Source organism: Anaerobacillus sp. (assembly GCF_046314235.1).
Classification (GTDB): Bacteria; Bacillota; Bacilli; order Bacillales; family Anaerobacillaceae; genus Anaerobacillus.
Genome location: NZ_JBKBWN010000016.1, coordinates 1 through 57,671 on the forward strand (window position 1 = coordinate 1; position 57,671 = coordinate 57,671).

The 57,671-nt window shown below is 37.3% G+C and carries 48 protein-coding genes, 11 tRNA genes and 2 rRNA genes (1 of these 61 running past the window's edge); 44 read left to right on the forward strand and 17 right to left on the reverse strand.

All coding sequences use genetic code 11. The annotated features are described in order from the left end of the window. Positions 1–254: 254 nt before the first annotated feature. The 13 genes from rrf (ACK4M9_RS18085) to ACK4M9_RS18145 all read left to right on the forward strand — a co-directional run bounded on the left by rrf (ACK4M9_RS18085) (position 255) and on the right by ACK4M9_RS18145 (position 2,054). Positions 255–370 (forward strand): 5S ribosomal RNA (gene rrf / locus ACK4M9_RS18085). Between the two features lie 104 nt (positions 371–474). Continuing rightward, positions 475–590: ribosomal RNA gene (gene rrf, locus ACK4M9_RS18090) — 5S ribosomal RNA — on the forward strand. Positions 591–635: 45 nt separating this feature from the next. After that, positions 636–710 (forward strand) — tRNA-Asn (locus ACK4M9_RS18095). A 1-nt stretch (position 711) separates the two neighbouring features. Continuing rightward, positions 712–787 (forward strand) — tRNA-Thr (locus ACK4M9_RS18100). 14 nt (positions 788–801) lie between these two features. After that, positions 802–876, forward strand: a tRNA-Glu gene (locus ACK4M9_RS18105). A 147-nt stretch (positions 877–1,023) separates the two neighbouring features. After that, positions 1,024–1,099, forward strand: a tRNA-Val gene (locus ACK4M9_RS18110). A gap of 63 nt (positions 1,100–1,162) precedes the next feature. Next, a tRNA-Thr gene (locus ACK4M9_RS18115) sits at positions 1,163–1,235 on the forward strand. A gap of 21 nt (positions 1,236–1,256) precedes the next feature. Continuing rightward, a tRNA-Tyr gene (locus ACK4M9_RS18120) sits at positions 1,257–1,341 on the forward strand. A 9-nt stretch (positions 1,342–1,350) separates the two neighbouring features. Further along, positions 1,351–1,425: transfer RNA gene (locus ACK4M9_RS18125), tRNA-Gln, on the forward strand. Between the two features lie 9 nt (positions 1,426–1,434). Continuing rightward, positions 1,435–1,510 (forward strand) — tRNA-Lys (locus ACK4M9_RS18130). A 36-nt stretch (positions 1,511–1,546) separates the two neighbouring features. After that, positions 1,547–1,621, forward strand: a tRNA-Gly gene (locus tag ACK4M9_RS18135). A gap of 94 nt (positions 1,622–1,715) precedes the next feature. Next, positions 1,716–1,789: transfer RNA gene (locus ACK4M9_RS18140), tRNA-Gly, on the forward strand. Positions 1,790–1,978: 189 nt separating this feature from the next. Beyond that, positions 1,979–2,054: transfer RNA gene (locus tag ACK4M9_RS18145), tRNA-Ala, on the forward strand. 40 nt (positions 2,055–2,094) lie between these two features. On the opposite strand, the gene ACK4M9_RS18150 is transcribed toward ACK4M9_RS18145, so the two are convergent. Then, the gene (locus tag ACK4M9_RS18150) at positions 2,095–2,265 is read right to left on the reverse strand and encodes an aspartyl-phosphate phosphatase Spo0E family protein (protein ID WP_409853672.1); all 171 of its coding nucleotides are present in this window, start codon (positions 2,263–2,265) and stop codon (positions 2,095–2,097) included. Between the two features lie 174 nt (positions 2,266–2,439). Between ACK4M9_RS18150 and sigW the strand changes: the two genes are divergently transcribed. The 14 genes from sigW to ACK4M9_RS18220 all read left to right on the forward strand — a co-directional run bounded on the left by sigW (position 2,440) and on the right by ACK4M9_RS18220 (position 22,704). Continuing rightward, a complete protein-coding gene (gene sigW, locus ACK4M9_RS18155; protein WP_409853675.1) occupies positions 2,440–3,003 on the forward strand; it encodes an RNA polymerase sigma factor SigW in 564 nt (187 codons plus the stop codon). Between the two features lie 13 nt (positions 3,004–3,016). Further along, a complete protein-coding gene (locus tag ACK4M9_RS18160) occupies positions 3,017–3,655 on the forward strand; it encodes an anti-sigma factor family protein (RefSeq protein ID WP_409853678.1) in 639 nt (212 codons plus the stop codon). Positions 3,656–3,888: 233 nt separating this feature from the next. After that, positions 3,889–4,713, forward strand: coding sequence for a diadenylate cyclase CdaA (cdaA, locus tag ACK4M9_RS18165; RefSeq protein WP_409853681.1), 825 nt, complete (start codon positions 3,889–3,891; stop codon positions 4,711–4,713). Then, positions 4,706–5,980, forward strand: coding sequence for a CdaR family protein (locus tag ACK4M9_RS18170; protein ID WP_409853683.1), 1,275 nt, complete (start codon positions 4,706–4,708; stop codon positions 5,978–5,980). The genes cdaA and ACK4M9_RS18170 overlap by 8 nt, the downstream gene beginning before the upstream one ends. Before the next feature lie 34 nt (positions 5,981–6,014). After that, a complete protein-coding gene (gene glmM / locus ACK4M9_RS18175) occupies positions 6,015–7,361 on the forward strand; it encodes a phosphoglucosamine mutase (protein WP_409853686.1) in 1,347 nt (448 codons plus the stop codon). A gap of 536 nt (positions 7,362–7,897) precedes the next feature. Continuing rightward, entirely contained in the window at positions 7,898–9,700 is a 1,803-nt protein-coding gene (glmS, locus tag ACK4M9_RS18180; protein ID WP_409853689.1) for a glutamine--fructose-6-phosphate transaminase (isomerizing), read from the forward strand. A 716-nt stretch (positions 9,701–10,416) separates the two neighbouring features. Next, a complete protein-coding gene (locus ACK4M9_RS18185; protein ID WP_409853692.1) occupies positions 10,417–12,795 on the forward strand; it encodes a DUF7408 domain-containing protein in 2,379 nt (792 codons plus the stop codon). Continuing rightward, the gene (locus tag ACK4M9_RS18190) at positions 12,792–13,718 is read left to right on the forward strand and encodes an ABC transporter ATP-binding protein (RefSeq protein WP_409853694.1); all 927 of its coding nucleotides are present in this window, start codon (positions 12,792–12,794) and stop codon (positions 13,716–13,718) included. Before ACK4M9_RS18185 ends, ACK4M9_RS18190 begins: the two co-directional genes overlap by 4 nt. A 2-nt stretch (positions 13,719–13,720) precedes the next feature. After that, complete coding sequence (locus ACK4M9_RS18195; RefSeq protein ID WP_409853696.1) at positions 13,721–14,578, forward strand: ABC transporter permease; 858 nt, start codon at positions 13,721–13,723, stop codon at positions 14,576–14,578. A 53-nt stretch (positions 14,579–14,631) separates the two neighbouring features. Next, on the forward strand, positions 14,632–16,206 hold the full coding sequence (locus tag ACK4M9_RS18200) for a hypothetical protein (RefSeq protein ID WP_409853699.1): 1,575 nt from the start codon (positions 14,632–14,634) through the stop codon (positions 16,204–16,206). Continuing rightward, positions 16,203–17,201 carry an AAA family ATPase gene (locus ACK4M9_RS18205; protein ID WP_409853701.1) on the forward strand — a complete coding sequence of 333 codons (999 nt, stop codon included), beginning with the start codon at positions 16,203–16,205 and terminating at the stop codon, positions 17,199–17,201. Before ACK4M9_RS18200 ends, ACK4M9_RS18205 begins: the two co-directional genes overlap by 4 nt. A 2-nt stretch (positions 17,202–17,203) precedes the next feature. Next, a complete protein-coding gene (locus ACK4M9_RS18210) occupies positions 17,204–18,067 on the forward strand; it encodes a DUF58 domain-containing protein (protein WP_409853704.1) in 864 nt (287 codons plus the stop codon). 76 nt (positions 18,068–18,143) lie between these two features. Beyond that, positions 18,144–19,943, forward strand: a complete 1,800-nt coding sequence (locus ACK4M9_RS18215; protein WP_409853706.1) for a vWA domain-containing protein — start codon at positions 18,144–18,146, stop codon at positions 19,941–19,943. Continuing rightward, positions 19,927–22,704: a VWA domain-containing protein gene (locus ACK4M9_RS18220; RefSeq protein WP_409853709.1), complete on the forward strand. Its 2,778-nt coding sequence runs from the start codon at positions 19,927–19,929 to the stop codon at positions 22,702–22,704. The genes ACK4M9_RS18215 and ACK4M9_RS18220 overlap by 17 nt, the downstream gene beginning before the upstream one ends. 228 nt (positions 22,705–22,932) lie before the next feature. Here ACK4M9_RS18220 and ACK4M9_RS18225 read toward each other — a convergent pair whose 3' ends face one another. From ACK4M9_RS18225 to modB, 5 genes are all read right to left on the reverse strand, one after another. After that, positions 22,933–23,784 (reverse strand): MBL fold metallo-hydrolase, encoded by an 852-nt coding sequence (locus ACK4M9_RS18225; RefSeq protein ID WP_409853712.1) that lies wholly within the window; start codon positions 23,782–23,784, stop codon positions 22,933–22,935. Between the two features lie 293 nt (positions 23,785–24,077). Continuing rightward, complete coding sequence (locus ACK4M9_RS18230; RefSeq protein WP_409853714.1) at positions 24,078–24,929, reverse strand: manganese catalase; 852 nt, start codon at positions 24,927–24,929, stop codon at positions 24,078–24,080. 220 nt (positions 24,930–25,149) lie between these two features. Continuing rightward, positions 25,150–25,761 carry a class I SAM-dependent methyltransferase gene (locus ACK4M9_RS18235; protein ID WP_409853717.1) on the reverse strand — a complete coding sequence of 204 codons (612 nt, stop codon included), beginning with the start codon at positions 25,759–25,761 and terminating at the stop codon, positions 25,150–25,152. A gap of 152 nt (positions 25,762–25,913) precedes the next feature. Then, the gene (locus ACK4M9_RS18240) at positions 25,914–26,945 is read right to left on the reverse strand and encodes a sulfate/molybdate ABC transporter ATP-binding protein (RefSeq protein WP_409853720.1); all 1,032 of its coding nucleotides are present in this window, start codon (positions 26,943–26,945) and stop codon (positions 25,914–25,916) included. Continuing rightward, complete coding sequence (gene modB, locus ACK4M9_RS18245; protein WP_409853723.1) at positions 26,945–27,625, reverse strand: molybdate ABC transporter permease subunit; 681 nt, start codon at positions 27,623–27,625, stop codon at positions 26,945–26,947. Before modB ends, ACK4M9_RS18240 begins: the two co-directional genes overlap by 1 nt. Positions 27,626–27,972: 347 nt before the next feature. Between modB and ACK4M9_RS18250 the strand changes: the two genes are divergently transcribed. From ACK4M9_RS18250 to ACK4M9_RS18280, 7 genes are all read left to right on the forward strand, one after another. After that, a complete protein-coding gene (locus tag ACK4M9_RS18250; protein ID WP_409853726.1) occupies positions 27,973–29,586 on the forward strand; it encodes a GGDEF domain-containing response regulator in 1,614 nt (537 codons plus the stop codon). A 3-nt stretch (positions 29,587–29,589) separates the two neighbouring features. After that, positions 29,590–30,642 carry a HEAT repeat domain-containing protein gene (locus ACK4M9_RS18255; RefSeq protein WP_409853727.1) on the forward strand — a complete coding sequence of 351 codons (1,053 nt, stop codon included), beginning with the start codon at positions 29,590–29,592 and terminating at the stop codon, positions 30,640–30,642. Continuing rightward, complete coding sequence (locus ACK4M9_RS18260; protein ID WP_409853837.1) at positions 30,635–32,050, forward strand: glycosyltransferase family 2 protein; 1,416 nt, start codon at positions 30,635–30,637, stop codon at positions 32,048–32,050. The genes ACK4M9_RS18255 and ACK4M9_RS18260 overlap by 8 nt, the downstream gene beginning before the upstream one ends. 62 nt (positions 32,051–32,112) lie before the next feature. Beyond that, on the forward strand, positions 32,113–32,478 hold the full coding sequence (locus tag ACK4M9_RS18265; protein WP_409853839.1) for a response regulator: 366 nt from the start codon (positions 32,113–32,115) through the stop codon (positions 32,476–32,478). Next, positions 32,471–35,254, forward strand: a complete 2,784-nt coding sequence (locus tag ACK4M9_RS18270; RefSeq protein WP_409853730.1) for an ATP-binding protein — start codon at positions 32,471–32,473, stop codon at positions 35,252–35,254. The genes ACK4M9_RS18265 and ACK4M9_RS18270 overlap by 8 nt, the downstream gene beginning before the upstream one ends. 224 nt (positions 35,255–35,478) lie before the next feature. Beyond that, the gene (locus ACK4M9_RS18275; protein WP_409853733.1) at positions 35,479–36,189 is read left to right on the forward strand and encodes a response regulator transcription factor; all 711 of its coding nucleotides are present in this window, start codon (positions 35,479–35,481) and stop codon (positions 36,187–36,189) included. A 2-nt stretch (positions 36,190–36,191) separates the two neighbouring features. Beyond that, the gene (locus ACK4M9_RS18280) at positions 36,192–37,586 is read left to right on the forward strand and encodes a sensor histidine kinase (RefSeq protein ID WP_409853735.1); all 1,395 of its coding nucleotides are present in this window, start codon (positions 36,192–36,194) and stop codon (positions 37,584–37,586) included. A 38-nt stretch (positions 37,587–37,624) separates the two neighbouring features. Here the strand turns inward: ACK4M9_RS18280 and ACK4M9_RS18285 are convergent, their stop codons facing one another. The 3 genes from ACK4M9_RS18285 to ACK4M9_RS18295 form a co-directional block, all read right to left on the reverse strand. Beyond that, entirely contained in the window at positions 37,625–37,936 is a 312-nt protein-coding gene (locus ACK4M9_RS18285) for a spore coat protein (protein ID WP_409853738.1), read from the reverse strand. A gap of 20 nt (positions 37,937–37,956) precedes the next feature. Beyond that, positions 37,957–38,184 carry a hypothetical protein gene (locus ACK4M9_RS18290; protein WP_409853842.1) on the reverse strand — a complete coding sequence of 76 codons (228 nt, stop codon included), beginning with the start codon at positions 38,182–38,184 and terminating at the stop codon, positions 37,957–37,959. Positions 38,185–38,369: 185 nt separating this feature from the next. Then, positions 38,370–38,927, reverse strand: a complete 558-nt coding sequence (locus tag ACK4M9_RS18295; protein ID WP_409853741.1) for a flavin reductase family protein — start codon at positions 38,925–38,927, stop codon at positions 38,370–38,372. A gap of 305 nt (positions 38,928–39,232) precedes the next feature. Between ACK4M9_RS18295 and ACK4M9_RS18300 the strand changes: the two genes are divergently transcribed. Further along, positions 39,233–39,376, forward strand: a complete 144-nt coding sequence (locus ACK4M9_RS18300; RefSeq protein ID WP_409853743.1) for a BH0509 family protein — start codon at positions 39,233–39,235, stop codon at positions 39,374–39,376. Between the two features lie 122 nt (positions 39,377–39,498). Here ACK4M9_RS18300 and ACK4M9_RS18305 read toward each other — a convergent pair whose 3' ends face one another. From ACK4M9_RS18305 to ACK4M9_RS18315, 3 genes are all read right to left on the reverse strand, one after another. Next, positions 39,499–40,386, reverse strand: coding sequence for a glycine betaine ABC transporter substrate-binding protein (locus tag ACK4M9_RS18305; RefSeq protein WP_409853745.1), 888 nt, complete (start codon positions 40,384–40,386; stop codon positions 39,499–39,501). Between the two features lie 66 nt (positions 40,387–40,452). Continuing rightward, positions 40,453–41,295 (reverse strand): ABC transporter permease, encoded by an 843-nt coding sequence (locus ACK4M9_RS18310; protein WP_409853748.1) that lies wholly within the window; start codon positions 41,293–41,295, stop codon positions 40,453–40,455. Then, positions 41,264–42,478 carry a quaternary amine ABC transporter ATP-binding protein gene (locus tag ACK4M9_RS18315; RefSeq protein ID WP_409853751.1) on the reverse strand — a complete coding sequence of 405 codons (1,215 nt, stop codon included), beginning with the start codon at positions 42,476–42,478 and terminating at the stop codon, positions 41,264–41,266. The genes ACK4M9_RS18310 and ACK4M9_RS18315 overlap by 32 nt, the downstream gene beginning before the upstream one ends. Before the next feature lie 305 nt (positions 42,479–42,783). On the opposite strand from ACK4M9_RS18315, the gene ACK4M9_RS18320 reads away from it, so the two are divergent. From ACK4M9_RS18320 to ACK4M9_RS18335, 4 genes are all read left to right on the forward strand, one after another. Beyond that, the gene (locus ACK4M9_RS18320) at positions 42,784–43,347 is read left to right on the forward strand and encodes a GbsR/MarR family transcriptional regulator (RefSeq protein ID WP_409853753.1); all 564 of its coding nucleotides are present in this window, start codon (positions 42,784–42,786) and stop codon (positions 43,345–43,347) included. A gap of 189 nt (positions 43,348–43,536) precedes the next feature. Next, the gene (gene sigX, locus ACK4M9_RS18325) at positions 43,537–44,097 is read left to right on the forward strand and encodes an RNA polymerase sigma factor SigX (RefSeq protein ID WP_409853845.1); all 561 of its coding nucleotides are present in this window, start codon (positions 43,537–43,539) and stop codon (positions 44,095–44,097) included. Continuing rightward, a complete protein-coding gene (locus ACK4M9_RS18330; RefSeq protein ID WP_409853755.1) occupies positions 44,094–45,296 on the forward strand; it encodes a hypothetical protein in 1,203 nt (400 codons plus the stop codon). Before sigX ends, ACK4M9_RS18330 begins: the two co-directional genes overlap by 4 nt. A 254-nt stretch (positions 45,297–45,550) precedes the next feature. Further along, positions 45,551–46,420, forward strand: coding sequence for a metal-dependent hydrolase (locus ACK4M9_RS18335; protein ID WP_409853758.1), 870 nt, complete (start codon positions 45,551–45,553; stop codon positions 46,418–46,420). 156 nt (positions 46,421–46,576) lie between these two features. Here ACK4M9_RS18335 and ACK4M9_RS18340 read toward each other — a convergent pair whose 3' ends face one another. Then, positions 46,577–47,161 carry a YitT family protein gene (locus ACK4M9_RS18340; protein WP_409853761.1) on the reverse strand — a complete coding sequence of 195 codons (585 nt, stop codon included), beginning with the start codon at positions 47,159–47,161 and terminating at the stop codon, positions 46,577–46,579. Positions 47,162–47,294: 133 nt separating this feature from the next. Next, complete coding sequence (locus ACK4M9_RS18345) at positions 47,295–48,701, reverse strand: sigma-54 interaction domain-containing protein (RefSeq protein WP_409853763.1); 1,407 nt, start codon at positions 48,699–48,701, stop codon at positions 47,295–47,297. A gap of 224 nt (positions 48,702–48,925) precedes the next feature. Between ACK4M9_RS18345 and pruA the strand changes: the two genes are divergently transcribed. The 4 genes from pruA to rocF all read left to right on the forward strand — a co-directional run bounded on the left by pruA (position 48,926) and on the right by rocF (position 53,831). After that, positions 48,926–50,473, forward strand: a complete 1,548-nt coding sequence (gene pruA / locus ACK4M9_RS18350) for an L-glutamate gamma-semialdehyde dehydrogenase (protein WP_409853766.1) — start codon at positions 48,926–48,928, stop codon at positions 50,471–50,473. 63 nt (positions 50,474–50,536) lie between these two features. Beyond that, positions 50,537–51,730: an ornithine--oxo-acid transaminase gene (locus tag ACK4M9_RS18355; protein ID WP_409853768.1), complete on the forward strand. Its 1,194-nt coding sequence runs from the start codon at positions 50,537–50,539 to the stop codon at positions 51,728–51,730. A 257-nt stretch (positions 51,731–51,987) separates the two neighbouring features. Then, a complete protein-coding gene (locus ACK4M9_RS18360; RefSeq protein ID WP_409853848.1) occupies positions 51,988–52,890 on the forward strand; it encodes a proline dehydrogenase family protein in 903 nt (300 codons plus the stop codon). A gap of 38 nt (positions 52,891–52,928) precedes the next feature. After that, the gene (gene rocF, locus ACK4M9_RS18365; RefSeq protein ID WP_409853770.1) at positions 52,929–53,831 is read left to right on the forward strand and encodes an arginase; all 903 of its coding nucleotides are present in this window, start codon (positions 52,929–52,931) and stop codon (positions 53,829–53,831) included. A gap of 124 nt (positions 53,832–53,955) precedes the next feature. On the opposite strand, the gene mgtE is transcribed toward rocF, so the two are convergent. Then, positions 53,956–55,296, reverse strand: a complete 1,341-nt coding sequence (gene mgtE / locus ACK4M9_RS18370; RefSeq protein WP_409853772.1) for a magnesium transporter — start codon at positions 55,294–55,296, stop codon at positions 53,956–53,958. A gap of 100 nt (positions 55,297–55,396) precedes the next feature. Beyond that, positions 55,397–56,575: an MFS transporter gene (locus tag ACK4M9_RS18375; protein WP_409853774.1), complete on the reverse strand. Its 1,179-nt coding sequence runs from the start codon at positions 56,573–56,575 to the stop codon at positions 55,397–55,399. A 178-nt stretch (positions 56,576–56,753) separates the two neighbouring features. Between ACK4M9_RS18375 and ACK4M9_RS18380 the strand changes: the two genes are divergently transcribed. Beyond that, positions 56,754–57,155: a rhodanese-like domain-containing protein gene (locus ACK4M9_RS18380; protein ID WP_409853776.1), complete on the forward strand. Its 402-nt coding sequence runs from the start codon at positions 56,754–56,756 to the stop codon at positions 57,153–57,155. 50 nt (positions 57,156–57,205) lie between these two features. Here the strand turns inward: ACK4M9_RS18380 and ACK4M9_RS18385 are convergent, their stop codons facing one another. After that, positions 57,206–57,671, reverse strand: partial view of a b(o/a)3-type cytochrome-c oxidase subunit 1 gene (locus ACK4M9_RS18385; protein ID WP_409853778.1) — the 3' portion only. The gene runs 1,235 nt beyond the window's last position; only the last 466 of its 1,701 coding nucleotides appear in the window; its start codon lies beyond the right edge, outside the window — the gene reads right to left on this strand; the stop codon is at positions 57,206–57,208.

Here is a 57,671-nt window from a genome sequence, read left to right on the forward strand (position 1 = left end):
ACGGCGACGTGTGGAGCTGAGAGATACTAATCGGTCGAGGACTTATCCTATAAATAAGAATTTGAATTCTTACTCAAGTCTTAAATGTGTGTTATCTAGTTTTGAAGGAATGATTTCCTTTGACTTAATATGATAACTGCTCAATACCTGGTTATTGTGCTCCTGCGGTACTCCTTGCGTCGTATCCTCGTCGCAAAACTGCATGAAGACAATTCCAAGAAGCATCTCACGATGTGATTGAGGTCAGTTGTTTGTCTAGTGACGATAGCGAAGAGGTCACACTCGTTCCCATGCCGAACACGATCGTTAAGCTCTTCAGCGCCGATGGTAGTTGGGGGTTTCCCCCTGTGAGAGTAGGACGTTGCTAGGCAATACCTTATTAATCTTCTAAGACTTAAAAAGTATAAATTAAAAAAGTATTGACATAGACGATAATGTATTTTATCATATCAATTGTCTATGGTATAAGATAAGCTTGGTGGCGATAGCGAAGAGGTCACACTCGTTCCCATGCCGAACACGATCGTTAAGCTCTTCAGCGCCGATGGTAGTTGGGGGTTTCCCCCTGTGAGAGTAGGACGTTGCCAAGCAAATTTTTCTGTTCTATCTATGTTGATAATGGATTATATTAACATTCCACAGTAGCTCAGTGGTAGAGCAATCGGCTGTTAACCGATCGGTCGTAGGTTCGAGTCCTACCTGTGGAGCCATGCTTCCATAGCTCAGTAGGTAGAGCACTTCCATGGTAAGGAAGGGGTCGTCGGTTCGAATCCGGTTGGAAGCTCCATCATCTTATTCTATGGCCCGTTGGTCAAGCGGTTAAGACACCGCCCTTTCACGGCGGTAACACGGGTTCGAATCCCGTACGGGTCACCAATAACCTTTAATAAATTTGGAGGATTAGCTCAGCGACGAGCGTAACATCCTTGAATTAACGTCGAGTTGTTTCGACGCATATACATCTTAGTGATACTAGAAGAGGAAGAAACAGGGTCTTCTTAGAATAAGCTTCATCAATACTTCGGAGGATTAGCTCAGCTGGGAGAGCACCTGCCTTACAAGCAGGGGGTCGGCGGTTCGAACCCGTCATCCTCCACCATGAATTTTTTCTGGCTGGAGAATTTTTTGCGTTGTAAACATAATTAAAAGCCATATTATTTATGCCGGCCTAGCTCAATTGGTAGAGCAACTGACTTGTAATCAGTAGGTTGGGGGTTCAAGTCCTCTGGCCGGCACTCTTGTTTTAAAATCGTTGTGGAGGGGTAGCGAAGTGGCTAAACGCGGCGGACTGTAAATCCGCTCCTTCCGGGTTCGGCGGTTCGAATCCGTCCCCCTCCACCATTAGAGCATTGGGCTATAGCCAAGCGGTAAGGCAACGGACTTTGACTCCGTCATTCTCTGGTTCGAATCCAGATAGCCCAGCCATATATGTTCGAGCCATTAGCTCAGTTGGTAGAGCATCTGACTTTTAATCAGAGGGTCGAAGGTTCGAATCCTTCATGGCTCACCAAAGTATTTTGCTTAAAGCAAAATAACTTATCTTATTGCGGAAGTAGTTCAGTGGTAGAACACCACCTTGCCAAGGTGGGGGTCGCGAGTTCGAATCTCGTCTTCCGCTCCATTGCATCTACCTCGAATAAGCATCCTCGCAGCAATGTGACGAGCAAACGGAGTGGCGCAGGAGCAAGACTACTAAGTAAAGATTTTTATTTAATGCGGGTGTAGTTTAATGGTAAAACCTCAGCCTTCCAAGCTGATGTCGTGAGTTCGATTCTCATCACCCGCTCCATTGCATCTACCTCGAATAAGCATCCTCGCAGCAATGCGACGAGGACCTACGGACCGTAGGAGCACACTATTATAGTGCAATAAAAATTAAGTTAGTCGGTAGTGCGACGAGCAAACGAAGTGGCGCAGGAGCAAAATCTCGAATAGTACCACTTAATTCAAGTTATTTGTCAAGATATTCCCTAATTATGGGGCCTTAGCTCAGCTGGGAGAGCGCCTGCCTTGCACGCAGGAGGTCAGCGGTTCGATCCCGCTAGGCTCCACCATACATATTTGAAAGAAAAAACCCTAGAGCATCTAGGGTTTTTATTGTCTTTCCTGATTTATATAGAATACATTTAAAAGCCTGTCCAATTTAGTACTAGCATCAACTACCACTTGAGAACTTAGGGGGTTTTCATAAGCTAGTTTGATCATACGATTACGAGCCTCTTCAATATCTTCTAGCGTAACATCTGATTCACAGTATTTCTGCATGATAATCCCTCCTCTTTGTGTGCTAATCTATTCCCTAGATAAAAAAATTTTAAACGTATTTTTGAAATTTGTGGAATTTTATTTTTAACATGATAAAATTAAATTTATTTGAAACTTATTTCAGTGTTGTTCGTAAATAGAGTAACCGCATAGAAGCGGAGGTATAAAAAGGGTATGGACACATTAGTAAAGCGCATCATCATTAATGTAAAAAAAGGTGACCAGCAGGCTTTTGCAGAATTAGTTGAGCTCTACAAAGACAAGGTATATCAAATTTCCTATCGGATGGTTGGGAATGTTCACGAAGCACAAGACATTGCTCAAGAGGCATTTCTAAGAGCGTATATGAACATTGAAACATACGATATGGATCGTAAGTTTTCTACTTGGTTATTTCGTATTGTTACTAACCTATCGATAGACCGCCTTAGAAGAAAGAAACCGGATTTTTATTTAGATCAAGAAATAAGTGGAACGGAAGGATTAACTTTATCTTCCCAGTTAGCAGCAGCCGATGAACTCCCTGAAGATTTGGTTGTAACACACGAATTGCAAGATTGGATCCAAGAGGAAATATTAAAGTTGCCAACAAAATACCGCTCAGCTATTATTTTGAAGTATATTGAGGACTTATCACTGAAAGAGATAAGTGAAGTACTAGATCTGCCGATTGCAACTGTGAAAACTAGAATTCATAGAGGTAGGGAAGCGCTAAGGAAACGATTAAGTAATGTATAAGGGGGGAGAACTAATGGACTGTGAAAAAGAAATATTCTCCTTAATTCATAAGTATTTAGATGAAGAAATTAATGAAACCGAGCGAGAACAGTTAAACAGTCATTTAAGATCATGTGAAGAGTGTCGAACACATTTGAAGGACTTAAAGAAAACAATCGCCTTCGTTCAAAGCTCATCTCATATTGAGGCGCCAGCTAACTTTACTAGCCTTGTCATGAGTCAACTACCCCAACAAAAATCTACTGTTAGTTGGAAACATTGGATGAAAAAACATCCAATTCTTATTGCTGCATCAATTTTTGTAATTTTTATGGCAACTAGTATGTTTTCAATGTGGGCGGATAGTGGAAAAGAACTTTCCGTTTCTGGCGATGCTAACTTAATCATCGATAAAGATAGAAACGTCGTTGTGGTCCCTGAGGGAGAAGTTGTTGAAGGTGACCTGTTAATTAAAAATGGTAGCATTCAAGTTGATGGACAAGTAAATGGTAATATTACTATAATTAATGGTCAAAAATATACGGCTTCTGCTGGGCAAGTCGCAGGTAATATTGAAGAAATTGATAAAGGGTTGCAATGGCTTTGGTTCAACATTAAATCATTCATTTCTGAAGTCGTGAATGTCTTTGATGAAACTGAAAAAAACAAATAGTTAGATTGAAGTGTCACTTCCATAAATTAGGAGGTAGGCACTTTTTTATACTTGATAAGACAGTCATGTTAAGTAAAGAAAGTAAGTAGAACGCCTAAGGATATACTAATAATGGGCTTGTTGCTAAAAGGAGAAACACTTTTTATAGTAGAGCTTGCTGATATGCTAGCAATGGTATGTTATAATTAAAAAGTTATAAACCTCATAATAAGGGATTTTTGTTTGGAGGAAAAATGATGCTGCCTGAAGATATTCAATTTCTTAATATCTTAAGAATTGCTATAGATATACTGTTAGTTACATTTGTTATATATAAAATTATTATGATTATTCGCGGTACGAGAGCCGTACAGCTATTAAAAGGAATTACGATTGTTTTGGCTGTGTGGTTTTTAAGCGGTCAACTAGGATTACATACACTGAGATGGATTATGTCTCAAGTTGTTTTATATGGTTTATTGGCGATAATTATTATCTTCCAACCAGAACTTCGCAGAGCATTAGAACAACTAGGGCGAGGAAAGTTTATATCAAGATCCAGTGCGATAGATGATTTAGAAATGGAAAAGATCATAGATGAAATTGTAAAAGCATCTATTTACATGGGGAAACGTCGTATCGGAGCGTTAATTTCGATTGAACGAGAAACAGGAATGAACGATTACATCGAAACAGGAATAGCGGTAAACGGAAAATTAACATCCGAATTACTTATTAATATTTTTATTCCAAATACTCCATTACATGATGGGGCAGTAATCATTAAAAATCATCAAATTATGGCGGCGGGATGCTACTTACCTTTATCTGAAGATCCTTTCATTTCAAAAGAATTAGGTACAAGACATCGAGCTGCCTTAGGTATAAGTGAAGTAACCGACAGTATTACGTTAGCCGTTTCAGAAGAAACCGGAAACATATCTCTCACTAAAAATGGAGAATTGCACCGCAATTTAGATGAGGAAGCGTTAAGAGAGTTATTGAAACAAGAGCTTGTAACGAACTTGAAAACCAACTCTACTTCTCTTTGGCAGTGGGGAGGAAAGAAAAATGGATAAATTGTATAATAACCCGTGGTTTGTGAAGGCAATTTCTTTTTTTATTGCAGTTATGCTATTTGCAATTGTTAATTTTGATAATGCCAACAATCAGCCAGGTGCTTTACCCATCATTACAAATGGTTCATATACGCTAGATGAAGTCCCGTTAAACGTTTATTATAACGAAGAGGAATATGCTGTCACCCAAGTGGTTGAACACGTTCAAATTAATTTAAGGGGTCCACAAAACGTACTTACATTTTTTCAAATTGCTGGAACCTCCTATGATGTCTTTATTGACTTACGTAATTTAGAGGCCGGTACACATGAAGTGAATGTTCAATATCGTAATTTTCCAAATGAATTAACTGTCAATATTGTTCCGGAATCCGTTCGGGTTTCAATTGAAGAAAAAAGAACAATCTCTGTACCTGTGGATATCGAGTTACTTAATAAAGCAAGTATAGGTGATGGCTATACGCTTGGTACACCAATTGTAAATCCAGTCAATGTAGAGATTACGGCTGCAGAAAGTGTTATTCAACAAGTAGGGTTTGCAAAAGGGTTTGTTGATGTTCAAGGTTTTACTGAAACCTTTGAGAAAAGTGTTCCGGTTAAAGTTTATGATCAGCATGGAAATGAACTTCATATTGATGTAAATCCAACAGTTGTTGATGTGAAAATACCAATAACTAGCCCAAATAAAGATGTTCCTGTAAAGATTAACCGGATTGGTGAGTTACCAGATGGACTAAGTATAAAAACAATCTATGCTGAGCCAAAAGATGTAACTATTTATGGGCCGAGAGCTGTTATTAATCAAATTGATATAATAGATGGTTTCGAAGTAGATTTATCGACCATAACTGAGAATACTACTTTAGAACTTGAGGTTCCCTTGCCACCCGGTGTTGAACAAGTTAGCCCACAGGTGATCAAGGTAGTTATTGAAGTAGACATTGAAGAGGTCATTGAGATAAGTGATATTCCTATAGGAGTCATTAATCAAGCGGAGCAAACCGATGTTGCCTTTGTTATAGATGAGCAAGAGATCATAACGTTGACCGTGAAAGGTTCTCCTACAACTATTCAACGCATACGTAAAGAGGATATAACAGTGTACATTGATGTCAATCAGTTACCTGTTGGTGAACACGAAGTGCCCATACAAGTTACTGGCCCTTTAAATATAAGGTACATTAAACCGTTTAATGATATTAAGATCATTATCAGTGAAGTATTGAGTGTAGATGATAATAGTACCGAAGTTAACGATCAAAATTAATTAATAATTGTTGTCAATTAAGGAGAGATAAAGAATGGGTAAATATTTTGGAACTGACGGAGTCAGAGGTGTTGCTAATACTGAACTGACACCCGAGTTAGCATTTAAGCTAGGGAGGTTCGGTGGATACGTCTTAACAAAAAATACAGAACGACCTAAAGTATTAATTGGACGTGATACTCGTATTTCTGGTCATATGTTAGAAGGGGCTTTAGTAGCTGGCCTTTTATCAATAGGTGCGGAAGTTATGCGTTTGGGAGTTATTTCTACACCGGGAGTTGCTTATTTAACCAAAGCTTTGAGTGCTCATGCAGGAGTGATGATCTCTGCTTCACATAATCCTGTTGAAGACAATGGAATTAAGTTTTTTGGTCCAGATGGTTTTAAGCTATTAGATCATCAAGAAGAAGAAGTTGAAAAGCTGTTGGATAAAGCAGAGGATGATTTACCTCGTCCAGTAGGCGGTAATGTTGGCCAGTTGAATGATTACTTTGAGGGTGGTCAAAAGTATTTACAATTTCTAAAACATACAGTTGAAGAGGATTTCTCTGGAATTCATATTGCCCTAGACTGTGCACATGGAGCTGCTTCATCATTAGCGCCGCATTTATTTGCAGATTTAGAAGCGGATATATCAACAATTGGAACAAGCCCAAATGGAGTGAATATCAATGACGGCTTCGGGTCAACTCATCCTGAAAAATTAGCTCAGTTTGTTCTTGATCGAAAAGCTGATATCGGCTTAGCATTTGATGGTGATGCAGATCGATTAATCGCCATTGATGAAAAGGGTACCGTTGTAGATGGTGATCAAATAATGTTTATTTGTGCAAAGTATTTTAAAGAACAAGGCAGACTTAAACATCAAACAGTTGTCACAACAGTTATGAGTAATTTAGGTTTTTATAAAGCGATTGAGGAAGCTGGGGTTGATGCAAGACAAACAGCTGTAGGTGATCGTTACGTTGTAGAAGAAATGAGAAAAGGTGGCTACAACTTAGGTGGAGAGCAATCTGGCCATATTATCTTCTTAGATTTCAATACAACCGGCGATGGGATGTTATCAGCGCTGCAATTAGTAAATATCATGAAGGTAACTAAAAAGCCGCTATCTGAGCTCGCTGCAGAAATGACAATTTTTCCACAAAAGCTGGTAAATATTCGCGTTGAAGATAAGCAAGCATTGCTTACAAATGAAGTCATCAATGAAAAAATTCGTCGTGTAGAAGAAGCTATGGGTGGAGAAGGACGTATCCTTGTTCGACCGTCTGGAACAGAGCCGCTTGTTCGAGTTATGGCAGAAGCACCTACCCAAGAGCTTTGTGATCAATATGTGCAAGAAATCGTTGATGTAGTTAAGAAGGAACTTGGTACTGAATAACCTGCAAAATAAAAAAAGTGAATAGGTTACTTTTTTTATTGCCAGACCGTTTACTGGTCGCAATTAGCAGGTAGTCTTTACAATTCTTTATATGCACGGTAGCACGAAATGAGTGCTCCGTGCATATTTTTGTATTATAGCATTTGTTAGCAATTTTAATGCTATGGATTAAAACAGCAATTGACGTATTTTGTAAGTATGTAGTATGATTAGTCTTGATTTTAAAAAAGCGAGGAGGATCGAACAACAAATATTTAAAAGCGCCTGAACTATTCGAACGGGAAAAAGGAATAGTTGACGAGGAAGAGGTTTATCGAAGTAATCGGCGGATGCCTCTCGGTTGCGACACCACAGCCGCAAGCTTTAGTGAAAAAACAAGAAGGTGACTTTTTGAACAAAGACTAAAGTACTGGTGTTCTGCGAAGAATATACGTAAAGAGTGGGGCAAGAATGCCCCAAGAAGCCACTACACAAGAAGTGAGTTGTGTATGCTTATTAGCGTTGCTTGCCCCCAAAATAGGGAGGAATAATTAATTATGTGCGGAATCGTTGGATATGTAGGAAATCAGGATGCTAAAGAAATATTATTAAAAGGCTTAGAAAAACTTGAATATAGAGGTTATGATTCAGCTGGAATCGCCATTGTCAGCGAAGATGGTGTTCGTCTTTTTAAAGAAAAAGGTCGTATTGCTCAGTTACGTGAAGTTGTCGATCAAAATGAAACTGGAACAGTAGGGATTGGTCATACGCGTTGGGCTACTCATGGTGCACCAAGTAGAAAAAATGCTCATCCACACCAGAGTACTTCACATCGCTTTACGATTGTTCATAATGGTGTTATTGAAAACTATGAAGAAATTCAAAAAGAATATTTACAAGACGTTAACTTTGTTAGCGAAACAGATACAGAAGTTATCGTCCAACTAGTAGAACGTTTTATAGGAGAAGGAATTACTGTTGAAAAGGCATTTAGCCAAACACTCTCGTTGCTAAAAGGTTCTTACGCAATTGCATTATTAGATGAAACAGATCCGGAAAAAATTTATGTAGGAAAAAATAAAAGTCCCCTCTTAGTCGGTCTTGGCGATGGTGTAAATGTTATTGCTAGTGACGCGATGGCGTTGCTGAACATTACAAATGAGTTCGTTGAACTTATGGATAAAGAAATAGTTATCGTTACTCGTGATGCTGTAACAATTAAAAACTTAGCAGGAGTTACCATTGCAAGAGATTCCTTTATAGCAGAACTTGATGCAAGCGATATTGAAAAAGGGACATATCAGCATTATATGCTAAAGGAAATTGATGAACAGCCTTTAGTCATTCGCAACATTATCTCTAAGTACCAAGATGAAAATGGCAACGTAACGTTAGATGATAATATTCGTAATGCTATGAAAGCAGCAGACCGTGTTTATATTATTGCTGCTGGAACTAGTTACAATGCTGGTCTTGTTGGTAAGCAGCTTATCGAAACGATTGCAAAAAAACCAGTTGAAACGCATATTGCAAGTGAATTCCTTTACAATATGCCTTTAGTTTCGGAAAATCCACTCTTTATATTTATTTCACAAAGCGGTGAAACAGCAGATAGCCGCGGTGTTTTAGTTAATGTGAAAAAGTTAGGATACCCAGCTTTAACAATCACAAATGTACCAGGATCAACGTTATCACGTGAAGCAGACTTTACTCTTCACACATTTGCTGGTCCTGAAATTGCTGTAGCTTCAACAAAAGCTTACACTGCGCAAATGGCAGTAATATCATTGCTTGCTGTGGATACGGCAAAAGCTCAAGAATTAAAACTAGATTTCGACCCAATTAAGGAGCTTAGCATTGTTGCTACAGTCATGGAGGCATTATGTGATCAGAAAGAAACGTTAGAGAAAATCGCTCGTGACTATTTAAGTGTCACTCGTAATTGTTTCTTCATTGGTCGTGCTTCTGACTATTATGTCGGTCTAGAAGGTGCTTTGAAGTTAAAGGAAATTTCATATATCCAAGCAGAAGGTTTTGCTGGTGGTGAGTTAAAGCATGGTACAATTGCTTTAATTGAAGAAGGAACTCCAGTCATTGCTCTAGCAACTCAAGAACATGTAAACTTAAGCATTCGTGGTAATGTCAAGGAAGTGGCAGCCCGTGGCGCCAATCCTTGTATCATTAGTTTAGAAGGCTTAAATGCTGAGACTGATCAATTAGTTATACCGAAAGTTCACGAGTATTTAACGCCACTTGCAGCAGTAATTCCATTACAATTAATCGCTTATTACGCTTCTCTTCATAGAGGTTGTGACGTAGATAAGCCAAGGAATTTAGCGAAGAGCGTTACAGTAGAGTAGTTAATAATATCTACGATTAGATTTTCATTAATTGTAATAAAAATCGTTTATAGAAACGCACCTAAGGGACATCATGTTGGAGTCTCTTAGGTGTATTTTTATTATATGAAAGACATATCACGTAGTGGAGATGGATTGTCTAGAGTATCCGAATGATTAAAAAATAATGAAATTCAAAAGTTTAAGATATAAGTAGTGGTAAGGGAGGATAGTAGCTATCCTCTCTTTTTTTATGGAAAAACATTGTGAGCATAAAGTGAATATTGACCAATTGATAATGATTTGCAACTTCTAGAAGATGTCGCCGGATTCCCTTGAACAAGCCTCTAAAATTCCTTAGAGTTTTTACAGCGAAGAGAAAGGGGATCCAGCCACTTTTCATTTTAAGTAATGATGGCATGGTTTTCACCGCCATGTGCTTTTCTATGAAAAAAGTTTCCGATGAAAATAAAAAGTCAGCCATATACTGAAACATATTCAATTTCAAATTCGTCTATTATAGTAAACCTATTTTTATAGATAACATTGGAAAATACAGAAAAAAATACTCACATAATATTGTAAAATATGGTAGATTTAAACTACTACATTTTAATGGATGTTTTAGTTCATATTTATATGGCAGAATCTATGATCAATGACAGGTAAAAAACATTGAGCAACGCCGCGTTAGTACATATCGGTAACTTACAAAATTAAAGAGAGCAGGGTAGAGTATGGTACATAAAGCAATGAAACTATTATTCTTGTTTACAATTTGTTTTACATTTATTTTTCCTTTACAGCCATCATTTGCGGATGCAAAGGAACGCCTTACCGTATCAACAGAGATTGGGTTTGATAATAAAATTAAGCGCCATCAAGGATTTCCAATTGAAATTACACTAATAAATAATGGAGCTGATATTTCCGGAGAATTGGTCATTTCTGTTTCACCAGGTTGGAATTCAAACCTCGGTAATATTATTACTCCTGTGGATATAGCAGCAAACAGTGAAAAAACGATTAGGCTTAGTTTACCTGGGCATAGTGATATGCAATACTATGGAAGCCCGAATAATAGCCCTCAAAACATTCGATTTTATGAAGGGGGCTGGCAGGACGGCAAGGAAGTAAAGTTAGGTGGAACGACTAAGTTAACACCTCGTATGTATAACGAGGAGGATGTATTGGTTGGCTTGTTTACTAACCAAGTAGATGTTTTTAATTTTTTAAAAACAGTTAAAAGGCAACAATATGGGAACTCATATATTCCTATTCAAATAGACGCTGCTAAAGTTCCTACTGAACCAATTGGGTTGAGTATGTTTGAGTTTATCGTCATTGATCAAGTTGCACTGACGGATTTATCTAATGATCAACAAGATGCGCTGAAGTCGTGGCTATCAAATGGTGGTGTGCTTATTGTTGGAGGAGATCTTGGTATCTCACAGAAGCTTGGTCAACTATCAACTCTTTTACCAATGGGAAAAGATCTTAAAACAGTGAATGTATCGACCGAGTTTTTTAACATGAAAGATGAACGTGAGTACCCGACAGAGACTGTCGAACTGATTACTGGAACACTCGCAGAAAATGCTCAAGTACTGCAAAAAACAAAAGAAGGTACTCCTGTCATTACAACGCGTGCTTATGGTAGGGGGGAAGTAATTCAACTTGCGTTTTCACCTAGTGCACAAACTTTTGCGGCTTGGGATAAAGCAGCCTCATATTGGTCAGATCGAGTGCAACCTTCTATGCAAAATTCGAATATTTATTATGACTCAATTTATGATCGATTATCATGGGGCCTTGGGAACGCAACAAGTTTGTTCCCTTCATCTTTCTTGCCCTTTTCTACACTAGTCATTGTTTTTATTTTATATGTACTCTTTATTTTTCCGACGATCTATTTTATTCTTCGGAAAATTGACAAGAGGGAGCATTCTTGGTGGATTTTACCGACGATTTCAGTGCTTATTTGTGCAGGAGTATTTGTACTCGGTGGAAAAGACCGTATTGCTCAATCACAAATCAATGAAGTGACAATCTTACAATTAGATGAGCAAGGATTTGGCCAAGGGTTTGGTAGTATTGCGTTATTGAGCAATCGAAGTGGTAATTATACGATTAATGTAGCGACAGGAAATTTTGCTCCATTTCCGACTAGTAATAATCACTCTAGGGACGGTTATGAAGGAAATGCAGGGATACGTAATCAAGGAGATCAAATTGATATCTTATTTAAAGATGTTGAATATTGGTCAATTCGCAACGTATCTGGTCCAATTACGGAGCTAAATATTGGAAACTTCGAATTGGATATTAAGGTAGTTGAAAAACAAGTAACAGGAACGTTAACGAATAAAACAGAGCTTAGCTTCGATGAGATGTTACTGTTGTCAGGACGGCAAGAAATTTCTCTCGGTTCAATTGGCCCAGGAGAAACAATTGATGTCGCTTTTGAATTAAAAGGCTCTATTCTTACTACACCATCATGGCGAAACAGCCATAGTCAATCAAAAGATATAACAGAGCGTCGCCGAGAAGATTTACTTTATTCTCTACATGACCTAAATATGTTTTCTAGAGGAAAGCCAGCGCTTGTTGGTCTGACGAAAGATGAATTATTACAAGCATCTCTCGAGAAAAAGGACTCACTTGTTGATCGATTAAATATTATTGTTCAATCTCTCGACATAAAGGATGCGTTTGGTGGACCTTTTGCACTAAACACAGATGACCTTCAACCATATGTATATATGGTTGAAGGTAATGGCTATTTAGATGCAATGGAACTTGAAAGGGGAGGGCGTACTGTGTATGCCTCTGCAGGGGTTTTCGAATTTAGCTACACAGTTCCTGAAGAAATGATGGACGAAAAAACCAAGTTCACTGAGTTGAATATTAAACTTCGAAATCAAGAGATTTTAGACTTTGAGATTTTTAACCATAAAGATGAAACGTATGAGTCGTTAAATGATACAAATACATTTAATAATCCAGAAAACTATATAGGCGAATACGGTAATATCATGATCCAGGTCGAAAAGAATGACATGCCTGATCAACTCCAAGTACCAGAAGTGTCATTGAAAGGGGAGCTTAATAAATGATCGAGACGGTAAATCTAACAAAAAAATATGGATCATTTACAGCGCTAGATGACTTAAATCTATCTATTGCTGAAGGAACAGTTTATGGATTTGTTGGTCAAAATGGTGCAGGCAAGTCTACGACATTTCAAATATTAGCAACACTGATGTCCCCTACTTATGGCACTGCATATATTAATGGACTTGATGTTACAAAAGAATCGGCAAAGGTAAGGCGGTTCATTGGCTATATGCCTGATTTCTTTGGCGTGTACGATCAGTTTAAAGCTGAGGAATATTTAAATTTTTATGGTGCGAGTTATGGGTTAACTGCTTATGAACGTGCTGAAGTAATTCCACAACTTCTTGAACTTGTAAATCTTAGTCATAAGCGAGATTCGTATGTTGATTTGCTCTCGAGAGGGATGAAACAACGATTATGTCTTGCTCGTTCGTTAATACATGATCCAAAAGTATTGATACTTGATGAGCCTGCATCAGGGCTTGATCCAAGAGCCCGTGTAGAAATGAGAGAGATTTTAAAAGAACTTAAGACGATGGGAAAAACAATTATTATCTCCTCTCACATTTTACCGGAGCTATCAGAAATGTGTGATGAAATTGGTGTCATTGATAACGGTAAGCTTATGGCAACAGGTTCTGTTTCGCAAATACAAATGGAACTTCAACAACAAAAGGTGATTACGATGACCGTTAGTAGCGATGTGGAACGAACAGTTCGTTTCTTTGAAGATGATCCGGACGTCATAAATATTCATGTTCTAGAAAATGGAACGATACAGTTTGGTTACCGCGGTTCTGATGATAGCCAGCAAATGTTAATTAAAAAGGCTGTACTAGCAGATATCCCACTATTAAGCTTTAAACCTATCGAGAAAAATCTTGAGGATGTCTTTATGGAAATAACGAAAGGAGTTGAATAAGCGTGAAATCGTTGCTTTTAAATCCCGTCTTAAATAAAGAGATTAGACTTCGCTTTCGTTCTATGAAAAGTTTTATTGGCATTGCTTCATATATATTAATACTAGGTATTATATCGCTAGGCTTTATAGGTCTAACATTAAACTTTGATTCCATGGGTACGTTCCGTCCTGAAGAAAGTAGGGCGATGTTTTTATTAATAAGTATGCTTCAGCTAGCCCTTGTCATCTTTATCACGCCGGGATTAACAGGAGGAATTATTAGCAGTGAAAGGGAGCGTCAAACGCTACCAATCTTATTAACGACTGCACAATCATCTAGTTCAATCATTTTTAGTAAACTAATATCATCACTAGCATTTTTGCTATTAATCGTCTTTGGATCAGCGCCGTTATATATGATTATTTTCTTGTATGGAGGAATTTCTCCTTCGAGTGTACTAGCAAGCTTTAGTCTATATGCGTTTACAATGCTCGTGATTGGAAGTATCGGCATTTTAGCTTCAACACTAATTCAAAGAACCATTATTTCTATGGTTACAACCTATAGTATTGCATTTTTTTTGACAGGTGGCTTAGCAGTGATAACGTTAATGGTAACTAACTTTAGTTATTCATTCCAAAGTCAAGGACAGGATTACATTTGGCCATTTATCTTAGCATCAGTAAATATCCCAATAATGTTTTTTACTTTATTTGAAGAATCAGCAATCGCTCATTTTCAGGAATTATCAGGCTTTTCTTTTTCACCATGGATCATCTTTTTTAGTGTTTACGGTACGGTGATCGTTCTTTCGTTGGCATTAGCAATTCGGAAACTACGTCCGAGAATGCGCTCAAAAGCATATCCAAAAGTGGATTAATGTTTAATTTGGATAATGTTGATTGAAGCTTAATAGACGAGGGGTGAGTAGCAGTGGACGAGAAGGGTCAATTTCTAAAGTTAGTCAGTGAAGTGAAGAGAAATCTAATGAAATACCATTTTTTTCGTTTTTTTCAATACGCTCTTTTCTATATTGCTTCATCTGTTTTTACGGTAACAATGCTTGCTCGTTGGGTGATAATTACCCGTATACACTTCTGGCTAGTGATCGTTTCGGTTGTGGCATTCGCTGCGGTATTCGCTTATTGGTATCAAAAAAGGCCGACAACGAAGTCTGCCACTCTCATATTTGATGGCGAAGTAAAGGAGAACCGTGTTGTTACGGCGTTTTCGTTTTTGACTGATTCAAGCTATTTAGCGAAATTACAAAGAATTGAGACTATAGCATTAATGAAGAAAACGAAACAACAAATTTTTCTGAAGCAGAAGTATCTCTTTCATTGGAAAGAGTTAAGTATCGCAGCTCTTCTTTTTTGCGGAGCCGTTCTCTCATTTTTGTATCCAAGTGAGCCAATGGTAGCTGCAGAAAGTCTACAAACAAATAAGGAGTTAATCGAAGAGTTAAAAGAAGAATTGGCAGAGCTGGAAGAAAAAGCGAACGAACATGAAAATGAGGAGTTAAAAGAAAAGCTCGAGCAGTTACAAGAACAGCTAAAAGAAGTAGAAACTGCAGAGGAAGCGTTAAAAGAACTTCTCCTAACGGAGGCGTTGTTGGAAGAAATGAAGCTAGAACTAGAATTGAAAGAACAGCAGCTTCAATTACTAACAGAGAAGTTTGATTATACAGACATGAATGAGTTAGCAAAGGCGCTAAAGGAATTAAATGAAGCTGCCCTCCAGGAAACGTTAGAAGCATTGAAAGGGATTGAGCTTACTGAGGAACAGAAGCAAGCGCTTCTTGATGCTATAGCGGACTTGACTGGAAATGAGCTTGGATCAGTTGAAGAATTAACAGCAGAAGATCTTGCAAAACTTTTAGAACAGTTAGAGGAATATCTCGCAGAGTTAATGGAGGCTAGCCTTGATTTAGAATCACTTACTCAGTTGCAGCAGCAATTGCAGCAATCAGCTATGTCATTGAATTCTAGTATGTCTAACGCTGGGCTTCAGGCAAACCCATCACTATCTTTTTCAAGACCACAAATGCAACCTTCATCACCTTCTAATGGGACCCCCTCCGATCAACAAGGTTCTGGTACAGGTAATGAAGGTGGAGAAGGCGCTAATCAAGGTTCCGGAGAAAATGGTAGTGGATCAGGACAAGGACAAGGGAGTGGCAGTGGCACAGGAAATGGCGGACAAGGATCTGGTGCAGGTGGTCAAGGTGCAGGAACAGGCCAAGGGTCACGAGAATTAGTCACAGTACCTGATAGACTACAATCAGAAACGAAATTAGAAATAGATCAAGGAGAGCTCGGTTCCGGTAGCGGTGAGAAGCAACAATCAGATTCAGCTCCTGTCTTAAGAGGTTCTACAAGACCATTTCAAGAAGTTATTGGTCACTACGAAGCAAGCTATCGAGATAGTATGAATCGCATGCAGCTCCCGCGCCATTTAGAAGGGGTTGTCCGTGATTACTTTAGTCAACTTAATACTGAACAGGAGTGAAAGACGTGGAAGAATCACAATTTCAACAAGCGCGTGAACAGCTACAAGTAACAAAACGAGCTATTCAGACCTTTATTGTCGGACAGGAGGACGTCATTAATCAAATCATATGGTCGATGTTTGCAGGCGGTCATGCCTTATTAGAAGGGCTTCCAGGTGTAGGGAAAACAATGATGATTCGTACCATTTCAGAGGCGATGGATTTAAGTTTCTCAAGAATCCAATTTACACCGGATCTGATGCCCGCCGATATTACTGGAACAATGATGATTGAACCAAATGATCAAGGAAAACAGCAGTTCACCTTTCATCAGGGACCTGTTTTTTCAAATATTGTCCTAGCAGATGAGATTAATAGAGCGACACCAAAAACTCAAAGTGCTCTACTCGAAGCAATGGGGGAACAGACTGTAACAGTCATAGGAGAAACTCATGATTTGCCAGCACCATTTTTTGTGCTTGCAACACAAAATCCTGTTGATCTAGAGGGGACTTATCCTTTGCCAGAGGCTCAAATGGATCGTTTTTTATGTAAAATTAATGTCGCTTATCCTACAAAAGGAGAATTAAAAACGATCATTGAGCGAACCGTGACAAATGAACATCAGGAGATAAAGGCGCTTATGAATAGTTCTGATGTCATTGCAATTCAAAGCTTAGCGAAAAAAATTCTTGTGGCTGAGGATATTCTAGACTTCGCTATTAATCTAGTAATGGCGACTCACGCCGACAATGAACTAGCACCAGATCCTATTCGTTCTTATGTGCGTTTTGGATCGGGCCCACGTGGTTTACAAAGCCTAATTAAAATAGCGAAGGTGCGTGCGTTAATGAAGGGTCGCTATCACGTTTCCATTGGTGACCTTAAGCAAGCAGCATTACCAGTACTACGTCATCGCTTATTCTTAAACTTCGAAGGGGAAGCAATGGGTATCTCAACGGATAAGCTGATTGAAGCAGCGATTGAAGCAGTATCTGTTGCCGAGACTGTATGACAATGCTACTATCATCAGATTTACGAATAAGATTAGGACGTTACCAATGGCAAACATCACAGATGAAACGAGGCATCCAGAAGGGGAGCCGTCGCTCAAAAATGTTTGGGAGCTCATTAGATTTTTCAGATTTTAGACCATATCAGCCTGGCGATGATGTTCGGCAAATTGACTGGAACGTATATGCTAGAACACATCGGCATTATATTAAGAGATTTTTAGATGAGCAGGAATTGTCGTTAACGATTTATTTAGACTGTTCCTCTTCTATGGGATTAGAGAAAGAAAAATGGCAGGCTGCAAAAGCTTTAGTTGCAGCTATTGCTCACATAGGACTAGCTAATGATGACAGGGTGTCAATTATCCCTGTTTCCCCTGATAATGTTCCCTTCTTACATAAAAAGGGGGTCGTATTTTCCAATGAAATGGTTCAACAAATTCAGACATATGATCCAACAAACAATATCAATTTTTTTGAAAAGTTGCCGCAGTATCGACAACGAAAGTCGATGTTAAGTTTTTTGGTTAGTGATTGTCTTGAACCAGTGGATGTAATGATAAACCAACTGAGAGTTGTGCAATCACATCAACAGCTTCGGCTTGTCCATCTTCTTAGTGAAAGAGAACTAAATCCAGTAATCTCTGGTGATGTAAAGCTAATTGATGTTGAAAACGATAGTGACATCGTTCAAGTGAGTGTTAATCGGCAGGTGCTTCAACATTATAGGGAACGATTGCGAGAACATTGTCTATCCCTTGAAAAACAGTGCAGCGAACGAGGGATTGGTTATGTACGAGTAAGCTCAGGTCAATCTCTTGATGATATCCTTTTTTTGGAGATGAGAAAAAAAGGCTGGTTGGCATAGCGTGGATTTGCGCTTTTCTAACCATGTCTAGCTTCAGGCGCCTTGCGCTTTTTCTTAATGGAAGTAGGTGACAGAAATGGGATTACTGATTCCCGCTTTTTTAGGACTTTCTATTTTTATAGGTGGACTCGTCCTTTTTTATATGTTCAGAAAACAATATACTGAACAAGTTATTTCTTCGAATATACTTTGGGATCAAGTCATGAATGAATGGCAGGCAACAAAGTGGTGGAAGAAGCTACAGAGACAGCTCCTTTTGTTACTCCAAATTTTACTTCTTTTATTCTTAATGCTTGCTCTTACGCGACCATTTTTCACTAAGGAAGGCATCGCAGGTGACCATATAATTATGTTATTAGATAGCTCTGCTTCTATGATGGCAATGGTTGACGAAGATGGAACAACCAGATTTGAGCAGGCGAAGCAAGAAATGATCAAACTGTTAGAAAAGCGTTCGCGTAATCAAACGGTAAGTATTATTACTATCAGCGCGACACCAATTTTAACAGTTAACCAGGAATTAGACCTACGAGTAATCAAGGATGCCATAGAGGGCATAAGTATGACCTATGAGTACGGCGAAATTCAGCGAGCTTTGTCCTTGGCTAAGGCACTAAGTGAACAACAATCCTCAAGTATTTATGTTTTTAGTGATCAAATTACCGAAGAGCATTGGATAGAAAGCCAAATCAATTCACCTTTTCATGCTATTAATATCGCAGCCTATAATGACAAAAATTTATCAATTTTGACTTTTGGCGTGAATACATCTCGTGAACAAGCCACTGGTGTTGTTACTTTAAGAAATGATAGTAGTCAAGAGCAACAGACTACTATCCAATTTACAGCGGACGGTGAACTGGTTCACACGCAATCTGTAACAATTGCAGCAGATAATCAAGCCTATGTTACTGTAGAAGAGTTACCGAGTGCTAGCTATTATACGGTGAAAATAGTAGATGAAGATATTTATCCATTAGATAATATTGCCTATTCATTTTCGTCAACGGAGGCAAAGCCAATTCTGTATCTAATAGGAGATATCAATCCGTTTTTACATAAAGTATTTATCCATCTTGGGAACGATATGATCCAAGCAAAAAACTTAGAGGAAATTGATCAGTTTAAAAAAGATAGTATAGTAGTTGTTTCGAGTGCGGAGGACGTTAAGTCGATTGATAGACCATTCTTCGTATTAGCATCTCGTGAGGATGAGATTATTGCTTTGGAGAAAAAGGTTGAAGTGAAGGATAGCGAAGAGCTTTTTAACTATGCTGATATAGACGAAATTTATATTAGTCAAGCTAGGCGACAACGACTACAGAATTCAGGAATGGTAGATACGGTTATGGCGAGTGGAGTTGTGCCACTAATTCAAAAGGGTTGGGAGAACGGACGGCCATACGTTCAAATTTTATTTGATATCCAAGACTCAGACTGGCCTCTTCACTTTAGTTTTCCTATTTTTGTTTACCATACGTTGGAGTTTTTAAAGGGAGAGTCTTTTCACTTAGGTTATTTCAAGCCAAATGAAAAACGGTCGTTACAGTTGGAAACGGTAGGTCCGTATAAGGTACTCGATGAATTGGAGAACGTTATTACTACGATTGATCGTGAAAGCGATATTTTTCAGTCTCCTGTAAAACCAGGATTGTACTTTTTGTCAAATAGTGAAGGACAAAAGAAGTACTTCGCAGTTACTTTAGATGAGAGAGAAAAAGAGACAATTGCTCATGAATCTTTTTCAAAACTAGGAAAAGAAACGAATTTGACAGCTGGTACAGTCCAACATGAATGGTGGACTTGGCTTCTTTTGATTGCCTTCGTACTATTGTTAGTGGAATGGGAGGTGTATAGACGTGGGATTCGAGCTTGAACAACCTCTTTATTTGTTATTAATCATACCAGCATTATTACTAGTGGTATTGTTTATACGTACAAAGGTTCAATTAACAAAAAGAGAAAGAAATGTCATTGTTTCTTTTAGAGTGATTATTGTTTTGTTAATTGTGACTGCTCTATCCTTTCCTAACCTAGTTTTTACAACGAAAAATGTTCATACCGTATTTGTACTGGATAGATCCGACTCAATTGATAGTATGAATTCTGAAATGACAACCTTTATTCGGGAAGCTGTTGCAGCGAAAGATGTAGATGATTCATTTGCCATTGTTTCAGTTGGAAGAGATGCTACAATTGAGCGCATGATTGGCACACAGTCGAGTTTCAGCAGTGATTGGAGCCAAGTAAATACTGATTTTACGAACTTGGAAGCTGGGATACAAGTCGCATCAAGCTTATTAGCAAGAGAAGGGTCTGGTAGGATTGTCGTTTTAAGTGATGGAAATGAAACATTAGGAGACGCGCTACAACAAGCAAGTTTTGTTAAAGTACAAGGAATTACGGTAGATGTTGTCCCATTTTACAAAGAGCAGATAAAGGATGTTTCTTTCCAAGAATTTGTTGTACCTCGTCAAATGTATAAAGGAGAACAAGCGTCGTTGTCACTTTCAGTATATAGTACAGAAGAAACTGAGTCGACAATAAGGATTTCCTTAAATAATGAGACAATAGTTCAAGACAGTGTTCAACTAAAGCAAGGTATAAATTCGCTTCGTTTTAAATACCCAATCAGCGATAGCGGAATGCTTCGTTTTCGGGCTGAGGTACTTACAGATGGGGATAGTATTCCCCAAAACAATCAGCTATCTGCAATGACGGTCGTTACTGGAACTCCAAGCGTATTACTTGTTGAAGGTAATGGAAAAAAGGCAAATGCATTATATGATGCTCTACTTACTACAGGGATAGAAATAAATCGAATTACTCCAGATTTTTTGCCAACGGAACTAAACGGTTATCTTCAATATGAAGCAATTATTTTCAGTAATGTGTCAGCAATGCGGATGGCCGAGAAGCAGATGGAATTAATCGAAAAGGCGGTAAGAGATTTCGGTGTCGGCTTTATCATGACTGGTGGCCATGAAAGCTTTGCCTTAGGAGGCTATAAGGATACGCCAATTGAGAGAATTCTTCCAGTCGACATGGAAATCAAAAGTGAAGAGGAGTTACCTTCACTAGGTCTCATCTTTGTTATTGATCGTTCTGGTAGTATGATGGGGTTGCGATTGGAGTTGGCGAAAGAAGCTGCAGCCAGATCTGTTGAATTGCTACGTTCAGGAGATACGGTTGGGGTTATAGCTTTTGATGATCGCACGTGGCAAATCGTTGAGACAGAAAAGATGACGAATAGTAGAGATGTCGCAGAAAAAATATTGGGAATTACTGCAGGGGGCGGTACCGATATCTACCCAGGCTTAGCAGAAGCTTACGCACAGCTAGCACCGCTAGAGTTACAACGAAAACATATTATTATGCTAACGGATGGGCAATCTCCTGAAAGTGGAGATTACCAAGCATTAATAGAAGGCGGGCGAGAAGCAGATAATATTACGCTATCAACCGTTGCAGTAGGCGATGGTGCAGATCATTATTTATTAGAATTATTAGCGGAATATGGAACAGGTAGGTTTTACTCTGTTTATGATGAAACGACAATCCCGAGTATTTTATCGCGAGAAACGATGCTTACTACTCGGACATATATAGAGGATGAGCCATTCTTTCCAAATGTGAGTTCTATGACAGAATGGGTGGCACATTTTACAAGTGGTGTTCCACAGTTGAACGCGTATATTGCAACAACTCCAAAGGGAAGAGCGACGAATGTTTTGACGAGTGCGAAAGATGACCCGGTGTTATCTCGTTGGCAATATGGACTAGGGAAAACCGTTGCTTGGACCTCTGATGTTGAGGGGGTGTGGTCAGGTCAATGGGCAGCTTGGGAAAATTGGGCAAGCCTATGGAATGATGTTGTCACTTGGACCTTTCCAGCGGACGTACAGGACCCCTTTGAAGTCTCACAAAAGCGTGAGGGAACAACAAGTGTTTTAACCTTTACTACCGAGGAAAATCAGTCACGCCCGTTAGCTGCTACGATTGTCAATGAAACAGGGCAAGTGATAGATTCTAATATTCGAATGACGGCCCCAGGGGAGTATGAAGTTTCCTTTGATGGCGATGAAGGCATGCATTATGTACAGCTTACTGATTTACAGCAGTCGCCTGTTTTTCAAACTGGAATTACTGTGGCCTATCCCGAAGAGTATCGAATGAAGCCGACAAATGAGTCCTTTTTAGAAGCGTTGTCTAGCGTCGGTGGTGGTTCTACTTTAGACCATGCGGCAGACGCATTTCGTCCATTAGTGGAACGTCCTATTTCACGACAACCGATTGCTCATTTACTTATTTTGTTTGCATTTTTACTATTCTTTTTAGAAGTAGCACTTCGTAGATTCGGAGTACCAAAACTAAGTGGAATATTTAGTAAAAGCAAGATAAGCAGTGGGAGGTCAGAGGCTATTCCAAAGATCAAGCGTCAAGTAAAAAATCGTAAGAATGTAGATAAAGAAGATACAATTAAATCCGAAGCCTCGCCCAAAGAGCTTGATCATACTAGCAGAACAAAAACTGCAGTAGACACCCAAAATTCCTCAAAAGAATCGACTGAGTCTAGTGTAGATACACAGGAAACGATGAAACGCTTGTTAGCAGCAAAAAAAAGAGGGCGTAGATAGCTAAGTAGATATTATACTGCAAAATTAAAAGAGCCTATCCCATAAGTGTCAGTGCACCTCGACATGCTAGAAGTCTAGGTCTGTACTCCATCTATATGTAGTAGACGAGGTGACTGATACTTTGTTTTCGGGAAGGGCTCATTTTTACAAATCACTTCAGTAGAAACCATATTGTAATGAAGGAATGATCAATTAAAACTGGTAGTTCTTCCTGAAAGAGAAAAACATTTAATGAAGCCTTTTATCAACATAAATCCCATGATCAGGAATAGCAATTTCATCAAAATGATTTGCCAAATTTCCTAAACTTTCGGTTAGTAATTCACCTTCTATCGGAAGCCCATGTCCAGTTACAGCAATAGCTGGGTTTAATGCGGCCAAATTTTTTACGGATTGCCATGCTGCTTGCCAATCGGTTGTAAAATATCTAGGTGGGCCACTCATTTCTAGCTCTTGTGTGATGACTTTATAAAGAGAATCTGATCTAACGGTAACAAAGGCATCACCAGCAATTAAAATTCGATCGTTTTCTCTAAAAAGAGAGATATGTCCAGGTGTATGGCCTGGAGTGTGAAGCCATTTCCAATGAGGCATACCGGGAACAGTACCATCATTAGGTAGTTGTTGAACATGTTGGCCAATATTAATGGCCTTGTTTGGAAACATGGCTGAGATTTTTGCAACTAAGCCGCCTTCGACTGAAGGATCTGGTTTTGGATAATCAAGCTTCCCTGTTAAATATCGAATTTCTAATTCATGAGCATAAACAGGCGCGTTCCAATGTTCAATTAATTCGATAATTGCACCAACATGATCAAAATGTCCGTGTGTTAAAACAATTGCTTTTGGACAACTCCCTTTTCCAAAACGCTCCTCTGTTACTGCAATAATCTCCTCAGCAGAGTTAGGCATGCCTGCATCTACTAAAACCCATTCATGTGCACTTCCGACAATACAAATATTCACAATTTGCAATGTATGTGATATTATATCGCTTGCGACAACATGAGTAACGCCACTTCCTATTGATGTTGCTGGAATAAATTTATAATCTTTACCGTATTCCATTTCTTTATCCATCGTCGTTTAAACCCTCTTTATATATAGTTTTTTGTGTGACAGTCCTTATCATTTCACATGACCAATGAAATTATAATTTTTGGATTTGTATGTGTAAAAAGTGTTTGAGCATTAACTCGTTGGAGTTCCTTGAACAACAATTTGAAATTCGTGAGAGTTTTAAGCGAAGAGAATGTTAGCTGGCGACTTTTAAATTAGAGATGGTGGTGCATGATTTACTTTTGATAAGTGAACTTCCATAGAAAAGAACAACTGGAGCGGTTATCAACCCAGTTGTTCTTGTTCAATTATATTTAATACATACTTGGAGGGTCATGACGAGGGGTTTTAGGAAGCATAGTATTATGTGTATATGGCGGTGGTGGGTTTAACTTTGGTTTTTTTCCAAAAGGGTATGGTTCTGCAATATACGCAAATTGACCCATTCTATCCATACTTGGACCACTTGCCCAGCGTCCTTGACTGCTTTCCTCGCCTCTTGATAGGTTAAAGAATGCATAAGAGACTTCTTGTTTTTCTAAGTTCCGTGGGAATGTACTAGGTACAACAACGTTTTCTTGTGCCTCTAGTTCGGCAATCGCAGCTATCCACATATTTTGGTGCATTGTATCTCTAGCAATTAACCATGAGAGCATATCCTTGACACCACGGTCGTTAGTCATTTCATAAAGACGAACAGCTTGGAGACGCCCTTGAGATTCGTATGTTAAATTCATGCGAAAGTCAGCTAGTAAATTACCACTTGCATTAATGTAACTTGCTGTCCAAGGGTTGCCAACGCTATCGGCAGGCATGGCTCCTAACCCAGAAACAATTGCATGCTGCGGATTCATCCCACCTAGTATAGCTCCAATTACTGGATCTTTTGCTGCATCTTCAAGATCACCAACAGGGGCACCATCGAGAAGGCGAGCAATCATTGTTGCCAGCATTTCAATATGAGCAAGTTCTTCTGTTCCCGTATCCATCAGAAGATCACGATATTTCTCATCACCGCGAAAACTCCAGCCTTGAAATAAGTACTGGAGAGCTACTGATATCTCACCAAATTGGCCACCAAGGATTTCCTGAAGTTTCCTAGCGAAAACCGGGTCAGGTCTTTCTGGTTTTGCGCGGTATTGTAATTCTTTAATATGATAAAACATCTTTATCAATCCTCCTTTTTTCTTACCACTATAAATAAATTCAAAAAGGGAATTGTCTTATTCCTAAAATCTATAATCAACAAAAAACAATTTCAATAAATAGAAAGAGGCTGTCCATAAATGTCAGAGAACCTCGTCTACAATGATGGAAGTGTATACTTGTACACAATCGATCGATAGTAGAGGAGATGACTACTGTACTTTTTGGCCAGCCTTTTCTCTATTTTTCACAAACAGCCACTCCGATAGGGTAATATACACCTTCTCTAGGTGGTTCAATTGTAACGCCGCGTTGGTAATACATTTCTACTTTTGAAAAACCTTTAAAGAGGTTTGAAAATTCTTCTTTTGTTAGTTGATGAACGTGAAAAGGTTGTCCACATGAAATTCCTCTACCATCACCAAAAGGAGTCGAGATAACTAACTTCCCACCTGGATTTAAAAGCTTGTACATATTTTGAACAAAAAGCTCGTCATCGGCCACATGCTCAATCGTCTCGAAGCTTAAAATTGTATCAAATGTTCCTAATTTCTCCGGGAGTTTACGATCTAAAACATCACCTTTTAGGAAGGTTATTAGCGGGTGGTAATAATGTTGTTTTGCATATTTAAGTGTCGCATCATCAAGATCAACACCGATAATTTCCTCAATTACGTGTTTGCGGTCTTTGGCAACCATTTGTGCACCGTAACCAGTCCCGCAGGCAATATCTAAGACACGCCCATTGGCATAGGGGGTAGAAAAATAGTATCTAGCACAATGCTCTAGCAATGAGCCATTCATTGCCTTCATATTTTTAGGGATCATTCTTTCCCCTGTATCTTCTAACATATCCATCACCGCTCTTAAATTTAATATATACAGTATATCCAAATAACTTTTAATGACAGCGTTCGTAGTATAAATTAATTTGATATATTTGAACCATTGGTATCATAAAGCCTAACATTAGGGAATGGCAATGAATTAGGGGGGGGCCTTTATCACCCCATCAAAAACATCTTTTCAGGAGGGAGATAAAGCATTAAATCTCCTTTACAGATCTCGGATACAGCATTTTTTTGTACATTTACTTTAACAGTAAGACTATTGAATGTCACTGAAATAGTTGTGTGATTAATACCTTCAATAATGCTAGTGATTGAATAGTCAAATGTGTTTGTACTATTTGTTCGAGGGACAAAGGTGACATCATAGCTGTGAATGCCAACATGCTTTTTTTCAGGTTGAACAGATCTTCCTACATGAAGCTCCAGTCCATTTATTATGATAGAAGTCGCATTGAAGGTATCTATTTTATAGATATTTTCACAACCTACTATTTGTGCAGCAGCTATACTGACGGGATATTGCAGTACATCCTCTTTTTTTCCATACTGAATGTTCGCGCCCCGATCGTATAAACAAATATGATCACAAAGACGATAGGCCTCTTCAATATTGTGAGTCACAAAGAGAACAACACCAGCGAAATTTTGTTTTATAATATCCAATAACTCTAGTTCTAGTCGCTTTTTCACGTGCTGATCTAGAGCAGAGAATGGTTCATCTAATAATAGGATATCTGGTTTCGTTACCAATGTCCTTGCTAAAGCTACGCGTTGCTGCTGGCCACCAGATAGTTCGTCTGGATAACGGTTGTCTAGTCCGGATAATTGAACAACTTGGAGCATCTCTGTAACCTTTCTTTGTCTATCTAGTTTTGTTTGTCCCTTTAGCCCATAACTGATATTTTCTGCTACAGAAAGATGGGGGAAAAGCGCATAATTTTGAAAAACATAGCCGATTTTCCGAGCCCTAGTTGGAACATTTATATTTTTTTCGTTATCAAATAAAAGACGATCTCCAATCGAAATTCTCCCAGAGTCTGGCTTTAATAAGCCGGCAATCGCTTGTAAAGTTAAACTTTTTCCGCAACCTGAAGGGCCTAAGATGCCGACGATGCCCCTTTCTACATTAAACTGAACATTAAGTTGAAAGTTGCCGAGTGTTTTTTTAATATCAACGTTCAGCATTAACTTGGCCCCCTTTTCGAAACTTTTTTCTCGAGTCGGTTGATAGTAAAAAGCACTGTAACAGCAACAATGGTCATAATGATTACAAGTAAATTTGCTAATTCACGATTGCCAGCAAGTAAGGCATCGTAAATAGCAATAGGCATTGTCATTGTTTTATTAGGTATACTACCGGCAACCATTAAAGTTGTCCCAAAATCACCGAGAGCTCTAGCGAACCCGAGTGTAATTCCGGCAACGATTCCCCGCCACGCTAGTGGGATTATAATAGTTAGAAAAATATTAAATTCGGATCTACCCAATACTCTCGCCACATTAACGATATTAGTGTCAATGTTTTCAAAAGCGGCTTTTGCAGACTTTATTAGGAATGGAATAGAGACAATCATTGCCGCAATAACTGCCCCAGTTGGTGTAAAGACGATCCTAATATTAAAATTTTCTTCAAGAAATCTACCAATGCCGCTTTGCCTCCCAAGTAGAACGAGTAAATAATATCCAAGAACTGTTGGTGGAAGAACTATTGGTAGTGTAATCAAAGTATCTAAAAGGTCAGCAAACTTACTTTTGGAACGACTTAAAAAAAAGGCAATAGGTAAGCCGATAAGAATAGTGAAAAGAGTTGCTGTTAAGGCAACTCTAAACGATAAAAGTAATGGAAATAAATTGATTTGATCCATAATTAGGAACTCCTTAAGGAATGCTATAGCTGTAACGTGAGGACTATAAGGTCCTTCAATTAATACATTTTCAGCCGATAATATAATAATAACAAAAATACTGATAGTTTAAAAATGATAATTAAGTTTAACGAATTTATTACTAGCTCCATTTCCTAATCTTCTAGCCCTTAGGTATGTGTGACTCAAGTAAAACAACTTCACCAATTCACCGTTTTTAAGAGGAAAATTAAAAGGAACCAGTTTTTTCTATGTGATTTTAGGGTACTTAAATTGGACATGTATCGTAACGGTTGTAAAATGGTATATAGATAAATTTTTTGTCGAATAGATTTGAGGTGTAGTAAATGGAAAAGTATCAAAAGTTGTTTCTGGAAAGAATGCAAAATACTTTAAAGCAATGGGAAGAAAAAGGCGTTGTCAGTGAAGCGAATCTTTTCCGCTTCCTACATACTATAAAAGGAACAGCGGCCACAATTGGGTTATTAGATATTTCTATTGAATCTGAAAAAAAACTTAAAGAGATTAGTGAGACGGGAGAACGTACTTGGTCTAATGAAGAGTGGCGGTTATTCCTCCAGTTTTTGGTTAAACATAACGGAAATCAAACTGAAATCAAAATAGAGAGAGAAGAAATAGAAAAAGTCACTGACAATGATAAGCTAATCCTTCTTATTGATGACGATATAACAATGGTGAATTTTCTCAAAGGGAACTTTGAGAAAGAAGGTTATATGGTATTAGCGGCAGTTACAGCAGATAAAGCATTAAAGCTTTTTTATGATCATAAACCTGACATAATTTTATTGGATATACACTTACAAGATCATCATGGATTTAAATTATTTACAACAATTTTGGAAAAGTCACAATCGTATTTTATTCCAATCATTTTACTAAGCTCTGAGGATAATAAAGAAACGAGAATAAGAGGGTACAAGCAAGGGGCAGTTGATTTTATTGCTAAACCTTTTTCGTTTGATGAATTAATGGTTAGAGTCGAAAATCGAATTAAATATAAAGATATAGTTAGTAATGCGGTTCTGATTGATGAATTGACAGGAGCCTTTAACCGAAAGTTTTTAAAGCTAGAGCTTAACCGCTATTTGTTTGAATTAAATAGAACGAAAGAAGTTTTATCACTAGTTGTGATCGATTTAGATCATTTCAAAAAGGTTAATGATACGTATGGGCACCATATTGGAGATGTTGTCCTAAAAGGATTTGCGCAATTTGTTCTATCGAGTAAACGTACATCGGATTATTTAATTCGCTATGGTGGAGAAGAATTTATATTGCTCTTACCACATACGAAGAAAGCAGATGCAAAACTTTTTGTTAATCGTTTATTAGAGGATTTCTCGGCAGTGTCATTCTTCTCAGAAGATGGTGCCGAATTAAATGTTACGTTTTCAGCTGGCGTTGTTGAAATAGCCAACCCACAAACGCATATTGACGAATATGTAAAAAGAGCAGATATCGCTTTGTACAATGCCAAAGAGCAAGGGCGCAGTCAAGTTTGTTTATATGAGGGAAAGGGATTAACTGTAAATAGTTCGAAGAGTAATATTCATATTGCTATTATCGATGACGATGTTGTCGTTCATGAACTAGTGAAAGAGCGCCTCGCAAAACTTTCTTTTGGAAATATTCAGGTTGACTTTAAATCATTCCGTGAGGGGGAATTATTTTTTGCCTCGGATTGGCACAAGCAAAATGGTAGGTTTCTCATTTTACTTGATGGAATTATGCCAAGAATGGATGGCCTTGAGGTGCTGAAAAAATTAAGGGGAGATTACCCTGAGAAGAAATTTGTCGTGCTAATGCTCACAGGAAGAAAAAGTGAAAAAGATGTAGTACGCGCTCTGGAACTTGGTGCTGACGATTACTTAACAAAGCCGTTTAGTATTGCTGAATTAGAAGCGAGAGTAAAGCGTTTAGTTAAAAGGATGATGATGTAACTAATGATCGAAGTTTCAGTGAATGTGCTCATTTTACTAAATATCGTTTTATTATTTTTATTAGTGTTGTTGTTTATCTTCTTACTATTACAGAAAAATAAGGATATAAAAATAAAAAATCGAAAAGAGAACTTGAAGAACAAACTACGTGTTCCTTTATTTAATTATCTAAATGAAGGGGATGAAGTGAAAACTAGGTTATTTCAGCGAGACACTTTGAGTTATAAAGTAGTCCAGCAACTATTACATGAACATAGGAAAATGGCCCAAGGTGATGAAGTCTCCGAGAGAATTAGAACGTTTGCTGAAACATACTTTGCGGTCTATTACCGTGAATTACTTGAGCATAAGAGCTGGAGCATTCGTATGAATACCCTTTATTCAATAGAGAATTTTATGATGTATTCATTAGAAGACATCGTTTGGGAGGGCTTTGTTACTAGCGGTGTAGAAAAGGTTGAACAGCATCAACAGTTACGTGTTTTAGCAAGATTACAATCTAAACGGTTAATAGATCATTTATTCCTAAACAATCAACAATACCCATTGGCTATATACAAAGAAATATTAAGGCGTTTTCACACAGAGAAGTTTGACCAAATTGTTAGTAAGTATGATCAAGGAAATCAACAATTAAAAATAGCACTGCTAGCGTTATTTGCAGAGAAAAAAGATACTAGCTACTTACCTCTTGTAGAGCGAGAGCTAGAAAACGGACAGACGGACATTAGAATGCAAGCGTTGAAGGTAATACGTAGCTTGGGATATACGTCTAATCCAGATAAATTAATGGGCTTTGCAAAATCATCTCTGTGGCAAGAACGGATGATGTATTGCAAAATTGCTTCGGTAATAAAAAAAGAACGGTTTAAACCATCAATAGTACCACTTATCTCAGATGAGAATTGGTGGGTTCGTAACGCAGCAGGAGAAGCTATTGTTAAACTTGAAGATGGACAACTTATTCTTACTCATATAGCTGAGACAAGTGAAGATTCATTTGCTAGAGATATGGCGCTGCAATGGTTAGGAGGAGAAGAGCTACGTGATGAATAACGATTTGCTTATGGTAATTTTTGAATGGGTTGCTTATTTTATCATTAGCTACATGGCAGTTATTATTGTTTTTTATTTTTCTATATTTCTAATTTCGGCTAGACAGCTAAGAAAACATTTTTTATTAGACGAAAAGCAGCCATATGAAGAATTACTAACTTCTCAAGATACAAAGCCTATTTCAATAATTGTTCCGGCATACAATGAAGAAATTGGGATTTATAATAGCGTTCGCTCGTTATTAAGTATTAACTATCCCGAATATGAAATTATTGTCGTCAATGACGGATCAAAAGATGGTACGGTGAAAGAGATGGTTGACCGTTTTCAAATGGTAAAGGTTAATCTTGTTGTTAGAAAAAGATTAGAAACGCAAGAAATCAGAGCGATTTATAAATCAAAATTATATGATTATTTATTTTTAATCGATAAAGAAAACGGTGGAAAGTCAGATGCTTTAAATGCAGGAATTAATTTATCAAATTATCCGTATGTTTGCTCTCTTGATGGTGATAGTGTCCTTGAGAGAGATGCTTTCTTAAAAGTTATGAAACCAATTATCGATTCTAATGGGGAGGTTATTGTTACAGGTGGGAGCATTCGAATTGCGAACGGATGTCAAATTGAACGAGGAGAGGTCATGAAAGTAGGTTTGGCGAAAAGCCCACTCGTCGTGATGCAAGTCGTTGAGTATTTACGAGCATTTCTAATGGGACGAATTGGACTTAGTCGACATAATTTACTATTAATAGTTTCAGGCGCGTTTGGTGTTTTTCATAAAGAATGGGTCGTAAAAGCGGGAGGATACCGGACAAAAACAGTTGGAGAAGATATGGAATTAATTGTTCGTCTTCATCGTCTTATTAAAGACGAAAAAAGTAATAAACGAATTGAATATGTTCCAGATCCGGTTTGTTGGACAGAGGCACCTGACTCGCTAAAAATATTAAGAAGACAGCGGAGTAGATGGCATCGTGGTCTTTACGAATCGTTGTGGCTTCACAAAAAGATGATTTTTAACCCTAAATATGGCCTCATTGGTTTTATTTCAATGCCATATTTTTTATTCATTGAATTATTAAGTGCGGTGATTGAGTTTATTGGCTATTTAATTGTTATAATCGGACTTGTTTTTTCTTTAATTAACATTAAAGTTGCCCTACTCTTGTTCTTACTATCGTTTTTATACGGCTCAATTTTGTCAATGAGTGCTGTTTTGCTAGAAGAATGGAGTTTAAGAAAATATGAAGCAAAAAGAGAACTTGCTCGTCTCTTCTTTTATTCACTAACAGAAGCGTTTTGGTATCGTCCATTAACAGTTATTTGGCGATTTGAAGGGTTTGTTCAAGCAATTTTCAAACGCGAAGGAAGCTGGGGAGAAATGACAAGAAAAGGGATATCTAAATAAATCCAGACTTGTCAGTGTTACAGCTTTCTATTTTCATTACTTATTTTAAAGGGGGTTACATGTTGAAACGAATATTACTAGCAGAAGATGAAGAGATATTAAGAATGTTAATTGTTGATACACTCGAAGATGATGGTTATGAAATTGATGAAGCATCTGATGGGTTAGAAGCATTGCAATATATTTCCGATAATGATTATGATTTGGTCTTAATAGATTATATGATGCCAGGCTTAACAGGATTAGAAGTTATTGAAAAGGTAAGAAGCTTACCAACTAAGCAACATGTAAAAATAATGATGCTAACAGCAAAGAGTCAACAAAAGGATGAAGAAAGAGCAAAACTGGCAGGTGCCAATTATTTTTTAGCAAAGCCATTTAGTCCAGTAAAGCTTGCTGAATTAGTAGGGGAAATCTTACATGTATAAATATTTTAATAAAAGTATTACAAGGCAGTACATGTTCTCGCTTATTCTTGTTGTAATCTTTGCGCTAGTTGGAGCTGCTTTATTAACCGGTATTAACTATGGTATACAAGAGGATTTGATGATTGAGAGAGAAGAATTAAAGGAAAAGAAGCTACTTGTAAATGAGATAGAGGATCACTTAATGCTAATGGTATTTCACGCCAGAGGATACTATTTTCTACAAGATGAAAGAGAGTTAGAATTTCTCCATTCAGAACAAGACGAATTAATAAAGGCGATTAGCTATTATGAAGGTTTAAAATTGGATGAAGAAGAAGAACGGTTTGTCTATGAAATTAATACATTTCTACTCGAGTATAATGAAGAAATACTGGTACCATCAATAATCCATGTGAGAAATGATGACTATGTTTCATTGAGAAGTCTAGCATTTGCCGGAGCCACTGACAGAGTTATCGATTTTATGGAGCAAATGCAAAACTTCGCCAATGAAATTGATGACAAACTAAACCAAATAAATGATAAAACAATTGATTCTGTAAATTCCTTTAAGTGGCTGTATGTCACCTATATCGTATTAATTTTATTTGTTTTAGGAATTTTTATTCGGAAGTTGAGCAAAAATCTCGGTATTCCTTTACTCGAATTAACTCAAGCTTCTGAGCAAATCGTCCAGGGTGAGTATGTACAATTAACACAAGTGAAAAGGGATGATGAAATTGGGGTTCTCTCTAGAGCCTTCCAAGAAATGGCCCGTAGTATGCAAGGGAAGGAAGAAGAGCTAACAGCACAAAATGAAGAGCTACTTGCGCAACAGGAAACGTTAGAAGAACAACAAGAGCACTTGGAGAAATCGTTACTAGAGTTGAAATATTTGAACAGTGCACTAAATGAATCTGCTCTTGTTGTAATTACAGATCATAAAGGGATCATTACTTATACAAACGAGAAATTTTGCGAGATCTCACAATATTCCAAAGAAGAATTACTTGGTCAAGATCATAGCCTTATTAATTCCAGTTCGCATAGTAAGCAGTTTTTCCAAGATCTATGGAAAACGATACTAAAGGGGAACATATGGAATGGAGAAATAAGAAACAAAGAAAAAAATGGAAGTTTTTATTGGCTAGAAACGACGATTGTACCATACTTAAACGAATGTGGAGTTCCATATCAATTCATTGCTATAAGTAAAGACATTACAGACAAAAAAATAGCTGAGCAAAAGCTACAGCAGTCCTATGAGGAAACTGAAACTAGACGTCAACTTAATCAGGATATTATTGACCATGTAAATGAAGGTATTTCGCTTTTGGACGAAAAAGGATCGCTTCTAAAATATAATTTTATGTTTACTGAAATAATTGGTAAAAAAGACAATCTGCACAATATCAGCTTTGAAGAGTGGTCGAATTTTCTTAACGGACGTGTCGAAGAGTTTACTGATTTCAAAAATTTTATGAAAAAGGCAATCTGTCATGAAGGCCAGGAAGCTCTAACGTATCGATATGAAGTGCTTACACCTAAGAAAAAGGTTTTTGATGTATATGCGGTTACAATTCAAAGAAATAATAACCAGCATGGTACGCTAGTTGTTCACCGTGATATTACTGCCGAATATGAGATAGATCAAATGAAATCGGAGTTAGTTAGTACCGTTAGTCATGAGTTAAGAACGCCGTTAGCAAGTGTTTTAGGGTTTGCTGAGTTGATGTTAACAAGAGAGTTAAAACCAGAACGGAAGAAAAAGTATTTGGAAACGATTCATAAAGAAGCTACTCGACTTACAAACTTAATTAATGACTTTTTAGATATTCAAAGAATGGAATCTGGTAAACAAACTTACGATAAGAAAATAATTAATGTCTATACAATTATTGAGGATCTTATTGTGAAGTTTAAGACAACAAATAAACAGCATGATTTTGTCCTACAATCAGCGGAAGAACGAATTGAAATTTTAGGAGATGAGGAGAAACTCATTCAGCTGTTTACAAATCTAGTTAGTAATGCTGTAAAGTTTTCACCAGATGGCGGTGAAGTCACGATAAGAATAGAAAAAAGAGAAAATGATGTTATTTGCGCTGTTACAGATGAAGGATTAGGTATCCCGGCAGAAGAGGTTTCAAAGCTCTTCCAAAAGTTTTACCGAATTGATAACTCGGATCGACGAAAAATTGGTGGGACTGGCTTAGGACTAGCTATTTGTAAAAAAATAGTTGAAGCCCATCATGGTGATATTTCTGTTTCTTCAGTTCTTGGAAATGGAAGTACGTTTTATGTAAAACTGCCTGCACTTGAAGGTACTGTAATTACACCAAAGATAACGTATACTACTGAGCACTTGGGCGGTGATAGACCATCATTAGTGATTGTAGAGGATGACGAGAGCTTAGGAATGTTGCTACTCGCTGAACTAAAAGAACTAAATATTGATGTTACACATTTTTCAAATGGGGAAAGCGCCATAGCGGCAATTAGGAAGAGACAACCAAATCTTATTGTCTTAGATATCTTGCTTGGTGAAAAGATGGATGGATGGAAGGTTATTGAGGAATTAAAGAAAGAAGAAAAGACAAAGCAAATTCCAATTATCATTTCTTCTGCTCTCGATGAGAAGGAGCGTGGCCAAAATTTAGGGATTGACCATTATTTAACAAAACCATACCCTCACGGTAAGCTTTCAGAGGTAGTTCTTGAATTACTAGAGATCGGTGACAAAACCGGAAAAATTTTAGTTCCAATTGAAGAAAAAGAAATTGAGCAGAACGAATAGCTGTTTGAATGTGATTTTCCTTAAAAGATGGAGACTGTCCCAGAAGTGTCAGCGCACCTCGACGTGTTACGATATACAGAATTGTATGTTGTTTATAGACGAGGTGCCTGATACTTTGCTTAGGAACAGTCGCCATCTTTTCTTGTATCTCCATACTTTTTTCATAAAAATGTGTTACATTCAGAGATAATAAGAAATACAGCTGTTTATGAGGAGTGAGGCATGTGAGTTATAAAGTGTTAATTGTAGACGATGAAAAGGAAATGCGTAATCTCTTAAACGTATGCTTAAAACCTTATGGCTACATCATTGATGAAGCTCAAACGGGTTTTGATGCTTTAGAAAAAATCATGGACGGCAAATATGATTTAATCTTACTGGATATTATGATGCCGACAATTGATGGCTTTGAAGTATTAGTAAATGTAAGGGAAGTTCTTGATAAGAGTATACCAATTATCCTTTTAACAGCATTAGGTGACACCGATCGTATTGTTAAAGGTCTGCAGCTAGGAGCGGACGATTATATTGTAAAGCCATTTGAACCGCGCGAACTTCAAGCGCGTATAGCATCAGTTATGAGAAGGGTACAAAAGGAGAATGTTGCTGATCAATCTAGTTTCAGCTTACACGGGCTTTTATTTGAAGAGGATAAATTAAGAGTATCCTATATAGGTGAATCATTACCATTAACGAAGAAAGAATATAAAGTCTTCGTTCGTTTAGCAAAAAATCCTGGAAGAGTGTATTCAAGGGAGCAACTAGTTCAGTTGGAGTGGGATGATTTTTATGAAGGAGATGCGAGAACGGTCGACACACATATTAAAAATGTCCGAGAAAAGCTAAAGGCCGTCGGTTTTACAAAGCAAATTATTGAAACTGTTTGGGGTATTGGTTATCAAATGCTTGAAGATTGCTCTATGAGGGATGATTAAATTTGAAGAAGACGCTATCTAAAAAAATTACGTTTTTCGTCATAGTTATCTTATTAGTCGTTATTAGTACAATGGTTCTGTTCTCCTATCACTTTTTTAAAAATTTTTATAAAGAGCAGTTAGCTCAGGAAGTTGCAGAAGAGCTAAGAGCTTATGCGAGAATGATTGAAGATGGATTTGACGAGGACTTTATCTCTTATCTTGTCGTCGAAAAAAATCGTGAACGCCATGTTCATATGATTTTTTTTGATGAAAAGCTCGAACCGATTTATTCGTCACATGCTGTTAGTGAAAAATGGTTAAAGCAATATCAGAATTGGGTACAACAGCGGTTTGAAACAGGTGGAAAAACATTAGAATATGTTGATACAGGTATTGATTTTCACATTCCCCACATTTGGGCGTATCAACCAATTATCAAAGATGAGGAAATGAGAGGCTTCTTCTTTGTTGACCAAGATACAGGAGAGTTTGAAAAAGCTAAGCTCCAGCTACTTCTCCTGTTATTTTCGATGGGGTTATTTACATTATTCATTGGTGTTCTATTAACGATCTATTTAACAAAGGTCATCTCCAAACCATTAATAAAAATAGGGGAAACAACGCGTGAAATTGCCAAGGGCGATTTTGATAGTAAACTTTCAATCGATAGTGACGATGAAGTTGGTCAACTAGCGGAAGATATTCGTGTGATGACAAAACAATTGAAGGAGTATCGCGATTCCAAGCAGCAATTTATCTCCCATATTTCTCATGACTTACGAACTCCAATAACGTATATAAAGGGTTACTCGGCGGTAATGAAGGATGCTCAGGTTATCGACGAAAAGGATTGGCGTCGTAACTTGGATGTCATATATAACGAAGCGAAAAGAATGGAACATTTAGTAAGCGATTTATTTCAATTAACAAAGCTTGAAGAAGGAAGAATTGCCCTTCATAAAGAAGAAATAGACTTGCTACACTGGCTTGAGTCGATTGTAGCTACAAGACAACTAATGTTTGATAACCATTCTATTAAATGTGAAATTAAAGGAAATATGAACGAAGTAAAGGCCTTAATTGATCAGCAGCGTCTTGGCCAAGCGGTGATTAATTTACTTGAAAACAGCATTCGTTATACACCTAAGGGAGGAACAATCTTTATAAATGTAGTTGACAAAGAACTTGAAACTATTATTGAAATTCGTGATAATGGGATCGGTATAAGTAATGTTGATTTGCCCCATATTTGGGAACGTTTTTATCGTGTGGATAAATCAAGGTCGCGAGAAAGTGGTGGTAGCGGACTAGGTCTTGCGATCGTCAAAGAAATTGTTGAAGTTCATGGTGGTAGTGTTGCTGTTGAAAGTGAAGAAGGAAAAGGGACTAGTTTTTATTTGAAAATCAGAAAATAATAAAAGAGGTTGACAGTAGTCAGCCTCTACTAGGTAAATTAACTATTTAAATTTTGTTGAACGAGAGCAGAAGTCTGTTGCATTGTTTGTTGGTATTGATTAATTTGTTTATTAATTTCTTGTCCTTGAACTGGGGATGAAGTATTATACCATCCTTGCTGAGACATCAATTGATATGATTGTTTTTGGATATTTAATGTATCTTGTAGAAGATGCTCAAACATTTGTCTTACTTCTGGACAACTAGACTCAGTTACAGCAGTTGTATATTCACGAGCTATTCTCTTCTGATCTGCAAGATAAGAATAAACTAAATCTTGGTCCTCTAATATTTTTTGTTGATTATTCATCTTTTTTCTCCCCTTTCCTGCTATTGCATTTGCTGTTGATTCATTGGAGCAACGGTTAAGTGCTGTTGTAACGATTGGAGCAATTGATTATAATGCTGCTGGTGAGTAGCGAGCGACTGCTGACAAAGATTTTTGACAGCAGGATTTTGGGTTTGACTCATAGTTGCAATGCATTGTTTTATTAATAAATCTTCATTTGACATAGAATCTACAATGTATTCCATTTCTTTTGTTGTTAAAGGTTGCATAGCCAATTCACCTCCTTACCAAGGTAATTTCCCCTTTTAAAGAAGATGTATTCAATGTTAATCATGATGATTAAAAATAAAGGAGGTTGTCCCAGAGCTAAGTAACAATCGCCTCAGCCACGATATCTAGAATTAACACTAGATATCGTGCCTATACGAGGTGAGCTATCACTTATGGGACAACCTCATTTATTTAAATCAATTTTAATTTTTTTCGTATCTTGATTGGCAATGACATACTGTGATTGTCCGATAAACAATGGGATTTCTAGCTTATCCCAATTAGGAAGTCCAGCTTCAAAACGGGTTTCATCTTTATGGAACTTCGTAATATCCCCAACAATCCAATCGTGATCGCCATACTTTTGAATATCTTTTACTTTACACTCATAGACAACGTAAGCGGTTGTTAAAATTGGACAGTCAACTGTTTCCCCTTTTTTATAAGAAATGTTGAGTGCATCTAGTTTGTTGCCATCTTTTCCAGTTAATTTGCCTGCACCTTCAATATACTCAGCATATTCAGCAGGAACAAATTGAATCGCAAACTCACCTGAATTTTTTACTAAATGGTGAGTAAAGCGTTCTTCTGCGATTGCAACACCATAAATCGGTGGAGCGTAGGATATGTATGAGTGCCAACCAGCAGCCATGATGTTACTCGTGCCGTTCCATTCGGCGGTAACTAATGCAATTAAACCTGGATAACAATGGAGAACTGTATCATTTGTACTTTTAAGCATTGTATCACCTTCCCTTTACGATTTACTAACAGTATAGATGATTTTTCCAACTGTTGCATTAACAACAGAGAAAATCTGTACGAACTTTGCCAAATAATAATTGTTCTTGTCTAATTGATCCAACCTTTACTCTTACTTGTTAAAATCAGCATAAGAATGAAATAGAAGCTGACATTTAGTTTGGAAAAATAGGTAAAAAAATTATAAAAAAAATTCCAAATATTGTTGACGTTTATAATTCATCTGTTATATAATACAAACAAGAAGTTAAAATTGTACTATTACAAGAAAAGGGGAGATTTAAAGTGAGTAGACAAGAGCGTAAAAACATGATTAATTTTATTGAGTCAATGAAGGGGTTAGATTCAAGCCTGTTAAAAAACATGACAGACCAAGAGGTTGAGCATATTTATAACACTCTTTACTTTAAGCTTGAACATCAAGAATAGTGCTCCAGGAAAAACATTAATTGTTTCCCCTTGGCTTGTGTGAGTAAGAAGGCAAATGACTTTTAGGTTTTACTAGCAGAACAGATAACAAAAAAGGCTACCACTGGTAGCCTTTTTACTGTTTAATTATTCAAGTCTTCAATAGAGTTAATATTCATGTAAGTAGGAACAACTAAACCAATACCAGCTCCTTCTAGGTTGACACCTAGGTCTATGAAATCCTCTTTATAATCTTCGTAATAAACAGCGTGGGTACCTGGTAGCCACGCGGCTACAAGGGCATCTGCACTGCCAGTAGCAACAGCAGTCCACATACCAGCAGCTTCAAGAGAAACGAGCTCTACATCATAACCAATATCCTCTAATACTTTTCCAATCATATGTGTTGAAGCTATTTCGGAGTCCCATGCAACAAAAGTAAGTGTAAGTTTGTCACCATCAACATGAGCTACACCATCAGTCCACTGGGATACTTTATCTTGATTGTTTGCAACCCAATCAGCTGCAGCATCAACAGGATCAGCACCCTCATTTACAGCAACCATGATTTCCCCCATATCAGCTTGATCCCAATAGAAATTATCTAAAACTTCGTATGCAGTTGGGTGATCAGCATCTAATCCCTTACGAGCGATAGTATGAATACTCTCTGATGCTCCGAAAATCCCCTTTGGATCTTCTAGGTATTTAAGATCGTATTTAGCAAACTTCCAATGTGGTGTCCATCCAGTTACAACGATCGCTTCTTCCTTTTCATAAGCGGCAGCAAGAGCTGCTGTCATAGCTGCTGATGAACTAGTTTGTAAAGTATAGTCTTCTAGTCCGTATTCTTCGATTGCTTCTTCAGTAGCAGCCATGATACCAGCACCGGCATCAATTCCTGTAATTGTGTAGTTTAGTTGGTCTCCAATTGAACCGTCTTTGCTAGTCGTATCTGCCCCACATCCGGCAACAAATAATGTAAGTGATAATACTGCTGCAACACTAAGTCTTTTTAAATACTTCTTCATTTTCTTGACCCTCTCCTCTTATCTTTTTATATGAACCCTTTTTTTGAAAAAGAGTGAAAACCTGACTTAGACAATTCCTTTTTGTTTATTAAAACTTTGCGTCAAGCGGTCTAAGATGATTGCTACGATTACAAGTGCAATTCCAGCTTCAAAGCCACCGCCAGCATCATTACGACCTACCGCATAGTAAACTTTTGTACCAAGTCCTGACGCACCAATCATTGAAGCAATAACTACCATTGATAAAGCAAGCATAATACTTTGGTTGACGCCGGCCATGATTGTTTTCTTAGCCATTGGTAACTGAACTTTGTAAAGTTTTTGAAATGGGGTAGAGCCAAAAGCATCTGCTGCTTCAATAAGTTCAGTTGATACTTGTCTTATCCCTAAATTTGTTAATCGCACTGTAGGTGGCATTGCGAATATGACAGATGCAATTACACCAGGAACCATACCAATTCCAAAGAACACGACAGCTGGGATTAAATAGACAAAGGCTGGCATTGTTTGCATAAAGTCTAAAATTGGTGTTATGACATTTTCAGTTGTTTTATTTTTTGCCATCCAAATACCAATCGGAACACCAAAGATAACAGATACTCCTGCAGATGTTAACACGAGGGAAAGTGTTAATAACATATCATTCCAATAACCTAAGTTTTGAATAAGTAATAGTCCAAAGAAAGTAAATATAGGTAAACCAATTTTTCTTTTTGTTGCAAAAAATGCTAATGCCGTAATTAATAGAATAAATACCAATTCTGGAATTGCACTTAGTCCAGAACTTAGTTGATCTACAATAAATCGAATAACGGCTGTAATCCCTGTAAATAAACCTTCTGCATTTTTTAACCAATCGACAAATGCGTCAATGCCATCAGCTAGCGGTAGTCTCGGTAGTAAATTCATCAACATTCACCTCCTGACTTGATGATAAAGCGGCTAAAACAGCTCCGCGAATAATAATTCCTTTTAATTTTCCTTCGGCAACAACCGCTACTGGAATTGGCGAAGTTGATACGATATCAAACAGATCATGTAAAGGTGTTTGGGGAGCAACTGTAGGAACACTTTTTTCCATGATTTCTAGTAAGCTAGCGTCCTTATTAGCTTTTGAAACTTGTTCTGCACTAACAATGCCAAGAAGTTCCTTATTACGATTGGTAACATAAATGCTAGAGATACCAGTGTCCTTCATTCGTTGCATAGCAACGCGTGGACCATCCTTCTCTGCATTTACTGTCTCTGGACGCTTCATAACATGTGCAGCTGTAAAGACTTTAGAACGATCTACATCTTCAACAAATCTTTCCACATAATCATTTTCAGGACTAGTTAAAATCTCTTCTGGTGTTCCAATTTGAACGATAGAACCATCCTTCATAATTGTAATTCTGTCTCCAATTCTCAAAGCTTCATCTAGGTCATGAGTAATGAAGATAATTGTTTTTTTCATTTTTTGCTGTAAATCTAATAATTCATCTTGCATATCTTTTCGAATTAGTGGATCTAGAGCTGAGAAAGCTTCGTCCATAAGTAAGACATCAGGATCATTTGCTAAAGCGCGAGCAAGACCGACACGTTGTTGCATACCACCTGATAGTTCATTAGGATACATATTTTCGTAGCCTTTAAGACCAACAAGTTCTAAGGATGTAGTGGCTTTAGCCTTTCTTTCCTCTTTTTCAATTCCTTGTACTTCAAGCCCGTACTCTACATTTTCAAGCACTGTGCGAAATGGAAAGAGTCCAAACTTTTGGAATACCATGCTTAGTTTTTTTCTGCGAACGTCACGTAATTCATTTTCACCCATTGCTGCTAAATCGACTCCATCAATCCAAACATTACCTGTGGTAGGTTCGATTAATCGATTAAGAAGTCTGACTAATGTTGACTTTCCACTTCCTGACAAGCCCATAATAACGAATATTTCGCCATTCTCTACTTCAAAACTTGCTTGGTTGACACCAACCGTCATTCCTGTTTTATTTAATATCTCGTCCTTTGAAATATTCTGCTTTAAAAGTTCTAACGCTTTTTTGGGCTTTTTACCAAAAACTTTTGTTAGGTTTTCAACTTTTATTTTGGACATTAGTTACACCTCAGTTCGATTTTGTATCTATTGATATTAAAGATTTGATTTTGTCGATAAAACATAAAAATACCAATTGAATTGTTGCTATTAATACTATATAATATATTTTCTTTTCTGCACAAACTGTATATTCTTTAATATTCATACGTATTGTACGTACAGAAAAAACTGTACGTAATTTACATACATAATACTTACAAATACTCCTAGATACTCCTAGATGCTATTTTATTATTAACTTTTAAGATATTTTCCTCTTTGCTATACTACTTATAATAACTACTTATATAGTTAGGGGAGGCATGATGAAAAATTCTGAGAGCGAGTTAAAAGATTATAATGATCTAAATAAAGCACGTGAAATTTTTATAAATGAAATCGCAAAAAACATTCATTTATATGATATTTCTCATTCTGTTGGAAGATTGTATGGAACGTTATTTTTTTCAGAAGATCCTATGACCTTAGACGAAATGAGCGAAGCGCTAGGAATGAGTAAAACGAGTATGAGTACTGGAATTAGGTCCCTACTTGATGCTGATATGGTTGAAAGAGTCTGGGAAAAGGGGATCAGGAAGGATCTATATAGAACTGAAGAAGATTGGTACCGCTCTTTTTCTAATGTATTTATTACTCGTTGGAGAAATAGTACCGAGCAGAATATGAAAGCGATCCAAGAGACAAAGTCAATGTTGGAATTATTGAATAACAGAACTGAAATTGCGAAGGTAAAGGAATTAATTCAGTTAGACTTAACAAAACTAAGTCAGGCAGAAGCTTACTATAAATGGCTCGACGACGTTATTTCCGTATTTGAGACAGGAGAAATTTTTAAGATTGTTCCCAAGAAAGATCCAAGTTTATAAAACATAATAGAAAGACTGTTGAAATGGCTACAATTTTCAACAGTCTTTTTTATTTTAACGATAATCATTAAGTAGTAAATTTCTAGTGGATATTTTTCGAAAAAAGAGTTATAAACAAAGGTGAACTACATTTTTAGCGAATTACAAAAAAGAAATTGTAACTTTTCTTAAGAAATAACGACTAGATTAATAGGGGGGAAAGAAGCAGTGAATGATGAATTTGAACGCTTGTATGAAACTTATCACCATTCATTATTTCAGTTTCTGTTTTACATGGTTCGAAATAGACAAACAGCAGAAGAGTTAGTACAAGAAGTGTATATAAAAGTATTTAATTCTTATTCCTCCTTTAAAGGAGATAGCAGTGAGAAAACATGGCTATATTCAATCGCTAGGCATGTAGGTGTTGATTGGATTCGTAGCCAAAACCGAAAAAAACGAAAGGTATTCGGTCTCTTTGAACTGTCAGAAAAAGAGTTTCAAATTAGAGACGAAGAACCATTACCTGAAGAAATAATATTAGAAAGGGAGGAGATGAAAGAAGTATACCAGATGCTTGGAAGATGCTCATTGGATCAACAACAAGTCATTATTTTAAGATACATTGAATCCCTCTCGATTAGTGAAACTGCAAATATATTAGGTTGGACTGAAAGTAAAGTGAAAACGACCCAACATAGAGCGATTAAAACGCTACAAGATCTACTTAGCACGAGCCATCACTCAGATTTAAAGGAGGTGGGAAGATGATGCGGTCCTCTAAATGGGATGAAAAAACTATTGAAAGTCAGCTGAGGAAGTTACCTAAAATTGAGGATAAACAGAGCAAGGAAGCTTTATTTGAACGGATCCAAGAAAGACTGCAGGAAGAGCAGATTAAAGAACGAGCGAAAAAGAAAAGTTGGGTTATTCCTACTTTCGCTGCAGCAGCAGTATTCGTTCTCCTGTTACTAATTATTCCTTCCTTCTTAAATGAAAGAGATGCTACGATAGAAGAAACATATCCTGATTTTAGAATGGAGACAACAGAATTACCAGAAGATGCTGCGAAAATTATGGTTGTTGACGAGCGTGGAAATACAGGTGAAGGTTTTTCTCTCATTTATTTTAATGCAGTTCAACCTTACGATGAAGTGGAACTAGCTGATCAGTTAGTCACTTTAGCCCTCCCTGTTTCGAGTGGAGTTCAGGAATTTGCGGTACCTGTTACACTTTTAGCAGAAGGGTCTAATGTAATTGAGCGATTTTTAACAGCAAAAGATACGTTTTCGGGAGAAGCTTATGGATTCGAACCGTTTCCGCCATTTCAAATCAATTCAATTGTGGAAGGGGAAGCGGGTATATTAAAAATTGACTTTAAGACCGGCAGTTTAGGTGGTTTAGCAAGTGCTCAACACCGTCCTTATGAATATTCATTAATCGAGACCTTCAGGCCATGGTTTGAAAAAATTGAACTTAGCTCGGATGGCGAACCGCAGGTAGATTGGGGGCAATACAGCCCTAGATCTGATATATCGTTACGAGAGACGAACCGAGGTTATTATCTCTTTGCAAGTGAGACGGGGCATACGTTTTTGGTGAGAGGGAATGTCGTTGGTGCGCCTGGAAATCTCCAAGATGAAAATGAAGTAGAATATCCAACCCTAGAAGAAACTTTACAGTTCATGAAGCAAGGTGATGATAGTAGGGGCTATCGTGCTTCTATTCCTGAGGATATCGTAATTTCAAAGGTTAATCAAAATGGAAAAATCGTTACAATCACCTTTGCGGAAGGGACATATATTGAGAATACCGCTGTAAATACCGCTATGGTTGAAGCGATCTTATTTACCGCAGGAGATTTCGAGGCTGAAATTGTTCAATTTGAAGGAATAGAACCGACGCAGGTTGGTCCATATTTCTTGGATTTTGTTGAAGTGCCAAAGTACCTTAATTTCATTCGGTATTAAGAGTAATATGGAAAGTCCAACGTTATATTTTCGTTGGGCTTTTTTTATGGGGGAAACTCGGTCGAATTCTTGAGTGAGCCTCATATACAGGGGCTAAATAACAACGGTGCAAAAGAAGTCTGCCGCTACTTTCACTCAGGGCAGGGAGAGGGAAATCAAGAATGTTTTTGTTTGAATTTTTAAAGCGTAATTATTTGTAATTTATAAAAAAAACTTGCTATAGTTATAGGGAAATTGTGAAGAGTGGTGAAATCATGGATACAATAACACATACATTGTTTGGTCTTGCTTTATACGGTTCAGTAGATAAACGGGAATTTCCAAAAGGAAAAAAACGAGCGTTACTTTTCACAACTGTAGTTGGAAGTCAAATTCCTGATATTGATGTGATATCTAGGCTTTGGGATACAGAAGGGCAGTATCAAATGTGGCATCGAGGCATTACGCATTCAATCTTTATGGTTCCTATTTGGGCACTCATATTAACGCTTTTATGCTATCTGTTTTGGCGAGTGAAAGATCGACGTATTTTTCTTATGGGGGCATTAGCGGTCTTTATTCATAACACTAGTGATTTATTTAATGCATGGGGGACCGGTTATCTAGAGCCGTTTTCTGCAGTTCGTATCACATTTGGGACGATTCCAATCATTGATTTTGTAATTTGGGCGCTAATTTTAATTGGATTTATTACTGTGAAAAAAACGAAGTGGCCATCTTTTCAAGTCTACCGGTTTGTTTGGGTTGCGATTGTCCTTCATGTAGTCATACAAACGAGTCAAGGGTATATTATTTACCAACAAGCGAGTACCACGTATGAGGAACTTGCGCTTTCAGCTAACTTTATTCCTTGGAATTACAATGTTATTGGCAAAAATGGGGGGACCGTAGAGATTTCGGAAAGAAACCTTTGGTCAAAGCCAAATATCCAAGTTGTATTGTTTAGTGAAGAAGAGGCTGATTTAGATAAGTTGTTTGCCGAAAGACCTGAAGCGAAAACACTTTATAAATGGTCGCCATTTGTTGTTGTTGTCGATGATGATGAGAGATTAGGGATTTATGATCCCCGCTTTTATCGAAACGGTCAATCGTTTTTATTTGAATACATTGAAAAGGAAAGTTAACAAGAAAATCGAGGAGAATGATTTCCTCGATTTTTTATATTTAATTGAATTTGTGATCAGTTTACCTTAACTAACTTTTTCGACATTTACTCAGTGAAGCCAGCTGATTTATTAAAAAAGTAAAGGGATTTTGTTTTCCCAGGAAATATTATGTCACTATTTAGCTTTCAGCATGACGATAACTGTCGTAGTAAAACCTGTCGCTGCAACAGCAATTGTGGAAAGGATGATTTCCTCATAGGTGATGACAGAAAAGCCAGCAAACACAACTAGTAAGTCAACAATAAAAATTAGAATACCGACATTCGTCTTGAATAAATCGGCAATCATCTGTGCTAATAAATCTAAGCCGCCAGTACTTATATCATAAAGAAACATAACACCGACACCAATTCCTAGCAGAGCACCACCAATCAAGGCTCCAATTAATGGTGAGAGGTTTTCAACAGTAAACGTGAACCCTTGAAAGAGATCGATAAACAGAGCTGAGACGACAAAACCGACAATGCTATTATAAAAAAAGTCTCGATACCAAAGCCAGGCACCACAATAAATAGGGATACTTAAAATTAATATCGCAACACCAACATTGATATCATATGTGTAGTGAATGATAAGGCCGAGCCCAATCATTCCACCATCTAAAATATGAAATGGAACGAAAAAGTTATTAATTCCAAAACTTATAATAAAACTGCCAGCAATTATCGCTAGTAATTTTTTATTAGAGAACATTGACATTTAACCAACCTCGCATAAAAGGACATGTTGTATTGTATGCAAGGTCCTGTTAAAAAAGAATGTTTTAAACTTATGGTATACGTTTGAGCTCTATGAGTAGATGATATTCTTGATGTTGACAAGTCATTTTCGTTTATGAAAACTTCTTCATTCGATATTGTAAGCTTTGTCTACTTAATCCAAGCTGTTTTGCAGCTTGGGTAACATTATAATTGTGTTGTTCAAGTACTTTTTGGATATAGTATTCTTCAAATTCGTCCAGCTGTTGTTTTAACGGTTTTGTAAACGGTTTGTAATCAGATTTTCGATTTATAGGCTGAAACATTTCTGGTATTTCAGCTTTAAATTGAGTTTTGTTTCGAAAGTGACTAGGCAGATGGGTAAAATCGATGCGATCTTCATCCATAATTAAATTCATAGCACCTTCAATGACATGTTCTAGTTCACGGATATTGCCTGGCCAATCATACTCGTAAAATAAACGTAAAATCTCTTCATCTATTTTTCTAACTTCCATCTGGAACTTTTGATTAAATTTCTGAATAAACGTATTTACGAGGAGTGGAATATCATTTTTTCTGCGCCTTAACGGTGGAATTTGAAGAGAAACGACACTAAGTCGATAATAGAGATCATTTCGGAGGCGTCCTTCTTCAATAGCGGTTAAGGGCTCTTCGTTTATTGTTGCTAGGATCCTGACATCGATGGGGGTGTCTTTTGTATCACCGACTCGCCTTAAACATTTCTCTTGAATGACTCGTAGTAGCTTTGCTTGAAGACCGACACTCAATGAGTTAATTTCGTCTAATAAAATGGTTCCTTCATTAGCTTGCTCAAATAGTCCTGGTCGTTCTGTTGCCCCTGTAAAGGCACCTTTTTTTGTGCCAAATAATAAACCTTCTATTAAACTTTCAGGAAGTGCGGCACAGTTTTGGCTAATGAACGGTTTATTGTTGCGATCACTGCTATGGTGAATACTTTGAGCGAATAATTCTTTACCAGTACCGGTTTCACCAATAATTAACACAGAAGAAGATGTGCGTGTTGCCCTTTTGGCTTGTTCGATAACTTCTTTTATTGCACTGCTTTCACCGGTAATTGAGTTAAACGTATAAAATGTCTCTGAATTTTTTGGTCCATTTTCTCGAATTAATTTTTCTAATTTGGTAATGTCTTTAGCGACCTCTATGGCACCAATAATATTTCCATTTTCAAGTATTGGATGGGTATTATTGATCGTCGTAATTTCTTGGCCTTTATTATTAAAGTAAGTTTGCTTCTTATTCTTCGTGGTTTTCCCTTCATAAAGAGCTTGAAGAAGGGTACTCTCTTGATCCTCATAAAACATAAAAACATCACGCAAATTTTTATTAATAACATCCTCTACATGCATTGCTTCAATTTCCATCATTTTTTGATTGTAAATAATCGTTTTGCCATTTTCATCAATAACATGGACGCCGCTGTCAATTTCATTTAAGGCATGTTGATAAAACTTAGCAAACTTCTTTAACTGTTGGTGATCCTTAAACTCAAACAAAGTTTTTCAACTCCCTTTTTTAAGTTCTATAGTAGTAGTTTACAATAGGGGCTAACCAACATGCAAAAAAAAATTGCGTTTATTGCAAATTCATTTTGCATAGCAAAAAAAGTTGGCACATGTGAACGTTTCAGCACTCTTTATCTAAACTATTAAAACTTGGCACAAAAATTGCAACAGTATAAATGTCAAAGGAAGATATTTAGAAAAGGAGAGGATTATATATGGTAGTACCTTACAAACATGAACCATTTACAGATTTCACAGTAGAAAAAAATCGTCTAGAATTTGAGGCAGCTCTACAAAAGGTAGAAGCAGAATTAGGTAAAGACTACGATCTAATCATTAATGGTGAAAGAATTGCTACAGAAGATAAAATTGTTTCTCTTAATCCTTCAAATAAAGAACAAGTTGTTGGAACCGTTTCCAGAGCGAATGTTGATTTAGCTGAAAAAGCAATGCAAGTAGCTGATGGGACATTTAACACGTGGAAAAAATGGAAGCCGGAAGTTCGCGCCGACATTTTATTTAAAGCAGCGGCGATCATTAGACGTCGTAAGCATGAGTTTTCTGCTTATTTAGTACTAGAAGCTGGTAAGCCATGGAATGAAGCGGATGCAGATACTGCAGAAGGGATCGATTTCCTTGAGTATTATGCACGTCAAATGCTACAACTTAGCAAAGGTTTTGCTGTTGAAAGCAGACCGTTTGAGCATAACAAGCTTTCATATATTCCACTAGGAGTAGGCGTTGTTATACCGCCTTGGAACTTTGCCTTCGCAATTATGGCTGGTATGACCGCAGCGGCTCTTGTAACTGGAAATACAGTTCTCTTAAAGCCTGCAGAGACAACTCCTGTAATTGCCTATAAATTTATGGAAGTGTTAGAAGAGGCAGGTCTTCCAAATGGTGTTGTTAACTATATTCCTGGATATGGTTCAGAAATCGGTGACTATTTAGTAGACCATAAGCGTACTCGTTTCATTTCATTTACTGGTTCAAAAGCAGTAGGTGTTCGAATTTATGAGCGCGCTGCAAAAGTACACCCAGGTCAACTTTGGCTAAAACGAGTAGTTGCTGAAATGGGCGGTAAAGATGCAGTTATCGTTGATAAAGATGCAGACTTAGAATTAGCAGCACAATCGATTGTGAAATCAGCATTTGGCTTCTCAGGTCAAAAATGTTCAGCTTGTTCAAGAGCGATTATCCACCAAGACGTGTATGACCAAGTGTTGGAAAGAGCAGTCGAACTAACGAAAGAATTAACAATTGGTTCGCCTACAAACTTCGATAACTTTATGGGACCAGTAACAGACCAAAAAGCATTTGATAAAATCATGAGCTATATTGAAATCGGAAAAGAAGAAGGGAAATTAATGGTAGGTGGAACTGGAGATAACTCAAAAGGTTTCTTTATCCAACCAACAATTTTTGCCGATGTAGACGAAAATGCTCGCATTATGCACGAAGAAGTATTTGGCCCATTTGTGGCATTCTGTAAAGCAAACGACTTTGATCATGCCTTAGAGATCGCTAATAATACGGAGTATGGTTTAACAGGAGCTGTACTTACTAGAAACAGAGAAAACCTTGAAAAAGCAAGAGAGGACTTCCATGTTGGGAATCTTTATTTCAATAGAGGGTGTACAGGAGCTATTGTAGGGTACCATCCATTTGGGGGCTTCAACATGTCAGGAACGGATTCAAAAGCTGGTGGACCGGATTATTTATTACTATTTACACAAGCGAAATTAGTTTCAGAACAACTATAGTAGTAGCGATAACATAGTTTAGACAGGCTTTTCTATTCAGAAGCTAGTGATGGAGGTTAAATAATGAGTAAAACAAATGAAATTATTGAACAAACAGAAAAATTTGGAGCGCGTAATTATCATCCGCTACCAATTGTGATATCGAAGGCTGAAGGTGTTTGGGTAGAAGATCCAGAGGGGAATAAGTATATTGATATGTTAAGTGCTTATTCAGCAGTAAACCAAGGACACAGACACCCAAAGATCATTCAAGCATTAAAGGATCAAGCCGATCGGATTACCCTAACTTCAAGGGCATTTCATAATGACCAATTAGGTTACTTCTATGAAAAAGTATCAGGGCTTACTGGTAAGAGTATGGTATTGCCAATGAATACTGGAGCTGAAGCAGTCGAGACTGCTGTAAAAGCAGTTAGACGTTGGGCTTATTTTGTTAAGGGTGTTGCTGATGATAAGGCTGAAATTATTGTTTGTGAAGATAATTTTCATGGTCGGACAATGACAGCTGTTTCGCTTTCTTCAAATAATGAATATAAACGTGGCTTCGGTCCAATGTTACCAGGAATTAAAATTATTCCTTATGGAGATCTTGAAGCGTTAAAAGCTGCGATCACGGAAAATACTGCAGCGTTTATTCTTGAGCCTATTCAGGGAGAAGCAGGAATTATTATTCCTGAAGCAGGATTCCTTAAAGAGGCATATGATGTTTGTAAAGAAAATAATGTCCTGTTTGTTGCAGATGAAATTCAATCTGGTTTAGGCAGAACAGGAAAAATGTTTGCGTGTGACTGGGAAAATGTTGTACCAGACATGTACATTTTAGGGAAGGCGTTAGGCGGAGGTGTTATGCCAATTTCTGCAGTTGCCGCTGATGAGGATGTTCTTGGTGTATTTGAGCCTGGTTCTCATGGTTCAACTTTCGGAGGAAATCCATTATCTTGCGCAGTCTCAGTTGCTTCATTAGAAGTACTTGAGGAAGAGAAACTAGCTGACCGTTCTTTAGAGCTAGGAAACTACTTCCAAAAAAGATTGTCTGAGATTAATAGTCCCCTTATTAAAGAGGTTCGCGGTAAAGGGTTATTTATCGGGGTAGAATTAACAGAACCTGCAAGAAAGTATTGTGAAGCGTTAAAAGAAAAAGGATTACTATGCAAAGAAACACATGTAAATGTCATTCGCTTTGCGCCACCGCTAGTTATTTCAAAAGAAGATCTAGATTGGGCTTTAGAACATATTACGAGTGTCTTAGCAAAGTAACCTCATTTTTTAATAGTGTCGAGATCGACAGTTTTTTGTACGGCGAGTAAGAGTAACAGACGGACAGATATCATAGGTAATATAGTATTAGGGGGAGCAAGGTAGTCTCCCCCAATAATAGAAAAGGCTATGAGCTAAAAAAAAAATCCTAAGAAGTTTAGAGTGTAAATATAGGGGTGCGATTTCAATATGTTATATTCTAACCTTTCAATAGGACATGTTAAATTAAGACATTAAAAGGGGTTTTTGAAATGGAAATGGTTTTGAGAAATTTTTTCCTCTTTCTATCAAAAAATAAAACACTTAATAAAAGCGCAAAAAAATGGGGTTTAAAGCTTGGGGCAAAGCATGTAATTCCAGGTGAAACCATTGAAAGCGCTATCGATGCTGTAAGAAAATTAAATGAAAAGGGACTCGTCTGTACAGTTGATCATTTAGGGGAATTTGTTTTTAATCGAGAAGAAGCAATAGAATCTACTGATTATTGTGTGAGAACGATTGAAGCTATTGCTGAGTCTGGAGTTAACTGCAATTTATCCTTAAAGCTTACACAATTAGGGCTTGATATTGATCGTAATCTCTGTCGTGATAATATGAGGAAAATCTTAGCTACAGCCGCTAAGTATAATATATTCGTTCGGATTGATATGGAAGATTACTCTCACTTGGATGCAACTCTAGACTTATTAGCTGAGTTACGTAGAGAGTATACAAATGTAGGAACAGTAATCCAAGCTTATTTATATCGAGCAGAGCAAGATGTTAACAATTTAAAAGGTGTTTCTTTACGTCTTGTAAAAGGTGCTTATAAGGAATCTCCTGAAGTAGCCATTCAAGATAAAGCGAAGATTGATGAAAATTATATGGCCATCATTAAGCAACACTTGCTAAATGGTAGCTATACAGCGGTAGCAACACATGACCACAATATAATCGAGAACGTAAAACGTTTTGCACTCGAGAATAACATTCCAAAAACGCAGTTTGAATTTCAAATGCTATATGGTTTCCGCACGGAGCTACAACTAGCAATTGCTAAAGAAGGCTATACAATGCGTATTTATGTGCCATTTGGAAACGATTGGTATGGTTATTTTATGAGAAGGCTTGCTGAAAGACCCCAAAACGTTGCCTTTGCAGCAAGAGGTCTTTTAAGATAGAAGAAAACCTATTAAACTACTGAAAAGAGGTTGTTTCTATGAAAAAGAAAATATCGATTGTTGGTGTACCAATGGATTTAGGCCAACGAAGACGTGGTGTAGATATGGGACCTAGTGCGATTCGCTATGCGAATGTCGTAGAACGTCTGCAAGCTCTTGATTGTGAAGTAAATGACATTGGCGACATCGAAATTGGTAGACCTAATCGCTTTGATATAATAGATGAAGAGAACTTAAAAGATTTAAAAGAGGTTGTCAGAGCTAATCAAAAGCTGGCATCAGCTGTTTCCGATATTGTTTCAACAGGTCAATTCCCACTAGTATTAGGTGGTGACCATAGTATTGCTATTGGTACACTGGCTGGCGTTGCTGAACACCACAAGAATTTAGGGGTTATTTGGTTTGATGCTCATGGCGATTTAAACACTGGTGAAACGTCACCTTCTGGAAATATTCATGGAATGTCTCTGGCAGTCAGTTTAGGGATCGGTCACCCATATCTAACAGGGATTGGTGGTTTTGCTCCGAAAATAAAACCGGAAAACGTAGTAATTATTGGTGCACGTGCTCTTGATGATGGAGAAAAGGAATTAATCAAGGAAAAAGGAATTAAAGTCTACACAATGCATGAAATTGATCGTTTAGGAATGACAAAGGTAATGGAAGAGGCAATTGCCCATGTGACAAATGGAACGGATGGTGTCCATTTAAGCTTAGATTTAGATGCTATTGATCCTCATGATGCCCCAGGTGTTGGTACACCTGTATTAGGTGGAACATCTTACCGTGAAACGCATTTAGCAATGGAAATGTTAGCCGAAGCCGATATCATTACTTCAGCAGAATTTGTTGAAGTAAATCCAATTTTAGATGATAAAAATACGACAGCAACAGTTGCAGTAGCTTTAATGGGCTCACTGTTCGGTGAAAAACTTCTATAGGACGGCGTGTCATTCTAGGCAGCTATTATTACAATTTCTTATAACAAAAAATAAAAGCATGTAATGTTGGAGTGGTTGTTGTTCTGACATTACATGCTTTTTTATTTGCGAATAATGGAGTTGCTTAGAGATAAGTAAGAAAAGCTGTTGCAAAGCTAAAATAAACAATCAATGAAAAAATATCATTTAATGTCGTAATTAGGGGACCTGAAGCAACCGCAGGATCGATTCCGAAACGATAAAGCGTTAAAGGAATAACCGTCCCTGCTAGTGTCCCTATTATTAATGTGAGTACTAATGATGCCCCGACAACTAATCCAATATCTGGGCCAACCCAGATTAAAGCAATAATCGCAATCAAAAACCCACATGTGACCCCAATAATAATTCCAACACCAAGTTCTCGGGCAATTAATTTAGTGACAGTCCTTCTATCAAGATCTTGAGTAATTAGCCCGCGAACGACGACAGCTAAAGACTGAGTACCAGTGTTACCTGTCATTCCAGCAATCATCGGCATAAAAAATACTAAGGATACTTCAGCTGCTAAAGTATCTTCAAAACCACTAATGATGCTCCCTGAAAGTAAGCCGATAAATAATAATAAAATAAGCCAAGGTAAACGGCGAAAAGAAGCAGTAGTTGCTTTAGTGTTAAAGTCGATATCTTTACCAGATGCAGATAACTTCTCAATGTCTTCATTTGCTTCCTGGATAACAACGTCAATGACGTCATCGACAGTTACAATACCTAAAAGTTTTTTTTGCTCATCAACAACAGGGACGGCGACAAAGTCATATCTCTCAATGAGCTGTGCTACTTCCTCTTGGTCTAGGTCAACTGGTACAGAAATAACACGATTAAACATGATGTCACTTATTTTTTCATCAATGTTCCCTAAAAGGAGGTCACGATACGAGACAACCCCAACAAGTTCCTTGTTATCGTTGATGACATAGAGGTAATAAATCGTATGATTCATCTCGGCAAAATCCTTGAGCTTGTCCACGGCATCTCTGATTGTGTAATCTTCTTTAATCCAAACAAACTGATTTGTCATCAGTCCCCCGGCAGTTTCCGGGGCGTAGCTCATTAGGTTTTGAACGTATTTAGAGTCTTCGCTTTTCATTGTAGAGAGGTATTCTTGAATTCTCTCAACGGAAAGCTCATTTAATAAGTCAGCAAGATCATCGTTTTCCATTAAGTCCATTACTTTTGATGATTTTTCGATACCTAGGCGGTGTAAAATTTCAATTTGCAAATCGCTATCTAATTCCTGAATAAGGTCAGCGATTTGTTGTGGGTTTAAGTATAAAAGAAACTTAAAGTGGTGCTTTCCAGGAAGGTTACGATAAAGTTGAGCGATATCATATGGTTGTAATTCTTCAATTACTTTTTCAATCGCAACCTTTTTATTTTCTTTTAAATATTTAATGATGAGAACGGTTAATTGATCTTCATTCATAGTAGCACGTCCTTACATTGTAATTATAAGCTTTGGATGGTTATCCCTAGATACTAGACTATAAAAAAAAACATGATTAGTAAATACAATTATTGTGCTTTTAAAGTGTTGAGCGTCTTTTTTCTAATATAATACTTAACATTGACAAAAGTAACAGGAGAGAAAGGGTTAAAAGCTTAGAGTAATAATTATCAAACAGTGAAATTACACTACTGAAACTAGCCCCTAATAGCAAGATGAAACTATACATCGAAATGGTTAAACTCCTATTTTTCCCACCTCTATTGCCGATTAGTTGAATAAGCGACGGAATAATAATGGCTGTTCCAGCGACAAGTGTTACCGAACCTAATGCTATAAAATATATATTTATTATTCCACTAAGGAATAAACCTATTAGTGTCAACAGTAACCCAATAATAATTGTGTTTTTAAAACCGAAACGAGTAGCAATTCTCCCAGAGTAAATAGTAAGAATTAAACCAAGCAAGCCAATTGCTCTAACGAATATAGTTGTTTTCGGCGATAATGACAAAGATTGTACGAATAAGCTCTCTAGCGTTGTATAGTATGCTACAAATGCTAACAATGTTGTAAAAGTTACAAAATAAAGTCTTCTTAAATCACTTCGCCACGGAAGTTTCACTAATGTTGTTAGAAGTTTAGAGAGAGATCTTTGTTGTCTCTTTTTATGGGGACGAGCTAGCTTCTTAAGTGAATAGATGAATAGTAGCGAATATAAAAAAGCTAATGTCAGAAAAATTGCCTGCCAATGAAAAAGTAAATTGACAGATGAACTGAGTACCTGGCCGATTACTCCAGCCGACAAAAAGCCAGTATTGATGACTCCGATTGTTATTCCTTGATGTTTCTTAGAGAGTACATTTAGGACATAGATGAAAGATACAGGTGCAAATGAAGCGCCCACAAATCCTTGTAGACCTCTTACGATTAAGAAGATCGTAAAATTGGTAACGAAATAATTAACAATCATTAATACGATTAGTGCAAACAAACCAGTGCAAATTGTTTCCTTTAAGCCAAAGCGTTCAGAAACAGAGCCAAAGAAGATCAGTCCAAATGCATAAAAAAATGAGAATACACTGATGGACAAAGTGGCTTCTGTTGTTGTAATTAGAAAAGTGTCCGTGACATTAGCTAACAAAGGAATCATGATATATATATTAGAGACAATTAATAACGCTAACATAGCAAAAATAATTAAAATATGGCCAAACGAATAATTAACATTTTGTTCGTCTATAGATAATTTCTTCATTTATATCACCCAGTGAATTGTAGTCATATATGTATATGTAAATAATTCCGTAGGTGCCTTTAATTTAAATAAACTAGTAACCTTTATATAATGAAGAATAGCACTATATGTATTATAATAATAGTTAAATCGAATTTACTTTAGGTCTAGTCAAATTAAAAATAGAGGTGGATACAAGTTGATTAAAGTTTACAAGTTCTCACTGTTGGGACTATTATTACTGTTCTTATTAACAGGTTGTGATGAAGAAAGTTTAACAGGCATTAATCAGTTGGATGTAAATGATTTAACATATCGGATGACGGACTCGTTGGAAAAAAACGATGGTGCTATTTATATCGATGTTAGAGAAGATTATGAGTATAATGAGGCCTATATTGATGGATTTGAAAATTATCCGTTAAGTACCCTTGAAGAAACGTACACAGATCTACCAAACGATAAGGAGATTATTATTATCTGCCGCAGTGGTAATCGTAGTATGAAAGCTGGCATGTTTTTAAAAGAGCAAGGTTATGAAAATGTAACGAATGTCAAAGGAGCGATGTTAGACTGGAAAGGCGAAACGAAGTCGAAATAAATAAAAAAGAAGGATTGCCATACTAAACTGGCAATCCTTCTTTTTCTTTATTATTTTATAAGGTTATTAAACACTGGAGATCCAGGAGGTGCATTGACGATCATATCGTATACAGGAATTGTATAAGCGAAGATCACCAATAGAACAACAATAGCAATCCATAGCTTCCAGTTCTCGAAAAACTTCGGCGTAGTAGAAGCGTCACTAGCTGGTTCACTTATTGGGAACTCTGTTTCACCTTTTGGAGCAATCCAAGTCATATAAATGAAGTTATAGAACATTAAACATGCAGCTGCAGTTAAGATAACCGCACCAATTGCTACAGTAATATAGTTAGAGAATACTCCACTAAACCACTCTAATGCAATTGGGTGATCTTGATATGTCGTGTATGCAGTACGACGAGGTGCTCCTAAAAGTCCCATTAAGTGCATTGCACCTGACATGAAGAACATACCAATTGCCCAAAGCCAAGTTTGAACCATACCTAAACGGTTAAGGAATGGCGTGAACTTT

What these genes read in the sequence shown, in the direction of transcription:
- ACK4M9_RS18150 (WP_409853672.1), bottom strand. Translation starts at nt 2,265, where the DNA reads ATGCAGAAATACTGTGAATCAGATGTTACGCTAGAAGATATTGAAGAG.
- sigW (WP_409853675.1), top strand. Translation starts at nt 2,440, where the DNA reads ATGGACACATTAGTAAAGCGCATCATCATTAATGTAAAAAAAGGTGAC.
- ACK4M9_RS18160 (WP_409853678.1), top strand. Translation starts at nt 3,017, where the DNA reads ATGGACTGTGAAAAAGAAATATTCTCCTTAATTCATAAGTATTTAGAT.
- cdaA (WP_409853681.1), top strand. Translation starts at nt 3,889, where the DNA reads ATGATGCTGCCTGAAGATATTCAATTTCTTAATATCTTAAGAATTGCT.
- ACK4M9_RS18170 (WP_409853683.1), top strand. Translation starts at nt 4,706, where the DNA reads ATGGATAAATTGTATAATAACCCGTGGTTTGTGAAGGCAATTTCTTTT.
- glmM (WP_409853686.1), top strand. Translation starts at nt 6,015, where the DNA reads ATGGGTAAATATTTTGGAACTGACGGAGTCAGAGGTGTTGCTAATACT.
- glmS (WP_409853689.1), top strand. Translation starts at nt 7,898, where the DNA reads ATGTGCGGAATCGTTGGATATGTAGGAAATCAGGATGCTAAAGAAATA.
- ACK4M9_RS18185 (WP_409853692.1), top strand. Translation starts at nt 10,417, where the DNA reads ATGGTACATAAAGCAATGAAACTATTATTCTTGTTTACAATTTGTTTT.
- ACK4M9_RS18190 (WP_409853694.1), top strand. Translation starts at nt 12,792, where the DNA reads ATGATCGAGACGGTAAATCTAACAAAAAAATATGGATCATTTACAGCG.
- ACK4M9_RS18210 (WP_409853704.1), top strand. Translation starts at nt 17,204, where the DNA reads ATGCTACTATCATCAGATTTACGAATAAGATTAGGACGTTACCAATGG.
- ACK4M9_RS18215 (WP_409853706.1), top strand. Translation starts at nt 18,144, where the DNA reads ATGGGATTACTGATTCCCGCTTTTTTAGGACTTTCTATTTTTATAGGT.
- ACK4M9_RS18225 (WP_409853712.1), bottom strand. Translation starts at nt 23,784, where the DNA reads ATGGATAAAGAAATGGAATACGGTAAAGATTATAAATTTATTCCAGCA.
- ACK4M9_RS18230 (WP_409853714.1), bottom strand. Translation starts at nt 24,929, where the DNA reads ATGTTTTATCATATTAAAGAATTACAATACCGCGCAAAACCAGAAAGA.
- ACK4M9_RS18235 (WP_409853717.1), bottom strand. Translation starts at nt 25,761, where the DNA reads ATGTTAGAAGATACAGGGGAAAGAATGATCCCTAAAAATATGAAGGCA.
- ACK4M9_RS18240 (WP_409853720.1), bottom strand. Translation starts at nt 26,945, where the DNA reads ATGCTGAACGTTGATATTAAAAAAACACTCGGCAACTTTCAACTTAAT.
- modB (WP_409853723.1), bottom strand. Translation starts at nt 27,625, where the DNA reads ATGGATCAAATCAATTTATTTCCATTACTTTTATCGTTTAGAGTTGCC.
- ACK4M9_RS18250 (WP_409853726.1), top strand. Translation starts at nt 27,973, where the DNA reads ATGGAAAAGTATCAAAAGTTGTTTCTGGAAAGAATGCAAAATACTTTA.
- ACK4M9_RS18255 (WP_409853727.1), top strand. Translation starts at nt 29,590, where the DNA reads ATGATCGAAGTTTCAGTGAATGTGCTCATTTTACTAAATATCGTTTTA.
- ACK4M9_RS18260 (WP_409853837.1), top strand. Translation starts at nt 30,635, where the DNA reads ATGAATAACGATTTGCTTATGGTAATTTTTGAATGGGTTGCTTATTTT.
- ACK4M9_RS18270 (WP_409853730.1), top strand. Translation starts at nt 32,471, where the DNA reads ATGTATAAATATTTTAATAAAAGTATTACAAGGCAGTACATGTTCTCG.
- ACK4M9_RS18285 (WP_409853738.1), bottom strand. Translation starts at nt 37,936, where the DNA reads ATGAATAATCAACAAAAAATATTAGAGGACCAAGATTTAGTTTATTCT.
- ACK4M9_RS18290 (WP_409853842.1), bottom strand. Translation starts at nt 38,184, where the DNA reads ATGCAACCTTTAACAACAAAAGAAATGGAATACATTGTAGATTCTATG.
- ACK4M9_RS18295 (WP_409853741.1), bottom strand. Translation starts at nt 38,927, where the DNA reads ATGCTTAAAAGTACAAATGATACAGTTCTCCATTGTTATCCAGGTTTA.
- ACK4M9_RS18305 (WP_409853745.1), bottom strand. Translation starts at nt 40,386, where the DNA reads ATGAAGAAGTATTTAAAAAGACTTAGTGTTGCAGCAGTATTATCACTT.
- ACK4M9_RS18310 (WP_409853748.1), bottom strand. Translation starts at nt 41,295, where the DNA reads ATGAATTTACTACCGAGACTACCGCTAGCTGATGGCATTGACGCATTT.
- ACK4M9_RS18315 (WP_409853751.1), bottom strand. Translation starts at nt 42,478, where the DNA reads ATGTCCAAAATAAAAGTTGAAAACCTAACAAAAGTTTTTGGTAAAAAG.
- ACK4M9_RS18320 (WP_409853753.1), top strand. Translation starts at nt 42,784, where the DNA reads ATGATGAAAAATTCTGAGAGCGAGTTAAAAGATTATAATGATCTAAAT.
- ACK4M9_RS18330 (WP_409853755.1), top strand. Translation starts at nt 44,094, where the DNA reads ATGATGCGGTCCTCTAAATGGGATGAAAAAACTATTGAAAGTCAGCTG.
- ACK4M9_RS18335 (WP_409853758.1), top strand. Translation starts at nt 45,551, where the DNA reads ATGGATACAATAACACATACATTGTTTGGTCTTGCTTTATACGGTTCA.
- ACK4M9_RS18340 (WP_409853761.1), bottom strand. Translation starts at nt 47,161, where the DNA reads ATGTCAATGTTCTCTAATAAAAAATTACTAGCGATAATTGCTGGCAGT.
- pruA (WP_409853766.1), top strand. Translation starts at nt 48,926, where the DNA reads ATGGTAGTACCTTACAAACATGAACCATTTACAGATTTCACAGTAGAA.
- ACK4M9_RS18355 (WP_409853768.1), top strand. Translation starts at nt 50,537, where the DNA reads ATGAGTAAAACAAATGAAATTATTGAACAAACAGAAAAATTTGGAGCG.
- ACK4M9_RS18360 (WP_409853848.1), top strand. Translation starts at nt 51,988, where the DNA reads ATGGTTTTGAGAAATTTTTTCCTCTTTCTATCAAAAAATAAAACACTT.
- rocF (WP_409853770.1), top strand. Translation starts at nt 52,929, where the DNA reads ATGAAAAAGAAAATATCGATTGTTGGTGTACCAATGGATTTAGGCCAA.
- mgtE (WP_409853772.1), bottom strand. Translation starts at nt 55,296, where the DNA reads ATGAATGAAGATCAATTAACCGTTCTCATCATTAAATATTTAAAAGAA.
- ACK4M9_RS18375 (WP_409853774.1), bottom strand. Translation starts at nt 56,575, where the DNA reads ATGAAGAAATTATCTATAGACGAACAAAATGTTAATTATTCGTTTGGC.